Annotated in this window: 52 protein-coding genes, 1 other RNA gene and 1 riboswitch (1 of these 54 running past the window's edge); of the genes, 29 read left to right on the top strand and 24 right to left on the bottom strand. The window is 51.4% G+C overall.

Features of this window, described 5'->3' with window-relative positions; all coding sequences use genetic code 11:
- The 6 genes from IBX50_RS00265 to IBX50_RS00240 all read right to left on the bottom strand — a co-directional run.
- On the bottom strand, window positions 1-2,391 hold the 5' portion of the coding sequence (locus IBX50_RS00265) for an MFS transporter (RefSeq protein ID WP_292252447.1). 108 nt of this gene lie to the left of the window's left edge; only the first 2,391 of its 2,499 coding nucleotides appear in the window; the start codon lies at window positions 2,389-2,391; its stop codon lies off the left edge, out of view.
- A gap of 45 nt (window positions 2,392-2,436) precedes the next feature.
- Window positions 2,437-2,985 (bottom strand): D-glycero-beta-D-manno-heptose 1,7-bisphosphate 7-phosphatase, encoded by a 549-nt coding sequence (gene gmhB / locus IBX50_RS00260; protein ID WP_292252446.1) that lies wholly within the window; start codon window positions 2,983-2,985, stop codon window positions 2,437-2,439.
- 48 nt (window positions 2,986-3,033) lie between these two features.
- The gene (glyS, locus tag IBX50_RS00255) at window positions 3,034-5,100 is read right to left on the bottom strand and encodes a glycine--tRNA ligase subunit beta (RefSeq protein ID WP_292252510.1); all 2,067 of its coding nucleotides are present in this window, start codon (window positions 5,098-5,100) and stop codon (window positions 3,034-3,036) included.
- Complete coding sequence (gene glyQ / locus IBX50_RS00250; RefSeq protein ID WP_292252445.1) at window positions 5,100-6,059, bottom strand: glycine--tRNA ligase subunit alpha; 960 nt, start codon at window positions 6,057-6,059, stop codon at window positions 5,100-5,102. Before glyQ ends, glyS begins: the two co-directional genes overlap by 1 nt.
- 54 nt (window positions 6,060-6,113) lie before the next feature.
- Complete coding sequence (locus IBX50_RS00245; protein WP_292252444.1) at window positions 6,114-7,160, bottom strand: glycosyltransferase family 4 protein; 1,047 nt, start codon at window positions 7,158-7,160, stop codon at window positions 6,114-6,116.
- An 84-nt stretch (window positions 7,161-7,244) separates the two neighbouring features.
- A complete protein-coding gene (locus IBX50_RS00240) occupies window positions 7,245-8,018 on the bottom strand; it encodes a 3-deoxy-D-manno-octulosonic acid kinase (protein ID WP_292252443.1) in 774 nt (257 codons plus the stop codon).
- On the opposite strand from IBX50_RS00240, the gene IBX50_RS00235 reads away from it, so the two are divergent.
- The 3 genes from IBX50_RS00235 to waaA are packed head-to-tail and all read left to right on the top strand — an operon-like array spanning window position 7,990 to window position 11,792.
- Window positions 7,990-9,096 carry a glycosyltransferase family 9 protein gene (locus IBX50_RS00235; RefSeq protein ID WP_292252442.1) on the top strand — a complete coding sequence of 369 codons (1,107 nt, stop codon included), beginning with the start codon at window positions 7,990-7,992 and terminating at the stop codon, window positions 9,094-9,096. The genes IBX50_RS00240 and IBX50_RS00235 overlap by 29 nt on opposite strands.
- A gap of 3 nt (window positions 9,097-9,099) precedes the next feature.
- A complete protein-coding gene (gene hldE, locus IBX50_RS00230; RefSeq protein ID WP_292252441.1) occupies window positions 9,100-10,521 on the top strand; it encodes a bifunctional D-glycero-beta-D-manno-heptose-7-phosphate kinase/D-glycero-beta-D-manno-heptose 1-phosphate adenylyltransferase HldE in 1,422 nt (473 codons plus the stop codon).
- Between the two features lie 17 nt (window positions 10,522-10,538).
- A complete protein-coding gene (gene waaA, locus IBX50_RS00225; RefSeq protein ID WP_292252440.1) occupies window positions 10,539-11,792 on the top strand; it encodes a lipid IV(A) 3-deoxy-D-manno-octulosonic acid transferase in 1,254 nt (417 codons plus the stop codon).
- Window positions 11,793-11,794: 2 nt separating this feature from the next.
- Here the strand turns inward: waaA and IBX50_RS00220 are convergent, their stop codons facing one another.
- Window positions 11,795-12,382: a glutathione S-transferase N-terminal domain-containing protein gene (locus tag IBX50_RS00220; protein WP_292252439.1), complete on the bottom strand. Its 588-nt coding sequence runs from the start codon at window positions 12,380-12,382 to the stop codon at window positions 11,795-11,797.
- Window positions 12,379-13,086, bottom strand: coding sequence for a ribose-5-phosphate isomerase RpiA (rpiA, locus tag IBX50_RS00215; RefSeq protein WP_292252438.1), 708 nt, complete (start codon window positions 13,084-13,086; stop codon window positions 12,379-12,381). Before rpiA ends, IBX50_RS00220 begins: the two co-directional genes overlap by 4 nt.
- A gap of 143 nt (window positions 13,087-13,229) precedes the next feature.
- Between rpiA and ilvA the strand changes: the two genes are divergently transcribed.
- Window positions 13,230-14,744 (top strand): threonine ammonia-lyase, biosynthetic, encoded by a 1,515-nt coding sequence (gene ilvA, locus IBX50_RS00210; RefSeq protein WP_292252437.1) that lies wholly within the window; start codon window positions 13,230-13,232, stop codon window positions 14,742-14,744.
- A gap of 235 nt (window positions 14,745-14,979) precedes the next feature.
- Here the strand turns inward: ilvA and IBX50_RS00205 are convergent, their stop codons facing one another.
- The 3 genes from IBX50_RS00205 to IBX50_RS00195 form a co-directional block, all read right to left on the bottom strand.
- Window positions 14,980-15,603: a 5-formyltetrahydrofolate cyclo-ligase gene (locus IBX50_RS00205; RefSeq protein WP_292252436.1), complete on the bottom strand. Its 624-nt coding sequence runs from the start codon at window positions 15,601-15,603 to the stop codon at window positions 14,980-14,982.
- A gap of 15 nt (window positions 15,604-15,618) precedes the next feature.
- Window positions 15,619-15,801, bottom strand: a non-coding RNA gene (ssrS, locus tag IBX50_RS00200) — 6S RNA.
- 26 nt (window positions 15,802-15,827) lie between these two features.
- Window positions 15,828-16,145 carry a cell division protein ZapA gene (locus IBX50_RS00195; protein ID WP_292252435.1) on the bottom strand — a complete coding sequence of 106 codons (318 nt, stop codon included), beginning with the start codon at window positions 16,143-16,145 and terminating at the stop codon, window positions 15,828-15,830.
- 138 nt (window positions 16,146-16,283) lie between these two features.
- Between IBX50_RS00195 and IBX50_RS00190 the strand changes: the two genes are divergently transcribed.
- Genes IBX50_RS00190 through IBX50_RS00175 form a run of 4 tightly spaced genes read left to right on the top strand, consistent with a single transcriptional unit; the run spans window position 16,284 to window position 20,718 of the window.
- Window positions 16,284-16,883 (top strand): UPF0149 family protein, encoded by a 600-nt coding sequence (locus IBX50_RS00190; RefSeq protein ID WP_292252434.1) that lies wholly within the window; start codon window positions 16,284-16,286, stop codon window positions 16,881-16,883.
- Between the two features lie 22 nt (window positions 16,884-16,905).
- Entirely contained in the window at window positions 16,906-18,270 is a 1,365-nt protein-coding gene (gene pepP / locus IBX50_RS00185) for a Xaa-Pro aminopeptidase (RefSeq protein ID WP_292252433.1), read from the top strand.
- Complete coding sequence (gene ubiH / locus IBX50_RS00180) at window positions 18,257-19,489, top strand: 2-octaprenyl-6-methoxyphenyl hydroxylase (RefSeq protein ID WP_292252432.1); 1,233 nt, start codon at window positions 18,257-18,259, stop codon at window positions 19,487-19,489. The genes pepP and ubiH overlap by 14 nt, the downstream gene beginning before the upstream one ends.
- A gap of 20 nt (window positions 19,490-19,509) precedes the next feature.
- Window positions 19,510-20,718: a UbiH/UbiF/VisC/COQ6 family ubiquinone biosynthesis hydroxylase gene (locus tag IBX50_RS00175; RefSeq protein WP_292252430.1), complete on the top strand. Its 1,209-nt coding sequence runs from the start codon at window positions 19,510-19,512 to the stop codon at window positions 20,716-20,718.
- Here the strand turns inward: IBX50_RS00175 and IBX50_RS00170 are convergent.
- From IBX50_RS00170 to gpmI, 3 genes are read right to left on the bottom strand one after another with little or no spacing between them, the layout of a single operon-like run.
- Window positions 20,715-22,037: a S41 family peptidase gene (locus tag IBX50_RS00170; protein ID WP_292252428.1), complete on the bottom strand. Its 1,323-nt coding sequence runs from the start codon at window positions 22,035-22,037 to the stop codon at window positions 20,715-20,717. The two genes, IBX50_RS00175 and IBX50_RS00170, sit on opposite strands and share 4 nt — an antisense overlap.
- 36 nt (window positions 22,038-22,073) lie before the next feature.
- The gene (locus tag IBX50_RS00165; protein WP_292252427.1) at window positions 22,074-23,222 is read right to left on the bottom strand and encodes a peptidoglycan DD-metalloendopeptidase family protein; all 1,149 of its coding nucleotides are present in this window, start codon (window positions 23,220-23,222) and stop codon (window positions 22,074-22,076) included.
- Window positions 23,223-23,254: 32 nt separating this feature from the next.
- Entirely contained in the window at window positions 23,255-24,811 is a 1,557-nt protein-coding gene (gpmI, locus tag IBX50_RS00160) for a 2,3-bisphosphoglycerate-independent phosphoglycerate mutase (protein ID WP_292252425.1), read from the bottom strand.
- Window positions 24,812-24,998: 187 nt separating this feature from the next.
- Here gpmI and IBX50_RS00155 point away from each other — a divergent pair, with 187 nt between their 5' ends.
- From IBX50_RS00155 to IBX50_RS00100, 12 genes are all read left to right on the top strand, one after another.
- Complete coding sequence (locus IBX50_RS00155; RefSeq protein WP_292252423.1) at window positions 24,999-25,418, top strand: rhodanese-like domain-containing protein; 420 nt, start codon at window positions 24,999-25,001, stop codon at window positions 25,416-25,418.
- Window positions 25,419-25,454: 36 nt separating this feature from the next.
- Entirely contained in the window at window positions 25,455-25,901 is a 447-nt protein-coding gene (gene secB / locus IBX50_RS00150; protein WP_292252422.1) for a protein-export chaperone SecB, read from the top strand.
- A 12-nt stretch (window positions 25,902-25,913) separates the two neighbouring features.
- Window positions 25,914-26,633, top strand: a complete 720-nt coding sequence (locus IBX50_RS00145; RefSeq protein ID WP_292252421.1) for a 16S rRNA (uracil(1498)-N(3))-methyltransferase — start codon at window positions 25,914-25,916, stop codon at window positions 26,631-26,633.
- Window positions 26,634-26,653: 20 nt separating this feature from the next.
- Window positions 26,654-27,613, top strand: coding sequence for a glutathione synthase (gshB, locus tag IBX50_RS00140; protein WP_292252419.1), 960 nt, complete (start codon window positions 26,654-26,656; stop codon window positions 27,611-27,613).
- Window positions 27,614-27,626: 13 nt separating this feature from the next.
- Window positions 27,627-28,427 carry an energy transducer TonB gene (locus IBX50_RS00135; RefSeq protein ID WP_292252418.1) on the top strand — a complete coding sequence of 267 codons (801 nt, stop codon included), beginning with the start codon at window positions 27,627-27,629 and terminating at the stop codon, window positions 28,425-28,427.
- 102 nt (window positions 28,428-28,529) lie between these two features.
- Window positions 28,530-30,134 (top strand): AAA-like domain-containing protein, encoded by a 1,605-nt coding sequence (locus IBX50_RS00130; protein ID WP_292252417.1) that lies wholly within the window; start codon window positions 28,530-28,532, stop codon window positions 30,132-30,134.
- Window positions 30,135-30,255: 121 nt separating this feature from the next.
- A complete protein-coding gene (locus IBX50_RS00125) occupies window positions 30,256-30,810 on the top strand; it encodes a YqgE/AlgH family protein (RefSeq protein WP_292252416.1) in 555 nt (184 codons plus the stop codon).
- Window positions 30,803-31,288 (top strand): Holliday junction resolvase RuvX, encoded by a 486-nt coding sequence (ruvX, locus tag IBX50_RS00120; protein WP_292252415.1) that lies wholly within the window; start codon window positions 30,803-30,805, stop codon window positions 31,286-31,288. The genes IBX50_RS00125 and ruvX overlap by 8 nt, the downstream gene beginning before the upstream one ends.
- Window positions 31,289-31,326: 38 nt before the next feature.
- Entirely contained in the window at window positions 31,327-31,875 is a 549-nt protein-coding gene (gene pyrR, locus IBX50_RS00115; protein ID WP_292252414.1) for a bifunctional pyr operon transcriptional regulator/uracil phosphoribosyltransferase PyrR, read from the top strand.
- A complete protein-coding gene (locus IBX50_RS00110) occupies window positions 31,872-32,876 on the top strand; it encodes an aspartate carbamoyltransferase catalytic subunit (protein ID WP_292252413.1) in 1,005 nt (334 codons plus the stop codon). Before pyrR ends, IBX50_RS00110 begins: the two co-directional genes overlap by 4 nt.
- Entirely contained in the window at window positions 32,873-34,183 is a 1,311-nt protein-coding gene (locus IBX50_RS00105) for a dihydroorotase (RefSeq protein WP_292252412.1), read from the top strand. Before IBX50_RS00110 ends, IBX50_RS00105 begins: the two co-directional genes overlap by 4 nt.
- A 36-nt stretch (window positions 34,184-34,219) precedes the next feature.
- Complete coding sequence (locus tag IBX50_RS00100; protein ID WP_292252410.1) at window positions 34,220-34,891, top strand: fumarylacetoacetate hydrolase family protein; 672 nt, start codon at window positions 34,220-34,222, stop codon at window positions 34,889-34,891.
- A 74-nt stretch (window positions 34,892-34,965) separates the two neighbouring features.
- Here the strand turns inward: IBX50_RS00100 and speA are convergent, their stop codons facing one another.
- From speA to glnK (IBX50_RS00080), 4 genes are all read right to left on the bottom strand, one after another.
- Window positions 34,966-36,867: a biosynthetic arginine decarboxylase gene (gene speA, locus IBX50_RS00095; protein WP_292252408.1), complete on the bottom strand. Its 1,902-nt coding sequence runs from the start codon at window positions 36,865-36,867 to the stop codon at window positions 34,966-34,968.
- 26 nt (window positions 36,868-36,893) lie between these two features.
- Window positions 36,894-37,232: a P-II family nitrogen regulator gene (gene glnK / locus IBX50_RS00090; RefSeq protein ID WP_292252407.1), complete on the bottom strand. Its 339-nt coding sequence runs from the start codon at window positions 37,230-37,232 to the stop codon at window positions 36,894-36,896.
- A gap of 138 nt (window positions 37,233-37,370) precedes the next feature.
- Window positions 37,371-38,615, bottom strand: coding sequence for an ammonium transporter (locus IBX50_RS00085; protein WP_292252509.1), 1,245 nt, complete (start codon window positions 38,613-38,615; stop codon window positions 37,371-37,373).
- Between the two features lie 26 nt (window positions 38,616-38,641).
- On the bottom strand, window positions 38,642-38,980 hold the full coding sequence (gene glnK / locus IBX50_RS00080; RefSeq protein ID WP_292252406.1) for a P-II family nitrogen regulator: 339 nt from the start codon (window positions 38,978-38,980) through the stop codon (window positions 38,642-38,644).
- A 292-nt stretch (window positions 38,981-39,272) separates the two neighbouring features.
- On the opposite strand from glnK (IBX50_RS00080), the gene IBX50_RS00075 reads away from it, so the two are divergent.
- The 4 genes from IBX50_RS00075 to IBX50_RS00060 are packed head-to-tail and all read left to right on the top strand — an operon-like array spanning window position 39,273 to window position 44,906.
- Window positions 39,273-39,521 carry an accessory factor UbiK family protein gene (locus tag IBX50_RS00075; protein ID WP_292252405.1) on the top strand — a complete coding sequence of 83 codons (249 nt, stop codon included), beginning with the start codon at window positions 39,273-39,275 and terminating at the stop codon, window positions 39,519-39,521.
- A 39-nt stretch (window positions 39,522-39,560) separates the two neighbouring features.
- A complete protein-coding gene (locus tag IBX50_RS00070; RefSeq protein ID WP_292252404.1) occupies window positions 39,561-41,060 on the top strand; it encodes a YifB family Mg chelatase-like AAA ATPase in 1,500 nt (499 codons plus the stop codon).
- 13 nt (window positions 41,061-41,073) lie between these two features.
- Entirely contained in the window at window positions 41,074-42,282 is a 1,209-nt protein-coding gene (locus IBX50_RS00065; RefSeq protein ID WP_292252402.1) for a CBS domain-containing protein, read from the top strand.
- Window positions 42,282-44,906 (top strand): bifunctional diguanylate cyclase/phosphodiesterase, encoded by a 2,625-nt coding sequence (locus IBX50_RS00060; protein ID WP_292252401.1) that lies wholly within the window; start codon window positions 42,282-42,284, stop codon window positions 44,904-44,906. Before IBX50_RS00065 ends, IBX50_RS00060 begins: the two co-directional genes overlap by 1 nt.
- On the opposite strand, the gene metF is transcribed toward IBX50_RS00060, so the two are convergent.
- Entirely contained in the window at window positions 44,877-45,707 is an 831-nt protein-coding gene (gene metF, locus IBX50_RS00055; protein ID WP_292252400.1) for a methylenetetrahydrofolate reductase [NAD(P)H], read from the bottom strand. The genes IBX50_RS00060 and metF overlap by 30 nt on opposite strands.
- Before the next feature lie 100 nt (window positions 45,708-45,807).
- Window positions 45,808-46,734 (bottom strand): DMT family transporter, encoded by a 927-nt coding sequence (locus tag IBX50_RS00050; RefSeq protein ID WP_292252399.1) that lies wholly within the window; start codon window positions 46,732-46,734, stop codon window positions 45,808-45,810.
- A gap of 138 nt (window positions 46,735-46,872) precedes the next feature.
- On the opposite strand from IBX50_RS00050, the gene IBX50_RS00045 reads away from it, so the two are divergent.
- Both IBX50_RS00045 and IBX50_RS00040 read left to right on the top strand, forming a co-directional pair.
- Window positions 46,873-47,421, top strand: coding sequence for a TRAP transporter small permease subunit (locus IBX50_RS00045; protein ID WP_292252397.1), 549 nt, complete (start codon window positions 46,873-46,875; stop codon window positions 47,419-47,421).
- 2 nt (window positions 47,422-47,423) lie between these two features.
- A complete protein-coding gene (locus IBX50_RS00040) occupies window positions 47,424-48,818 on the top strand; it encodes a TRAP transporter large permease subunit (RefSeq protein ID WP_292252396.1) in 1,395 nt (464 codons plus the stop codon).
- 62 nt (window positions 48,819-48,880) lie between these two features.
- Here IBX50_RS00040 and IBX50_RS00035 read toward each other — a convergent pair whose 3' ends face one another.
- Complete coding sequence (locus tag IBX50_RS00035; RefSeq protein ID WP_292252395.1) at window positions 48,881-49,999, bottom strand: TRAP transporter substrate-binding protein; 1,119 nt, start codon at window positions 49,997-49,999, stop codon at window positions 48,881-48,883.
- A 204-nt stretch (window positions 50,000-50,203) separates the two neighbouring features.
- On the opposite strand from IBX50_RS00035, the gene IBX50_RS00030 reads away from it, so the two are divergent.
- On the top strand, window positions 50,204-50,551 hold the full coding sequence (locus IBX50_RS00030; protein WP_292252394.1) for a DUF2288 domain-containing protein: 348 nt from the start codon (window positions 50,204-50,206) through the stop codon (window positions 50,549-50,551).
- Complete coding sequence (gene rluA / locus IBX50_RS00025) at window positions 50,548-51,216, top strand: bifunctional tRNA pseudouridine(32) synthase/23S rRNA pseudouridine(746) synthase RluA (RefSeq protein WP_292252392.1); 669 nt, start codon at window positions 50,548-50,550, stop codon at window positions 51,214-51,216. Before IBX50_RS00030 ends, rluA begins: the two co-directional genes overlap by 4 nt.
- A gap of 12 nt (window positions 51,217-51,228) precedes the next feature.
- On the opposite strand, the gene IBX50_RS00020 is transcribed toward rluA, so the two are convergent.
- Both IBX50_RS00020 and ahcY read right to left on the bottom strand, forming a co-directional pair.
- Complete coding sequence (locus IBX50_RS00020; RefSeq protein WP_292252391.1) at window positions 51,229-53,952, bottom strand: cation-transporting P-type ATPase; 2,724 nt, start codon at window positions 53,950-53,952, stop codon at window positions 51,229-51,231.
- Window positions 53,953-54,155: 203 nt separating this feature from the next.
- Window positions 54,156-55,547: an adenosylhomocysteinase gene (gene ahcY / locus IBX50_RS00015; RefSeq protein WP_292252390.1), complete on the bottom strand. Its 1,392-nt coding sequence runs from the start codon at window positions 55,545-55,547 to the stop codon at window positions 54,156-54,158.
- A gap of 69 nt (window positions 55,548-55,616) precedes the next feature.
- Window positions 55,617-55,693, bottom strand: a riboswitch (S-adenosyl-L-homocysteine riboswitch).
- 162 nt (window positions 55,694-55,855) lie between these two features.
- Between ahcY and IBX50_RS00010 the strand changes: the two genes are divergently transcribed.
- Entirely contained in the window at window positions 55,856-57,160 is a 1,305-nt protein-coding gene (locus IBX50_RS00010; RefSeq protein WP_292252389.1) for an ATP-binding protein, read from the top strand.
- Window positions 57,161-57,223: 63 nt separating this feature from the next.
- Here the strand turns inward: IBX50_RS00010 and IBX50_RS00005 are convergent.
- Window positions 57,224-57,437 (bottom strand): PhnD/SsuA/transferrin family substrate-binding protein (locus tag IBX50_RS00005; protein WP_292252388.1); only part of this gene is annotated, 214 nt, incomplete at its 5' end.

Below are 57,437 nucleotides of genomic sequence, written 5' to 3'. Positions count from 1 at the left end.
GTCACAAGTAGCCACGGCTGTTGCTGAACGGGGTAATTCATCAAGCAACGCCATTTCGCCGACGGGTTGTCCAGCTCCCAACTTGGCCAACAACATATTTTCACCCTTATCGTTTTTACGACTAACAGCCAATTCACCGCTGACTAGAATATACAGGCAGTCTCCAGGATCTCCTTCGTTAAACAAAAGTTCGTCAGTATTAACCTTGCGGCTACGCAATTGTGCATCCAGTGATTGCAGGTCATCCAGATTTAATTCTGCAAATAAGGGGACTTGATGCAAGAGTTCCAGACGTTCCATAAGTGAAGCTCCAACGTATTGTGTGCAAGATTCAGAGTGACACAGGCGAGGATAAACTTCTGCCATCTTGTTCATCCAAGGGTCAGGAATCTGTTTTAACAGGTTGACCATATCCTGATCAATGCGACGAAACGGTTTTAACAAGGTACGAAGATTCATGCTGGGCAAGGGTTCAAAAACCAAGTTTAACCAGTAGGTTAGATGTCGCTGAGGAATCAGGCTTAAGGTTTCCAGTGCTTGGGCTTTCTGGCGAGAGTCACCGGCATACAATCGAATTTCTATCCCCTGTAATGTTCCCTTGGTGTCATAGGGGCGTAATAACTCCAGCAACAGGCACTGTGCACGGCGGCGATAGTTTTCTGTCACTAGATGAATCAGTCGGCGTTTTAATGGATCGCGAATTTTGCTTGTTAGACTGTAACCCATATAGAGCAGCGTCAGCGGATTGCCCCAGTGTTTGCGAAACCACAGCAGCAGCAGCACAGCAATCCGCTCATTAAGTGGAGGTAATCCACGAATGAACAGCACCAACGAATCTAGGGGATGCTGAGACATTTTTGGCAGCATGTACATGAGTGCTTTGCGTAGTTCCCTATCATCCAGCGCATGGATGTAAGGCAGTAGCTGCTGAACCAACGATGGCTGATGCAGCTGAGTGAGCCACTGATTCATCATGCCGGTGGTCAGTTTTATGTCTTCTGTTGAAACCTTTTCAAGGTGAGATACAGCGGCGTGTTCTGCCGCTGCTGTATAACTGTGCAGTCCCCTAGCGCGAGGCTGGATCTTGTTGGTATGGGAGCTGCCCAGCTGCAAGGTACCTACACTGACCTGCTTTTTCAGATCCTGCTCATAACTCTGACCTGCACGCCAGTGCATCAGTAGCAATGCAATAGATAACAAACCACCCAGAATAGCCAAGTGTAACAATGATAACAAAGGTTCAATAAATAACAGCAGCACACCGGATAAACCGAGAGCTACAGGATAAACAATGCCGTCATTAAATAGACGTAGTGAGCCAATCTGACCGGTAGGCAGGGCATTGTAAAGCAGGGTAGTGGTTGGTGAATTAACACTTACATCCAGGGGGTCGCTGGCAATATGAGCGATCACACCGGACCAGAGTCTCCCGGACAAGGCAACAGCAGCAAAGGCAAACAGGTTAAACAGGGGGTGGAACAAGTGAGTTCGACTGACACCAATGCGAGGTAATAATAAACCGGTAATCAGCAAGGCAAACATCAGGCTGGACAGGTGCAGCAGGCCAACTGCAAACCCAAGAAAAACAGCCAGAGACTGCTCATCAACGTAATGTTGTTCATAAAGAGTAAAGGCCAGGATTTCCTGCAGGCACTGGATAACTACAGCAAAAAACACACCAGCTGTCAGCCAGCGTGCCAAGGAATGTTTCTTGAAAATTGCCAGTAGTAGTTGAAGTTTGCCTTGTTGCTCAGATGTCAGGTAATGATCATCCGTTTCTTCTGGCATGGATTCAGCCAAGGGTTTTTGCCACTGATGATAAAAATAGACCAGAATCAGCCCCAACAGGCTGATCAGGGCAATCAACCACAGGGATTCGTTTGGAGATAACCAGATGGCAGACAAACTAACCAGCAAAGCACCACAGACACCTCCCAGAGCTAGCATCAGACTGAGCTTACCAGTCATGCGTTTACTCTGCGTCAGGGAAAAATAGTCACTGAGCAAAATACCCGCCAGACTGCCCAGCAGCAGTTCTGTGGTGCTGATACCCAGATAAAAAACAAAAGCAGCGTTTGATGACTGGATGCCAAGCCACCAAGCTATTAAAGCCAGCCCACCTAATAGTGCCCAGAGTGTTGCCAGAATAAACAAGCGAGGGATGCGGTCTGCCCACCAAGAGACCAGAGCACTGACAGGTGTTGAGACCAGAGCAAAAAGGATAAAAAACAAAGGTAGAGCAGATGCCCCTGCCTGGCTAAGAAATAGGGTGGTGGCCAGAGTGGTGGCTGTTACCAGTGACAGGGACATCAGGAAAACCAGCGCAAGAAAACCGGCTGGCCGCAGAATATTGCTGTTTAAAAGAAAATGGGATTCAGATGCTTTAGGCATACTTGATTAGGCTTCCTTTTCGGTAATAAAAAAGGTTTTATCACGTTAAATCACTGCTTGATCAAGTAATTCACTGGCCAGTTGTGCCAGATTATCCACAACGGTTACCTGCTCCAGACCTTCACCAGCAGCCAGGGTTTTTTTACCTTTACCCGTCCTAACTAGTACTGCCTTGCAACCTACAGCCTGACCAGCCTGAAGATCTCTGAGACTGTCACCGACCATAATAGCTCCATCCAGGTCAAGATTCAGTGCCAGGCTGATCTGATGTAACAAACCGGGGCGTGGCTTACGGCATTCACATCCATCATCCGGCCCATGTGGGCACCAGGCTATATGGTGCACGTCACCACCGGCCTGGTGCAATAAACGAAGTAGTTTTTCATGCTGTGCATCAAGATCCTCGGCAGAAAATTTGCCACGAGCCAGCCCGGACTGATTGGTGGCAATCGCAAGAATCCAGCCTGCTTTATAAAAAGCCGCCATGGCCTCAATCGAACCTGGAATGGGAATCCATTCATCAGCATTTTTTACAAAGGCATCAGAATCTTCATTGATGACACCATCACGATCCAGAATCAGTATTTTTTTCATGGTTCAGGTACAGAAAAGTCAAAAAAGGGGGCAAATGCCCCCGGATACTTAGTGTTGCAATTGGGCAATATCAGCAGTATGCAGGAACAAGGTCTGCAAAGTAGCTAACAATGCCAGGCGATTGGTGCGAATAGCTGGATCATTCGCCATCACCATCACCTGATCAAAGAATTGGTCAACCGGCTCACGCAAGCCTGCCAGGCAGTTTAATGCGGCCTGATAATCACCCCGTGCATACAATGGCGCCACATCAATATCTTTCACGGCCAGCTGTTCGGCCAGAGTGACTTCAGCGGCCTCTGTCAGTAATGCTTTGTTGATATTCGCGGCGACCGGCGTTTCCAGTTTGCCCAGCAGGTTGCTGACCCGTTTGTTGGCTGCAGCAAGAGCAGCCGCTTCTGGCAGTTTGCTGAAGGTAGCAACGGCTTGTACACGACGGTCAAAATCCAGTGGATGAGTGACACCACGACTACGAACAGCCAGAAACACTTCTGTGGCAATACCCTGAGCCTGATACCAGGCACGGAAACGATCCAACATGTAGTCCAGTAGCTCTGTGCTCACTTCTGCGGCTTTGGGCAGGCTGGTGTGCTGTGCCAGAGCTAGTTGAATCAGCTCTTTCAGATCCAGGTCAAGTTGACGATTAACCAGAATATTCAACACACCCAGTGCAGCACGGCGCAGGGCAAAAGGATCTTTAACCCCAGTGGGTTTCTGACCGATACCAAAAATACCGGTGAGGGTATCCAGTCGATCGGCCAGAGCCAGACAAATACCGGTTTGGGAAACAGGCAGTTCATCGCTGGCGTTGCGTGGTAAATACTGTTCACGCAGGGCACGGCAGACTTCTGGGTTTTCACCATCATGCAGTGCATAGGCTTCACCCATGATGCCCTGCAGTTCGGGAAACTCCAGTACCATTTCAGTATTCAGGTCGCACTTGCTGAGTACCGCAGCTCGCTCAGCATGACTTTTATCCGCACCAATACGCTCTGCAATGGCTACTGCGACAGCAGCAACACGATGGGTTTTATCAGCCAGGCTACCGAGTTGTTGCTGGAACACCACCTTTTCTAAACCCTGGCTGCGGCTGGAGAGACGTGTTTTTTTATCGGTTTCAAAAAAGAATGCTGCGTCCGAAAGGCGGGGACGAATGACACGCTCGTTACCCAGAATGACCACTGAAGGATCGGCACTTTCAATGTTGCAAATGGTGATAAACAAAGGCATCAGACGCCCTTGCTGATCCACAAGATGGAAGTATTTCTGGTTGGCTTTCATGGATGAAATCAGACAGGCATCCGGCACTTCCAGAAACCGTTCCTCAAAACTGCCGGTGAGCGCTACCGGCCATTCAACTAGCCCGGTGACTTCATCCAGCAGGTTGTCATCAATCACTGCCTGGCCTTTAAAACGGGTGGCTTCTGCCAATACCTGTTGCTGAATCATGGCACGGCGTTCGGCAAAAGCGGCAATAACACGGGCATCTTTCAGCGCAGCCAGATAATCAGCAGGCTGCTGCAGAGTAATGGCTTCTGGTGCATGGAAGCGGTGACCATAAGTAATACGGTCAGCGTTTAATCCCATGATTTCGGCAGGGATCACTTCTGTGCCATGTAACATGACCAACCAGTGTACCGGACGGGAAAACTCGATCCGCGAAGCGCCCCAGCGCATCCGCTTGGGAACCGGTAAACCGGCAAAGGCTTTACTGACCAGCTCTGGTAACAGTTGTGCGGTGCTTTGGCCGGCTTGCACCGTGCGATACACCAACCAGCTGCCTTTATCGGTTTCCAGAGTTTGCAGGGCACTAACATCTACGCCACAAGAGCGGGCAAAACCTTCCAGTGCTTTGGTGGCAACACCGTCTTTATAAGCAGCAGCGACTGCCGGACCGCGACGTTCAATATCCTGATCCGGCTGATGGCTGGCCAGTTGGTGTACCAGCACCGCCAGTCGCCGAGGTGTTGCATAAACTTCTGCACTTTTAAAAGGCACACCGGCACTGGTCAGGCCTTCTGTCAGACTGGTCAGTAGGGCATCAGATAATGGCTTCAGCAGGGTTGGTGGCAGCTCTTCACAACCCAGTTCAATCAATAAGTCGGCAGCAGCCATCATGCTTTCTCCTCTTCGGAAGCCAGTTGAGCCAGTACTTCTTTAGCCAGTTGTTCCGGAGCCAGCGGGAATCCCAGCGCCTTACGTGAATTAAAATAAGCCAGAGCCACTTCCCGTGCCAGAGTACGTACACGCAGAATAAAACGCTGACGCTCAGTCACGGAAATAGCATGACGGGCATCCAGCAGATTAAAAGTATGGGAAGCCTTCAGCACCTGCTCATAAGCAGGCAGTGGTAAACCGGCGGCCAGCAGCTTGTTGCATTCTTTTTCACACTGATCAAACCAGCTAAACAAGGCGGTTACATCAGCCTGTTCAAAGTTGTAGGCACTCTGCTCTTTTTCGTTCTGCAGCCAGACATCGCCATAGGTGACGGGGTTACCTTGTGGATCAAGTGTCCAGACTAGATCATACACACTGTCCACACCCTGCAGGTACATGGCAATACGCTCCAGACCATAGGTGATCTCACCAGTCACCGGGTAACATTCAATACCACCGGCCTGCTGAAAATAGGTGAACTGGGTCACTTCCATACCATTCAGCCAGACTTCCCAACCTAGTCCCCAGGCACCCAGGGTGGGTGATTCCCAGTTGTCTTCTACAAAACGGATATCATGAACCAGCGGATCAATACCCAGCAGCCGCAGCGAGCCAAGGTAACGTTCCTGAATGTCAGCCGGAGACGGTTTCATCACCACTTGAAACTGGTAATAGTGTTGCAGACGATTGGGGTTTTCACCGTAACGACCATCAGTGGGGCGACGGGAAGGCTGTACATAAGCCGAGTTCCAGGTTTCCGGCCCCAGAGCACGCAGGAAGGTGGCGGGGTGGAAAGTACCTGCACCCACTTCCATATCCAGCGGCTGGAGGATCACACAGCCCTGATTGGCCCAGTATTGCTGCAGAGCCAGAATCAGGCCCTGGAAGGTTGAAACGTCCGGCGTTGACGAGTTCATGGTGAAAACTGCCCTTGCATCGGTGAATGGAGATGAATGGGCAGGGATTATACCTTATCCCTTTTGAGCTTTCAGGCTATGAATCAACGCTTGATAAACAGCAAGGTGTTTAAGTGCCACCTTGTCTGCGGTGGCTTCTTTCAGTTCGGATTGGGCATCACGTGTCATGCGGGTACGCAGTGGCAAGCTGTCGTAAAGCACCCGGATCATTTCGATCAGTGATTTCACATCATTTTTCTTGAACAGCAGGCCGTTGGAGCGATGGCTGATGAGTTCAGCAAAACCAGATACCTTGCTGGTGATGACGGGTATATGGAAACTCATGGCTTGTAATATACCGGTAAAAGAATCAGCGGTATTGGCTGGGTCAACATAGATGTTCATCACGGAATAATAATCACCGGGGTGTTCCGGTTCACCGGCAAAGTCAATGTTCTCTAACTGTTCGCAGCTTTTTTTCAACTTGTTGAAAGCCGGTCCTTCACCCAGCACCACAAACAACACGTTGGGCAAATCTTTCTGCAGGTTTTCAGCAGCTTTAATCAGCAGCTGTTGATTGCCTTTGGCACTGATATGCCCACGGTGACCAATAACAAAACGCCCTTGATAAAAGCTGCGCAGCTCGGTCATTTTCATTGGATTGGTATCCAGCGTGATAATGGCATCAGGAATGCGTTTGACTGGACACACGGCTTTTTCGCGCATGGCCATTTCTACGGCTCGGGAGTTAACCAGTAGTGCCTGGGCTTTTTTCAGGGTTGATGAACTTAATTGGCTGGTGGACGCTTCATCTGGATGTTTCCAGCTCATCAGCCAGGGTGTGCCCCTTAGTCGATTTTGCCAGCGCGCCCAGGCGGCAGCGGGCAGGTCGTGCGCATGCACCAATCCCGTTTTGGGAACACTGAAGTGGCCGGAAAAACGAGATCGGACGGTGACAATCGGCAGATTACGCAGGTGGGACAGTTTATTATGCAGCACTGAGTTTTTGCGGCATACCAGCAGCTGTTTAATTTTTTTTTCAGCAAGTGTGCGTATCAGCAGTTCGGTCTGCTGGGTCTGGGCATTATAGTGATCACTGAGACAAACGTGGATCAGTCGCATGGTCAACGGCCTTGTTTTTGAGTTCTGGTAGCCATAATCAATTTCTCAGTCTCGCACTAAATTTCAGTATTTGCCGTGAAGAAATCAGTTTTTTTTGCAAAAAGGTGTTGCTGTACCACTATTACAGTAACCTTCCATGAACCATTGCAGCCATAATTTTGCCTGAGTTGGGTTCAGCTTGATAAATGCACGCTGCAAACGCCCAATGTTCTGGGTAGCAAGTCGTGATTCCGGCTCTTGGGAGAGCTGACAACGATCAAAATCAATCAACCAGACCTGCTCTGTTTCAGGATTGACCAGCAGGTTGCGCGGATTTAAATCAACATGATTCAACCCGGCAGCATGAAAAGGCTGCAGCATTTTGCCTGCCTGCTGCAAAACCGACTGAAGCTTGGTTGAGTCAGCTTGCAACAACAGATCCGCCAGAGGCACAACATCAGGGATACGGGCAGTGATCAGATCTGCCCGATAAAACCAGCCTTGCCTCTGAATTGCAGCAGCCAGAGGTTGAGGCACAGGGAAGCCTCGGTCATACAGCTCACGGGTCAGGTGCATTTCCTGCCAGGCACGGGTGTTGTTCAGGCCGTTCCAGAAATAACAATCACGAACAAACTTGCCGGGTAATCCCCCCCGATGGTAATGGCGCCAGACAGCTTCACCCACGGGAGTTTGAATGAAAACACTGGTGCCACGACCGGGCGCTCCACCGATTAACGCCAGGTTTTTTTGCCAGAAGGCCATTTCAAACCAGTCTGAGCTGATTTGTGGGATACAATCAGTGTCATATAGAATGGTTCGCCCTTGATCGTCCAGCTGCCGGAAATTACTCATGCCGTCTTTGTCTTCTTCTGCTGTCATCCCGCGCGATATTTGCATCCTGCGTTTATCTGCGCTGGGTGATGTCTGCAATCTGGTACCCAGTATCCGTGCCCTGCAAAAAGCAGCACCACAGATGCATATTACCTGGGTTATAGGTCGTGCTGAGTATAACTTACTGGAAGGTCTGGAAGGGGTTGAGTTTCTGGTTTATGACAAAAAGACCGGGTTGTCCGGGATGATGGCGCTGAGAAAAACGCTGTTAAAACAGCGCCAGGGTCGTCCTTTTGATGCTCTGCTGCACATGCAGGCAGCCTTGCGTGCCAGTGTGTTATCCCGCTTTATTCCGGCAAAACGACGTATCGGTTTTGATCCGGCACGGGCAAAAGACTTCCAGGGCTGGTTTGTAAATGAACAGTTGGCCGCCCATGAGCAAACTCATGTGGGTGAAGGTTTTTTGGATTTTGTTCGATATCTTGGCATCACCCATCCAGCAAAAGAGTGGGATATGCCAGTGACAGTCAAGGCTGAAGAAGAAGCCGCTCGCTGGATCAATGCACAAACAACCCCTTATCTGCTGCTGAGCCCCTGCTCCAGTAATCGTGCGCGTAACTGGCGTAACTGGTCGGCTGAAGGTTACGCAGCCGTAGTGGATTATGCTTTTCAAACGTATGGGCTCACCACGCTGATCACTGGTGGCAACAGCAAGATTGAACAGGAGATGGTGGTCGCCATTACGGCGGCAGCTGAATCGCCGCTGGTGAATGCGGTGGGTCAGACATCACTCAAGGCACTACTGGTGTTGATCCGGGATGCCCGCTTGGTGATTGCACCCGACTCAGGCCCAATTCATATGGCTGTGGCAATGAATACTCCCCCGCTGGGGCTTTATGTAACATCCAACCCACAGCGCACCGGCCCCTGGCTGGGACAGGAATGGGTGGTGAATCGTTACCCTGATGCCGTCAGAAAGTACCTCGGTAAAGAGCCCGAACAGGTGGGCTGGGGGCAGCGAGTCAGAGATTCGGCAGCAATGGAGTTGATTAGCACCGAGGATGTGATTGCCAGGTTGGATGCCATTATGAATAGTAAAAAGCCGCTTGGAATACAGGAGAGCTGAGCGATGAAAATTAATCTGGCCGCCTTTGAACAAGCCAGGGTGTTAGTGGCGGGTGATGTGATGCTGGATCGTTACTGGCAAGGTGCCACCTCCCGTATTTCCCCGGAAGCACCGGTGCCGGTGGTCAAAGTGCAGCAGACGGATGATCGTCCCGGTGGCGCAGCGAACGTCGCGCTCAATCTGGTTAGTCTGGGTGCTGCGGCCAGTCTGGCTGGGGTGGTGGGTCAGGATGACAATGCTCGCCTGTTGATGGACAAGCTGCACCAGTCCGGGGTGCAAACCTTTTTTTACCAGTCTGCTGCCCACCCGACCATTACTAAATTACGCATCATGAGCCGTAATCAGCAACTGATTCGGCTGGATTTTGAAGAGCAGCTGGAGGCAGGTCAGCCACTGCTGTCGGCATTTGAAGAAGCTCTGGAGCAAGCGGATCTGGTGATCCTGTCTGATTATGCCAAAGGCAGCTTGGCACAGGTACAGCAGATGATTCAGCGGGCACGTGGCGCCGGAAAAAAAGTGCTGGTTGATCCCAAAGGACGGGACTTTTCCATTTATCAGGGTGCCAGTGTATTAACACCTAACCTCAGTGAGTTTGAGCTGATTGTGGGGGCCTGTGCAGACGAGACAGAGCTGGAGCAAAAAGGCCAGGCACTGATGCAGCAACTGGGACTGGAAGCCCTGCTGATTACCCGCAGTGAAAAAGGCATGACCTTGTTGCAGGAAGGGCATCCAGCCATTCACCTGCCGACTCGTGCGCAGGAAATTTTTGATGTAACCGGTGCTGGTGACACAGTGATTGCTGTACTGGGTTTGGCGCTGGCTTCGGGTCATGATTACCCGGAGGCAATGATGCTGGCAAACCTGGCTGCCGGACTGGTAGTGGCAAAACCCGGTACAGCCACCGTGAGTGTGGCGGAAATTTATACTGCCTTGCACGGTGAAAAACTAATTGAGTATGGTGTATTGCCGGTAACCACACTGATAGAAGCTGTGAAGGCTGCTCAGGCACGTGGTGAAAAGGTGGTAATGACCAACGGCTGTTTTGATCTGCTTCATGCCGGACATGTGGCTTATCTGGAAGAAGCCCGTAAGCTGGGTGACCGCTTGATTGTTGCAGTCAACTCGGATGCCTCGGTCAGTCGTTTAAAAGGCCCAACACGCCCGATTAATCAGTTGGATCAGCGGATGCGGGTGCTGGCTGGTTTACAGTCGGTCGATTGGGTCGTGCCTTTTGAAGAAGACACCCCGGCAGAACTGATTGCCAGAGTTATCCCGGATCTGCTGGTTAAAGGTGGTGATTACAAACCGGAAGAGATTGCCGGTGCAGATACAGTGCTGCAGGCCGGCGGTGAAGTGAAGGTATTAAGTTTTGTGGATGGTGTATCCACTACCGCCATGGTTCGATCAATTTTGGATAAAAATTGAGGAGCCGGATCAAACCCATGTCATCCCTGCCGCGCCTGTTATATACAAGCCTTTTGATGTTACTGGCTCCACTGGCGAAAAAGCGTCTGGCTCGTGAGAAGGTGAATGAGTTGTCTGATTCTCAGCGGGCTGGGCATATTTCACCCTGTCAGCAGCCGGTGATCTGGGCACATTGTGCCTCGGTCGGAGAGGTGCTGGCAGCTGAGCCACTGCTGAAACAATTACAGCAGCGCCACCCGAATAAACAGCTGGTGGTGACCACCATGACCGCCACGGGTGCCATGCAGGTTAGACAGCGTTTTCCGGATGCCCGGCATTATTTATTGCCACTGGATCTGCCGTGGAACACCACCCGGTTTATTCGCACCCTCAAGCCGTTGGTGGGCATCATTTTTGAAACCGAGTTGTGGCCTAATCTGATTCACAGTTGTAAACAAGCTGGTATCCCACTGATGCTGGCCAATGGCCGCCTGTCAGCAAAAGCCTTTACGGCGTATAAAAAGATTCGCCCACTGATTGCAGAAGCTCTGCAATCCATCACTCTGGTGGCTGCCAAAGCGCCGGTGGATGCCGAGCGGTTTATCGAGCTGGGTTTTCCAGCCAGTCGTTTGCAGATTACCGGCAGTATCAAGTATGACCTGCAACCACCATCTGACCTGCCACAACAAGCAGCCAGTCTGCGAGCTGAATGGCAGCGGAAATGTGTCTGGATCGCTGCCAGTACTCATGAAGGTGAGGATTTGCCGTTGTTGCAAGCCCACCAGCAACTGTTAAAAGATGATCCTGATGCCTTGTTGTTACTGGTGCCACGCCACCCCCAGCGGTTTGATCAGGTTGCCGAGCTGATCCAGCAACAATCCATGAATATGGCGCGTCGCAGCCAACAGCAGCCGGTCACTTCGGCTACTCAGGTTTATCTTTGTGACACCCTGGGTGAAATGCTGCTGTTTTATGCCGCAGCTGATCTGGCTTTTGTAGCAGGTAGCCTGCAGCCAATCGGTGGGCATAATCTGCTGGAACCGGCAGCGCTGGGGGTGCCAATGATCACGGGTCCACATCTGGATAACTTTGCCGAAATAGCCGAGTTGTTACGTGAAGTCGGTGGCATGAAAGAAATTCAGCAAGCTTCTGAACTAGCGCCTTTGTTATTAACCCTGCTGAAGGATCCACTCAGCAGGGAAAACATGACCAGCGCTGCTTACAAGGTGGTTGAATCCAACCGAGGTGCACTGGCAAAACAACTGGAGCTGGCAGAAAGTTTGTTTGTATAACTTCAAGCAAAAGCCGTGGATTTAAAACTATCCCGTTGCAGCAGTGTTTGTTGCCAGTCAGCCAGCATCGGGTAGTGTTTTTGCCATTGGATTTCTGGCAGGCGAAAACTTAAATAATCCAGTGCCACAGCCACCAGCAAACTGCCCAGATTCAGCTGCTCCAGCCTTGCAGCCTGATGTTCCAGTTGTTGCAGGGTGTGAGTGATTGCTGCCAGTCGCCGTTTCCCCAATTCACTCTGGTCAACTGCTGATCCCTGATGCTTGCGGGCAATCACTGTGTTAAAAGCAGCATCGGTTAACCCCTGCCCCCATCCCATCAGTTGCAAAACCTGATCCTGCATTTCTTTTGGTAGCAGTTGTGGTGTGGCACCTTCCTGCTCCAGATGCAGTGCAATCAACATCGACTCACTCAGGCAAAGTCCGGCATCGGTTTCCAGTGCCGGTACTCGCAATGCCGGATTCACGGCCAGCAGTGCGGGATCATTACTCCAGGGATCAACCCAAACCAGTTCTGGTTTTAAACCCTTTTCCAGGGCAACAACGCGAACAAAGCGGGCATAGGGTGAGGTGGCATTCAAATAGAGTTTCATATTTTTTCCTGAAACGACGGTGTGCTGGAGTTTCTTGTAGTCAGGCGTTTGACACCACCACTGCAACCCAGCAGTAATACATCCGCGGGGCGATGTGCAAAAATACCATTACACACCACACCAGTGATGTTGTTGAGTAGGGTCTCCAGCTTGATCGGGTCATCCAGCATAAAGTTGTAACAGTCGATGATCAGGTTGCCGTTGTCGGTTTTTACACCTTCACGCCATTGGGGATCAGCACCCAGCTTGACCAGTTCACGCCCGACATGGCTGCGTGCCATTGGAATCACTTCCACCGGCAAGGGAAAATCCCCCAGTATTGGCACCAGCTTGCTCTCATCAGCAATACAAATGAACTTTTCACTGCAAGCTGCCACAATTTTTTCGCGAGTCAGCGCTGCACCACCACCTTTAATCATCTGCAGCCGCTCATTCACTTCATCAGCCCCATCAATATAAAAGGGCAGGATGCCGGAGCTGTTCAGGTCATACACCTGAATGCCATGTGCTTTTAAACGTTCAGCACTGGCTTCAGAGCTGGCCACGGCACCATCAAAGTCATGTTTCAGCTTGGCCAGCTCATCAATAAAACAGTTGGCTGTGGAACCGGTACCTATGCCAATAATACTGTCCTTGTAGAGTTGATTACGAATTTCTTCCAGGGCGGCTTTGGCTACGGCTTGTTTCAGTTCGTTCTGGGTCATGATCTTTCCTGGCTGGTCTATAGGCTATCCAATCAGTATAACAACTCAGCTGCCGGTCTACGACTGGACGCAGCCGCAGCAAAACGCCACAATGAGTCATTGTTATTTTTAATTCTTTTGCTGCCCTCGGACAAAACCCCATCATGCTTGAGCATTACGTCAAAAAAATTCTCCAGGCGCGTGTTTATGACGTGGCGCTGGAAACCCCCCTGTCGGAAGCCCGTTTTATGTCCAAACGTCTGAATAATCAGGTGTGGATTAAACGCGAGGATTTGCAGCCGGTTTATTCTTTCAAGATCCGGGGTGCCTACAACAAGATGGCTCAGCTGACCCAGGCAGAAAAAGACAAGGGTGTGATTGCCGCATCAGCGGGGAATCATGCCCAAGGTCTGGCGATGGCGGCAAAAGTAATGGGGGTCAAAGCTATCATAGTCATGCCGCGTATTACGCCGGATATCAAGGTACAGGCAGTCCGCGCCAGGGGCGCACGAGTTATTTTGAAAGGTGATGCTTTTGGTGAAGCGCTGGAGCATGCGCTGGAGCTGGTGGCCGAACAGGGTTTCACCTATGTGCCGCCCTATGATGATCCGGATGTGATTGCCGGGCAGGGCACCATTGGTATGGAAATCCTGCATCAGCATCCTGACCCTATCCATGCCATTTTTGTACCTGTGGGTGGTGGTGGTTTAATTGCCGGTGTCGCCGCTTACGTTAAATACCTGCGCCCGGATATCAAGATTATTGGTGTGGAAGCGGAAGACTCAGCTTGCCTTAAGGCAGCCATGGAAGCAGGCCGACGTGTGGTGCTGGAGCAGGTGGGGATTTTTGCCGAGGGTGTTGCTGTAGCACAAATTGGCAAAGAGCCCTTCAAAATCTGCAAGGATTATGTGGATCAGGTCATCACTATTTCCACCGATGAAATGTGTGCAGCAGTCAAAGACATTTTTGAAGACACTCGTGGTGTAGCAGAACCCTCCGGTGCACTCTCATTGGCCGGTTTAAAGAAGTATGTCGAAGAAACCGGCATTACCGACTCCACACTGATTTGTATCAACTCGGGCGCCAACACTAATTTTGATCGTTTGCAGCATATTGCCGAGCGTACCGAGCTGGGTGAAAAACGTGAAGCGATTCTGGCAGTAGGAATCCCCGAGCGCCCCGGCAGTTTCAAGAATTTCTGCAAAATCATTGGCCGCAGGCGGATGGTGACCGAGTTCAACTACCGTTATGCGGATCCAGAACAGGCGCAGATTTATGTGGGAATACAGGTCAAGCCAGGTGAAGAAGATCGCGAAGAACTAATTCATGCCCTGCAGGAAGCAGATTATCCGGTGGTGGATCTGACCGACAACGAGCTGGCCAAGCTGCATATTCGCCATCTGGGTGGCGGACGCACTCCGGCTGGTAATGAGGAAGTGTATCGTTTTGAATTCCCGGAACGTCCCGGAGCACTGCTGAACTTTTTGAACCATCTGGGTCATGACTGGAATATCTCGCTGTTCCACTATCGCAATCATGGTGCAGCTTACGGTCGAGTGCTGGTGGGTCTGCAAGTACCAAATGGCGATCGATCACGTGTTGAAGAATACCTGGATAAAATCAGTTACCGTTACTGGCGCGAAACGGATAACCCAGCCTACACACTGTTTCTGCGTTAAGGCTTCTGTGCTGATCGCAAAAGAATGCAGGAAATAACATAATCCATTGATACCTTGCTTGTTATAGCCTGACAAAAAGAATAAATTAGCGCAGCCTTGCGATTCCAAGGTTATCTACCCTGCTTGAGGCTAACAGGGAGATGGTGCAAAGGAGCAAAAAAGTGAAAAAGAAACCTGATCTGATGCTCTTGCTGGTCATGTTATTTGTGCTGGGTTTATTGGTAACAACCTATGCTCAAAGTGTTTTGTTGACCTGATACAGATGCAAGGGTGTCAGAATGCCCGCCAGAGGGACATCCCAGTCGGCAACCGGCAGATGTTCAACCCTCTGGCACTCATGAGCCAGACCAATCAGCAGTGGACGATGAAAGCCGGCTGAGTTTTGCTCAAAAGTACGATCGTAAAATCCTCCCCCCATTCCTAATCTTTCCCCCCTGGCTGTAAATCCGACCAAAGGCATCAAGACCAGATCCAATAAGCTGGCTGGACAACGATAACCTTTTAAATGGCCATAACCTTTCAAGGTTGGTTCAGCGATACCAAAACGATTTTTTTGCATCGGTGTGGATGCTTGATAACGGACAAACCATAAACGGCCTTTGTGTGCGGGATGCAGAACAGGAAGGTAAATCTGCTTGCCCATTTTTTTTGCCATGCAGACCAGTTGATCCGGGCTGATTTCACCATCATTTGCCAGATAGACAGCAATACGGCGGCAACGGAGAAACCAGGGCTGCTGGCGAATCTGGCGGCATAATTGCCGAGCGGCCTGTTTCTGGGCGGCAGCAGAAAGACGGCGACGTTTGGCACGAAGTGTCTGGCGAAGAAGTCGGCGTTGATTGAGGGTTGAGTCAGTCATGATCAAAAAGAGGGATGGAGCCCCGGGAGTGCCGCTGTTATCCGTGGCCCTTGAACCCTAAAGTTCAAGGTGGAAGCGACTGTTTTACCTAAGGCTTTCCACTTAAGGTGGACTTGCACACGGGCAAAAGCAAGAAGCTTTCCAGAAGTAAAGCATAGGCTCGAGGACGTGGACAACTGGCCAACACCCCAGGGTTAGGTTCAGTTTATCAAACAAAAGAGAAGTCAGGGGACTTTTCGTGACCCGATCATAGCGTCCAGTTCTTGCAGGACTTTGTCCATGCGGGAATTCACGCGGGCAACCTGCGTTTCACTGCCCTGGCCTGCAGCTTCACGGCTGAGCATGTCATGGGTGATATTTAATGCTGCCATGATAGCCATACGCTCCAGGCTCAGTACCTTGCCAGTCTGACGGATTTCCTGCATCTTGCGGTTCAGATACTGTGCTGAGCGCAGCAGTCCATCCTGTTCTCCTGCTGGGCAGGCAATCAGATATTTGCGATCCAGCAGAGTGATTTCAGTGGTATTCTTGTCACTGCTCATGCACTTGGCTCCAGAGCCTTTTAAAAGCAAGCGGCTACTATAGATCGACCCTTGGGGCGGGTCAATTGTCCTGAAAGTCACCAAATTCTTGCTTTTTTATATCCATGCTAAATCACTTGAAATTTTTGAGAGAATTGAATGAGTTCTGATGTTGCTAAAAACCAAGTTGTTGATTTTGATGGCTTGGCTGACCTGTGCTTGCGCCATCGGTGTTTTCAGTCACCCTCCTTGTTTCATGGTGTATTAACCGGCCAGCTTTGTGGTCAACAGCGCCTGCCCAGAGAGCAGTGGTTGTTATTGTTCGGTCAATTACTGGGCAGTGATCAATCAGTGCTGGAAGGGGATGATCGTCAACTGGCACTGGATCTACTGGATCAGGTGCTGGAGGCGCTCAGTGCTGGCAGTCTGGATTTTGAACCGCTGCTGCCTGATGACCTATATGAACTGGAAGAGCGTTTTTCTGCATTGGTCAAATGGATTCAGGGTTTTCTGAAATCACTCAAAGCAGCTGATCTGGAAAACATGGAGTTGTCTGAAGAAGCACAGGAAGGGCTGGATGATCTGCAGAAAATTGTGACTGAAGCAGGCCGTACCACACTTCATACGGATGAAGACAATGAAAAGGATCTGATTGCCTTGCAGGAGTTTGTACGGATGGTTGCCATGCTGATTTATACCGAGCTGCATCCAGGTATGCCGCAGGTTGAGAACCCAAAAAAGCCCACCAATCTTCATTAACTTCTGTTTGTCCGGAGTCGCGATGAAAGTTTCATCTTCAGCCTTGTCCACCTCAACAGTAAAGCCTTTGCCTGTTGAGTCATTCATCAGTCGCCGCAATCGCCTGCTGGACAGTCTGCCTGATCAGGCGCTGGTGATTCTGCCATCAGCCAGTCTGGTGACTCGAAGCCGTGACACAGAATACCCCTTCCGTCAGTCCAGTGATTTCTGGTATCTGACCGGTTTTGTGGAGCCGGATGCCCTGTTGGTGATTAAAAAGTCTCACCATACTTCTCAGAGCCTGCTGTTCAGTCAGCCAAAAGATAAACAACAGGAAACCTGGACGGGTATTCGTCTTGGGCAGGAAGCCGCGGTGCAGCAACTGGGTTTTGATCAGGCTTATGCTTTTAATGAACTGGATAAAATCCTGTCGCCGCTACTGGCGGAGGTGACAGAGGTCTGGATGCCGCTGGAGGATGAGGCATTGTATTCCCGTTATCTGCATTGGCGTCAGCAGGTGCGACGTTTACAAAAGCGTGGAGCCAGCCTGCCGGACCGACTGGTAGATCTGAGCAGTCTGCTGGGAGAGATGCGCCTGATCAAACAGCCGGAAGAAATCACCCTGCTGCGTGAGGCCGCTCGTATTTCTGCGGTGGCACATTGCCGAGCCATGCAGGTGTGTCGACCCGGCCTGTTCGAGTTTCAACTGCAGGCCGAACTGGAACATACGTTTATGCTGCAGGCAGCCTGTCCACCGGCCTACGGCAGTATTGTCGGTTCTGGTGATAATGCCTGTGTACTGCATTATGTTGAGAATCGGGATCAACTACAGGCCGGAGATCTGGTGCTGATTGATGCCGGAGCCGAGTTTCAGGGTTATGCCGGGGATATCACCCGCACCTTTCCAGTCAGCGGCAAATTCAGCCTGCAACAAAAACAACTTTACCAACTGGTGTTATCAGCCAATCAACTGGCCATCAGTCTGGTCAGGCCGGGCACCAATCTGGAATCCATACATCAGGCCGTGGTGCGGTGTCTGGTGGAAGGGTTAGTGGAGCTGGGTTTGTTACAAGGTGAAGTGCAGCAACTGATTGACTCTGAAGCTTTTAAGGTGTTTTTTATGCATGGCACCAGCCATTGGCTAGGTCTGGATGTGCATGATGCCGGACGTTATCGTCTGGATGGTAATGCTCGCCCGCTGCAACCCGGCATGACGTTCACCATTGAACCGGGTCTGTATATTGCGCCGGATCAACAGGATGTGGATTCACTCTGGCGCGGTATAGGCATCAGAATAGAAGATGACATCCTGGTGACCGAGGATGGCTGTGAAGTGCTGACGGACGGTGTTCCGAAAACAGTAGAGGGTATCGAAACCCTGATGGCAGGTTCAGATGCAGCAGCATGAGTGTGACATTGCAATTATCGGTGGTGGGCTGGTGGGAGCCAGCTTGGCGCTGGCATTACAACCTCTGGTTCAGCGACTGGGCTTGCAGGTTTGCCTGATCGAAAGCCACCCTCCCTCCGAAATACAACCGGATATCCAGTGGCAACCCAGCTTTGATGCTCGCTCTTCTGCCTTATCCTGGGGCACACGGCTGATCTACGAACAGCTGGGTTTGTGGCAAGCGCTGGAGCAGCATGTTTATCCCATCCAGCATATACATGTCTCTGATCGGGGCTTTCTGGGTTCCACGCACCTGGATCATCAGGAACAGCAGGTCGAGGCTCTGGGTTATGTGGTACCCAATGTTTGGTTGGGTCGGGTGTTATGGCAAGGCCTGCAAAAGGCTCAGAGCACCCGGATACTGGCACCGGCAAAGGTCACAAAAATCAACTTCCCGAATCCAGATGTTGCCGTGCTGGAGGGTGAGGTGAACGGTGAACCGTTACAACTCAAGGCAAGGCTGGTGGTCGTTGCGGATGGTGGTCGCTCGGGACTGAAAGAACAGCTGGGTATTGCTGATCAGGTTCATGATTATGAACAAAGTGCGCTGATTGCCAATGTTCGCATGTCGCGGCCTCACCATGGCTGGGCGTATGAGCGTTTTGCCGCGGATGGTCCCATGGCGCTTCTGCCGCTTTCAGGACAAGACATGGCATTGGTCTGGACACGTCCCGGACAGCAGGCAGCCGCTGATGCGGCACTGTCCGACAGTGAGTTTTTGCAGCGTATCCAGCAGAGTTTTGGTAAACGCGCTGGTCGTTTCCAGAAGGTGGGTGAACGCTTTACCTATCCATTAAAAAAAGTACGTGCCTGTGAGCAGGTTCGCCGTAATCTGGTGGTGATGGGTAATGCTGCCCATTATCTGCATCCGGTTGCCGGGCAGGGTTATAACCTGGCCATACGGGGTGTGGTTTCTCTGGCTCGCTCACTGGATGCATCCGCCACAGAAGCCGTGGTTGCAGGAAAAACATTTCACCCCGGTGATTTGCAGACGCTGGAGCACTGGCAATCTCAACGCTTGGGTGATCAGGATGGGGTGATAGGTTTCAGCCATGGTCTGATCGCTCTTTTTGCCAATAATCTACCGCTACTGGGTCATGTCCGTGCCGGGGGATTGATTGGTCTTAATCTGCTGAAGCCGGCGCGTCGTTGGCTGGCAAACAAAGCCATGGGTTTGTAATAAACCACTTGGGAGTGAAGATGCAGACTTATGATCTGATTATTGTAGGTGGTGGCATGACAGGTATTGCCCTGGCAGCCGGTCTGGCTGACAGTGGTTTGAGTATTGCCCTGGTAGAAGCTGCCGATCAGCCACCCCACTGGCAGGAAGATAAACTGGATATTCGTGTCAGCGCCCTGTCGGAGGCCAGCCGTCAACTACTGGAAAAAGTAGGTGCATGGCAACCCATGCAGGCACTGCGGGTGAATCCTTATCAGGGCATGCGAGTCTGGGACAGTGAAGGAACGGCAGAGGTAGTTTTTGATGCCAGTGAAGCCGGTGTGCTGGATCTGGGTTATCTGGTCGAAAATTCGGTCACTCAGCTGGGGTTACTTGCTGCAGTAAAAGACCAGCAGAATCTGGATTGGCATTTAGGTGAGTTTTCCATGGAACTGAGTGAACCATTGGATAAAACCGGGTCGCGTGAATTAAAGCTGAGTTCCGGTAAGGTTTTGCAGGCAGCATTAATTGTAGGTGCGGATGGTGCACGTTCACGCTTGCGCGAGTGGGCCGGGTTCAAAACCCGCGAGTGGGATTATAACCACCACGCACTGGTGACCAGTGTGCGTACCGAACGATCTCATGGTAATGCAGCCTGGCAACGTTTTCATTCCACCGGGCCACTGGCTTTTCTGCCGATGAATTTACAGGGTGATGATCACTGGTGTTCGATTGTCTGGTCAACTTCACCAGAAAAAGCATCCGAGCTGATGGAGCTGAACGAAAAAGACTTTAATCAGCAGCTGACCCAGGCTTTTGAGGGGCGTCTGGGTCAGGTAGAGCTCAGTGAAGATCGGCAGATTTTTCCATTACGTCAGCGTCACGCAGTGGAATACATCCAACCTGGGCTGGCTTTGATTGGAGATGCTGCCCACACCATCCACCCACTGGCAGGTCAGGGTGTAAATCTGGGTTTTATGGATGTTGTGGCGTTAACCGAAGTATTACAACAGGCCGCAGGTGGAAAACAATCACTGGGTAGTTTAGCGGTACTGCAAAAATACCAGCAGCGGCGCAAAATGGATAATCTAGCAATGATGGCTTTGATGGAAAGCTTCAAGCGCCTGTTTGAAACTCAGGCTCTGCCGGTGTTGTTATTGCGTAATCTGGGGATGAAACTGGTGAACTCCAGCACCCGCATCAAACGTGGAATGATTGCACGGGCACTGGGGTTAAAACAGCTGGCTTAAATCCTGCTTTTAAAAATCGCCAGCCCTTTCAGCAGGTTTAAAGCTTCGTTCAGCGGGTAGTCATCAGAAGTACCCAGTCGAGCAGCAGGTTTTCCTTCCTCGCGGGGAGTCTGGCTGCTCAGGTGCCTGTCAAGATCTGCTTCTCGTGTGCCACCTTCGGCATCCAGCAGGGTCACTCGTGCGTTACTCACTTCAATATCCGGGTGAATACCATCCGCCTGGATGGATCGACCTCTGGGGGTGTAATAAAGTGCTGTGGTCATTTTTAAAGCACGATCATTGTTTAATGGCAGCACAGTTTGCACCGAACCCTTGCCAAAACTAGCGGTACCCATAATCAAGGCGCGTTGATGATCCTGTAATGCCCCAGCAACAATTTCCGAGGCAGATGCAGAACCACCATTAATCAGCACCACCAGTGGCACACCTTCCAGTGCATCACCGGGAGCCGCATCAAAACGCATTTCGGTATCACTCAGGCGGCCTTCGGTATAAACAATCAGGCCGCCATCCAGAAAGACATCCGCAACATCTGCTGCTGCTTTTAAAACACCGCCAGGGTTGTTGCGCAGATCCAGAATCAAACCCTGCAGAGGCTCCCGATTTTCATGGGTCAGCTGTGCCAGCGCTGCACGGGTTTCTTCACCGCTGCGATTCTGAAACTGGCTGATACGCAGGTAACCAAAACCTGGCTCCAGCAAGCGCTGGCGGACACTGGTGATGCGAATAACTGCACGGGTCAGTTCCACCTCAAAGGGCTGGTTGATATTGCTGCGCTGAATGGTCAGACGTAGACTGGTGCCAGCGTCGCCACGCATTAACTCTATGGCTTTTTCTACTGACATGTCGCGGGTAGGTGTGTCATTGATACGGGTAATTAAATCGTGGGGGCGCAGACCGGCTTTGGATGCAGGAGTGTCATCAATTGGGCTGATGACCTTGATGTAACCCTCCTCAATACCAATTTCGATACCCAGCCCGCTGAACTCGCCCTGAGTGCTTTCTTTTAACTCACGAAAGGCTTCCGGCTCAAGGTAGGCTGAGTGAGGATCAAGCCCGGATAACATACCCTTGATGGCATTTTCCAGCAGGCTGCGATCATCGACTTCATGGACGTAGGCCTGTTTGATGCGTTCATACACCTCCGCAAAGCTGCGCAGTTCATCCAATGGCAGGTCAAATTGGGGTTCAAGTGGATAATCCAGCGGGTTGTTAGCCTGCAGGTTCAGTGGCAACACCAGAGCCAGCAGCAAGCCGGCACCAGCAAGCAGGTGTTGTCCTGGCCGTTGGCTGGAGCGACTGGAAACTTTGCAAAACATGACACTCTCCTGCGGAAGAAATCCTTTGATTAGCTGTTAACGCCGCGCAATCCAGCTGACTGGATCCAGTGGCTGACCTGCCTTACGTATTTCAAAATACAGTCCATTTTGTTGCTGACCACCGGTTGCCCCGGCAGTGGCAATGGCTTCACCACCATTCACCCAGTCACCGGGCTCTTTGCGCAGAATCTGGTTGTGTCCGTAGAGACTCATAAAACCATCACCATGATCAATGATGATCATAAAACCAAAACCACGCAGCCAGTCAGCAAAAACCACCCGGCCACCATGAATAGCATGGATTGCAGTACCTTCTGAAGCCTGAATGACCATGCCGCGATTGATCAGACGATTATTGTGCTGGCTGCTGCCAAAAGCACTGAGTACCCGCCCCTGTACCGGCCAGGGCAGGCTGCCCCGCATTTGCTGGAAGGGACGAGCATCGCGCGGGGGTGGCAGGCGCACGATGGCTTCAGTAACAGCGGTCAGCAGTTGCTCCAGTCGTTTCTGGTCAGCCTGGAGTTTTTGCAGTTCATCACCACGACCGGCAATTTCCTTGCTGAGCTGCTGAACCAGCTGCTGGCGCTGGCGTTGTTCGGCTAGCAACTCGTTGCGGCGCTCCTGCAGGGCACGACGAACCTGATCCAGTGTTTGCCCACGGGTGATGATTTCGGATTGAACGGTATCCAGTTGTCGGGCAATACCCAGGTAAACTTCGATCTGTTCGGTACGCTGTTTGTTGATGTAATCATAATAACGCAGCAGTCGTGCAACTCGATCCGGTTCCTGTTGGTTCAGTAATACCTTCAAGTATTCCTGACGACCCATGGAGTAGGCCGAGCGTATCTGCTGACGCAGGTAACCGGCTTGTTGATCCAGCTGAGTTTGTAGCTCACGCTGTTCAGCACGCAGCCGGGTCAGACGTTGTTCCAGCTCAGCTGCTTCACGAGTGTTGGCTTCGATGCGGGAGACTAACTGGCCAATCTGAGTTTCGGTACTGCGTAGTCGATCCTGCAGCTGGGATTGTTCACCACGAGCCTGAGTTAACCAGCCTTGCAGGCTGTTAATGTCTTTGCGTAATTGTTGTAACTGCTGTTCGCTGACCTCTTCTTCTCGGTTGGCCAGCAACACTCCGCTGGGCAAAAGCAAGATCAGCAACAAGACAGCAGATATCCACTTAAACATGGCTAACTTTGCCCTCCGCTGGCCGCATGGCTTCAAGCTTCCACTGAGTCTTCAAACTCAACCAATGCCCGCCCCGTCATTTCTGTCGGTTGTTCTAAGCCCATGGCTTTTAACAGGGTGGGCGCCAGATCACACAAGCGCCCCTGATCCAGCAGTCGTGCTTTGCGGTTGTTGGGTGGCAGGTAAATCAGCGGCACCGGGAAGGTGGTGTGTGCGGTTTGTGCCTGTCCGGTGGTTTCATCCAGCATTTGTTCAGCGTTGCCGTGGTCAGCGGTGATAAAACACTGACCACCCACTGCCTTGAGTGCCTCAATCACACGACCAACACACTGATCCAGTGTTTCCACTGCCTTGACCGCTGCATCAAAATGACCAGTATGACCTACCATGTCACCATTGGCGTAGTTGCAGAAAATGGCATCGTAATCACCGGAATGAATGGCCTCAACCAGCTTGTCGGTGACTTCCACTGCGCTCATTTCCGGCTTTAGATTGTAGGTGGCTACCTGGGGTGAAGGCACCAGAATGCGGGTTTCACCGGCAAAAGGTTGTTCCTGTCCACCGGAGAAAAAGAAGGTAACGTGAGCGTACTTCTCGGTTTCTGCAATGCGCAGCTGAGTTTTTCCGAGCTTGGATAGATATTCACCCAGAGTATTGTTCAGGCTCTGGGGTGGAAAAGCTGTCGCTGCAGGAATGTCTTCAGCATACTGGGTCAGCATCACAAAACGGCTCAGGCGCGGCCAGGCACGACGTGCAAAACCTTTAAATTCCGGTTCAACAAAAGCGCGGGTGATTTCCCGTGCCCGATCAGCCCGGAAGTTCATAAAAATCACCGCATCCTTATCTTCAATCATGCAGGGCTGACCAATGATGGTGGGCTGTACAAATTCGTCGTTTTCACCCCGGTCATAAGCGGCTTGCAGACCGCTGCTGCCATCTTCAGCAGTAAAATCAGCCTGTCCAAGCGTTAACAGGTTGTAGGCTTTTTCTACACGATCCCAGCGGTTGTCGCGATCCATGGCAAAATACCGCCCGACCAGACTGGCAACACGACCCACGCCCAGCTGGCGGAACTTTTCATCAGCAGCCAGCAAGGAAGCCTGTGCACTGCGTGGTGGCATGTCACGACCATCCAGAAAAGCATGCAGAAAAACCTGAGTGGCTCCACGTTTAACCGCCAGCTCTGCCATGGCAAAAATCTGTTCTTCGTGGCTGTGTACACCACCGGGGGATAACAACCCCATCAGGTGAACGGCACCTTTTTTGCTGATCGCCAGATCCACTGCTTCGCAGAGAGTCGGATTGGTAAAAAAGCTCTGATCCTTGATGGCTTGGGTCACACGAGTAAAATCCTGATACACAATACGACCGGCACCCAGATTCATGTGCCCAACTTCCGAATTACCCATCTGCCCTTCCGGCAGACCAACGTACATACCATCCGTAAAAACCTGGCTGGTGGGCAGCTCACTACGCAAACGATCCATGACCGGAGTGCGGGCGTGAAAAATGGCATTGTTGTCGGATGCAGGGTTGTCACCATAACCATCCAGGATAATCAGGGCTGTTGGAATGCGTCTGGAACTCATGTCGGTATCAAGGCTCTATTGAACAAAGTGTGAGCATGATAGCGCCAGCAGCCTCAAATCGCCATCCTGCTGATGCCTTGCACGCCACTCTGGTGTATCCTTGAACGCCTAATTTTATATCCGGTTTTGAATCCTCTTAAATCCATGCCTGCGGCACACCAAAGAGACCCAAGGAAAGAGACCCAAGATGTTTGAGCAAATGATCGAGTTCAGTATCAACCACCCGCTGCTGGTTAGCGCCTTTGTTATCCTGCTGTTGTTGGTGATCTTTAATGAAACCCGAGGAGCAACCACAGGCGTGGGAACTGCAGAAGCAGTGCGCTTGATGAACAAGGATGAAGCTATTGCCCTGGATATCCGTGATCGCAAGGACTTTGGTCTGGGTCATATCACTGGAGCCATTAACATCCCGATGGTGAATCTTGACACTCGTATGCACGAGCTGGAAAAACACAAGGACAAAAAAATTCTGGTGGTCTGCAAGATGGGTAACACCGCCACCATGGCCGTTGCCAAGTTGCAGAAAGCAGGTTTTGCCAACGCCCTGCGCCTGAAGGGTGGCATGATGCAATGGCAAACCGATTCCATGCCGGTTGTTAAAAAATAACTAATCCTCTTAAGCCAAGTATATAAGGAAGCATTCATGAGTGAAGCACCCCAGCCCCAGTTTGCCCTGCAGCGCATCTATCTGAGCGATGTATCCTTTGAGGCACCTAACAGCCCCGAAGTGTTCATGATGAATGAACAACCTCATGTGGATGTGAAGCTGGACACCAGCAACCGTAAAATTAATGACGAGTTGTATGAAGTGACCGTCAAGATCACCGCTCAGGTAACTTTTGGTGAGAAGACCGCTTTCCTGGCAGAAGTCCAGCAAAGTGGTGCCTTCCGTGTGGTGGGTATTGAAGGTGATGGCCTGGAGCACACTCTGGGTGCCTTCTGTCCAAACATCCTCTTTCCTTATGCCCGTGAATCGGTGGACGGACTGGTGGTTAAGGGCGGTTTCCCACCGCTGATGATTGCACCAGTCAACTTTGAAGCCATTTTTGCCGAGCGTAAACAGCGTCAGGCACAGCAGACTACCCAGTAATCACTGGCAAACATGCGGCGCTTTTATTCTCCAAAAAACCTGGCCGGACTGTCTGAAGTAGAGCTGGACGGTCAGGTGGTGCGCCACATGATCCAGGTGCTACGAATGCAACCCGGTGATCAGCTGCATCTGTTTGATGGCCAGAGCTGTTATCTGGCCGAGCTGCTGCAAGGCAACAAGAATCTTGCTCGCTTACAGCTGATCCAGCCTGTGGAGGCAGCCCCGCCTTCACCGCTGCATACCCATCTGGGTCAGGCCATCTCCAAGGGTGACAAGATGGACTGGATCATCCAGAAGGCGACCGAGCTGGGTGTCAGTGCCATCACGCCTCTTTATACACGTCAGGGTGATGTGCGTTTGAAAGGTGATCGAGAACAGAAAAAACTCGAACACTGGCAGCAGGTGGCCATCAGTGCCTGTGAACAATGCGGGCGAAATTCCTTGCCGGTGATCCATCCTCCACAGAGTCTGACCGACTGGTTACAGGTACGCCAGGAAGCTGTACGCTTGCTGTTGCATCCGCATGGACAAAGTGCAGCATTGGCAACTGAGACACCCTCTGATGTTGCTTTGCTGATTGGCCCGGAAGGTGGGTTGCATGAGCAGGAAGTGGAGCAGGCACAAAAATCCGGTTTTAGCGGTCTGCGACTGGGGCCAAGAATACTTCGTACCGAAACCGCACCACTGGCAGCACTAACTCTGGTGCAGCACTGGTGGGGTGATCTGAACTGAATCATCAGCTGGAGAGCAACATGGCAAAACAAGTTCTGGTTGGCGTGGTAATGGACCCCATTGCCGATATTACCTACAAAAAAGATACAACACTGGCCTTGTTGCTGGCGGCTAAAAAGCGTGGCTGGACTCTGAAATACATGGAGCTGGGTGATCTGCACCTGCGTCAGGGTAAAGCCTGGGCACGTATGGCAGATCTGGATGTGTTCGCCAACCCGGATGGCTGGTACAGCTTGGGTGAACCCCAGGTGCAGCCGCTGGCAGAGCTGGATATTCTGCTGATGCGCAAAGACCCACCCTTTGATAACGCTTTTCTGACCTCCACCTGGCTGCTGGAAGCAGCAGAACGTGAAGGGGTGCTGGTGGTTAATAAACCCCAGAGCCTGCGCGACTGCAACGAAAAACTCTTTGCTCAGGAGTTTCCACAATGCTGCCCTCCCACACTGGTCAGCAGCAACAGCCAGTTAATTCGTGAATTTCATGCTGAACATCAGGACATCATCCTTAAACCCCTGGATGGTATGGGTGGCATGGGGGTGTTTCGTGTCACACCCGAAGGCATGAATCTGGGTGCCATTATTGAACAGCTGACCGACAACAATCAGCGCCAGATCATGGTGCAAAAATACCTGCCCGAAATCAAAAACGGTGATACCCGCATTCTGGTGATTGACGGTGAACCTGTACCCTTTGGGCTAGCGCGTATTCCCATGGCTGGTGAAACCCGTGGCAATCTGGCCGCCGGTGGCAGTGGTGTGGCTCGGGAACTGACCGATCGGGATTACTGGCTGGTCAGTCAGGTGGCTCCGGCCTTAAAAGAAAAAGGATTAATTTTTGTGGGTCTGGATGTCATAGGTGACTACCTCACTGAAATTAACGTCACCAGTCCCACCTGTGTGCGCGAGCTGGATCAGCAGTGTGGTCTGGATATTGGAGGTCAGTTGATGGAGTGTCTGGCAACACGTCTGGATCAGCGTTGATTGCCCTGACCCCATGAACGTTTTACAAGGCCTGCTCAGTCTGCGCCCAATTCTCTGGGCGCTGCTGCTGGCGTTGTTATTACACGCTGGGGTTTTATTCATTAACACGCGACCATCTGAGTCGCCTACTCCTGAACTAGAACAGATCTACCTGGAAGCTACAGCGGTCTATTTTGATGATGAGCCCTTGTCCGAGCCACTGGCTGAACCGGATCTTCCGTCTGATCCGCAGCCCACTCCTGAGCTAGCTCCTGAAGTGCCCGCCCCTGAACCCGATGTGGTTCCACCTGCAAAGGATCAACAACAAGAAGCAGATATCGAGCCTCAACCTGAACTCGAAGCGGCTGCGCCCGAAACACCCTTGCCACCTGTTCGCGGCGCCAGCCTGATTGCTCGTAGCCTGGAAATAGCCCGTCTGGAATCCGAGCTGGCTACCCAGCAGGCCGTTTTTGCCGAGCGCCCCAGAGTCCGTCGTATCAGCACCAACGCAGTGATGACTACGGAAGAGGCACTTTACCTGCGCCAGTGGGAAGAGCGGGTAGAAAGAATCGGTAATCTCAACTACCCCGAAGAAGCTCGCCGCCAGAACCTGGGTGGCCGATTGCGCCTGCTGGTGGTGATTAATGCAGATGGCAGCATTCTGGAAGCACAACTGATGACCAGCTCCGGCCATCGTCTGCTGGATGATGCCGCCATACGTATTCTGAATCTGGCTTCACCCTTTGCTCCTTTACCCGACAGTGTTCGTGCAAAAGCGGATGTGCTGGAAATCATCCGCACCTGGCAGTTTGGTGATGGCTGGCGGGCTAATTGACAGGTCTTGCGGTTTCAGCAGTAGAGTCATTTGTGGTGTAGGATATGAGCATATATAGCGCGTAAATTAACGTGCAGAATACTTCCATGACTGGGTCAGCTTATGCAGCGCTTTTTTAATACCGCCGGACCAACAATTACTGCCGATCACTATCATATTGACTTGTTGCACCGGCTGGACTGGGAAGAAATTCAGCACCTGATAGCCAGTAAGCGTTACTTTGTGCTGCATGCACCACGTCAGACCGGAAAAACCAGTACCCTGCTAGCGATTATGAAAGAGCTGAACGCCTCCGGTCGTTATGCTTGTGCCTACGCCAATATTGAAGCCGCACAAGCAGCTCGCGGTGATGAAACCCAGGGCATTCCGACTGCTTGTGATGCAATGGTCGATGCCATCGCTCGTTATGCAAAAGCACCTGCTCTGGCAGAATGGTATCGAACGACCAAACCTGAAACTGAGCCTCAGCATCTATTAACACGTGTATTAACGCACTGGGCTGAAGTCTCTGATAAACCTACTGTATTGTTGCTTGATGAAGTGGATGCATTGGTGGGCGACACCCTGATTTCCCTGCTGCGTCAGATCCGGGCTGGTTATGCCCAGCGCCCGGATTTTTTCCCTCAGTCGATCATTCTTTGTGGTGTACGGGATGTGCGTGACTACCGCATGCATCAGGAAGGGGCAGAAGTGATTACTGGCGGCAGTGCTTTTAACATCAAGGCTGAATCCCTGCGGATGGGTAACTTCACCCAGCAGGAAACCCGCACCCTTTGGCTGCAACACACAGAAGCCACTGGGCAGATCTTTGATGAAGCCATTTTTGCAGAGTTGTGGGAAGACACTAAAGGCCAGCCTTGGCTCGTCAACGCGTTGGGTTATGAAATCACTTGGAAAAACCGTGAAGCGCGGGATCGAAGCCGCCACATCTCATTGGTGGATTATCAGCAAGCACGGGAACAGCTGATTTATTCCCGTGCTACCCATCTGGATCAACTGACTGACAAGCTCAAAGAACCCCGCGTTCATGCGGTCATCAGCTCACTGCTGACCAGTGAAGATGAAGACAACATCAGCCAGATCAAAGTCGATGACCTGCAATACGTTGAAGACTTAGGACTAATCACCGTTCGCCCCTCGGTCAAAATCAGCAACCGCATTTATCAGGAAGTGATTCCAAGAGAACTGACCTGGCCGACCCAAGTGATGATTGCCAATCAGGAGCAGGCTTGGTACATCAATGCCGATCACAGCTTAAACATCAACAAACTACTGCAAGCCTTTCAGCAGTTTTTCCGCGAACACTCCGATAGCTGGAGCGAGGGTTTTGATTACAAAGAAGCCGCACCGCAACTGTTAATGCAAGCCTTCTTGCAACGCATCATTAATGGCGGTGGAAGAATCTCCCGTGAGTACGGTCTGGGTCGCAAACGCACCGATTTATTCATTGAATGGCCGTTAAACCCTGAATTAGGCATGTATGGGGCATTACAGCGAGTGGTGATTGAACTCAAAATCCTGCGTGGTTCTCTGGATGCTGTGATAGAAAAAGGACTGGAACAGGTTACCGACTACACCCAGCGAGTCGGTGCAGATGAAACCCATCTGGTGATTTTTGACCGTAATCCAGCAGCGCCCTGGGATCAGAAAATCTGGCAACGACAGGCTGATTTTCAGAATAAAACCATACATATCTGGGGTGCCTGATCCCTGCGAGGGTTAGTGATTCAGCAACACCAGTGAGGTATAGCAGCCAGCCCCTTTCTTTCCCGGTATAATTTCTCCAGAATCAACCTGTATACGTTGCGGATCAATTAAAGAGAAACCTGTGAATACACTGCGGGATCATTTCCTTCTTGCCATGCCCCAGCTGGATGATGCTCACTTTGGTGGCAGTCTGACTTATTTGTGTGAGCAGAACGACCAGGGTGCACTGGGATTAATCATCAATAAACCTCTGCCGCTGACCTTTGGTGAGCTGATGGAGCAGATGTCCTTACCCCTGCTGGATGTTGCTCATATCTCCACACCCATCTACCGGGGCGGCCCGGTGCATGGTGATCGGGGTTTTGTGCTGCATACCGGCAAATCTGACTGGAAAGCTTGTTTGCCGGTCAGCGAACATCTAAGCCTGACCACCTCACTGGATATTCTGGAAGCCATCTCGGCAAACAAGGGCCCGGAACATTTCCTGATTGCCCTGGGTTGTGCAGGCTGGGATGCTGGTCAGTTAGAAAAAGAGCTGCTGGATAACGCTTGGCTGACCTGTCCAGCCAGTGAAGAAATACTTTACGGCCTGGCTGCAGAAAACCGTCTGGCCGCCGCCGCGGCAAGCCTGGGTATTAACCTTGAGCTGATGACTCGGCAGGTCGGGCATGCCTGATATAGAAGGCCACCGACTGTTGATGGCGTTTGATTTTGGCAGCAAACGCCATGGTGTTGCGATTGGTAATGAGCTGACCCGAACCGTTAATCCATCACGGGTGATCCCGGCGCAGGAAGGTATTCCTTCCTGGGAGTTGCTGGATGCACTGATCAAAGAATGGCAACCGGATGCTTTTGTGATGGGTTTGCCGCTGGAAGAAGATTTAAGTGACACACCACTAAGCCTACGTGCGCGCAAGTTTGCCAAGCGACTTTTTGGTCGTTATGGCAAACCCTGTTATGGCATGGATGAGCGTGGCACCACGCGTATGGCCAAGGCCGTGGTAAAACAGCTGGGGCACAAGGGTAATTACCGTGAAGACCCTGTGGATAGTTTGGCGGCTGCCATGATACTGGAAGGCTGGCTGGCACTGAATCCAGAGGGTAACAGCCCTTTTCTGCAACAGATTGCCGGCCCTGATTACATTAAAAACTGAAAATTGATCCTTTACCCGATTTAAGGAGTAACCCACGGATGACAAACCAGACTCTGGATTACCCCCCTTTGCCGGAAGTGGCAAGCCTGCTGGATCAGTTGGCTACACAACTGGAGCGTCACCTGCTGGAGCACAGGATTACCGACCCATTACTGATTGGCATCCATACCGGCGGTGTCTGGGTTGCTGAAGCCCTGCGACAGCGGATGCAGGTCAACTGGCCACTGGGCACACTGGATATCTCTTTTTACCGTGATGATTACAGCCAGACCGGATTAAACCCCAGTGTTAAACCCTCGAACCTGCCCTTTGCCACGGAAGATCGACACCTGATATTGGTGGATGATGTGCTGATGTCCGGTCGCACCATACGGGCTGCCATGAACGAGATTTTTGATTTTGGTCGTCCTGCCTCAGTGACTTTAGCCACCTTACTAGCGTTACCCGGTCGGGAATTGCCGATCCAGCCGGATTGTTGTGGACAGCATTTACAACTGCCAGCAGATCAGCGCATCAAACTATCCGGGCCGGTACCGCTGGAGCTGAACCGGGTTTTCCATACACCTGCTACAGAGGAAAACACATGACTGTTGCGCTGAATAACCCTGCTCATCCACGCAATGTCCAGTTGACTGTAGATGGCCGCCTGAAACATTTTCTTAGCATTAATGGCCTGTCCCGGACTTTGTTGACAGAAATTCTGGATACCGCTGAATCCTTTGCCAATATGGGTGAGCAGTCGGTCAAGAAGGTGCCGCTGCTGCGCGGTAAAACCATTGTTAACCTGTTCTTTGAAAACTCCACCCGTACCCGTGCCACCTTTGAACTGGCGGCCAAACGCCTATCAGCGGATGTGCTTAATCTGGACATCAAAACCTCATCTGCTGCCAAGGGTGAAACCCTGATGGATACCCTGCAGAACATCGAAGCCATGCATGCCGATATGTTTGTGGTGCGTCATGCTGATTCCGGTGCGGCACACTTTATTGCCAGCCAGGTCACACCCAGGGTTGCCATTATTAATGCCGGTGATGGTCGCCATGCCCACCCCACTCAGGCCATGCTGGATATGTTCACCATCCGGCGTCACAAGGGTGAATTTGCCGGCCTGAAAGTGGCCATTGTGGGTGACATTCTGCATTCCCGCGTGGCTCGGTCACAGATTAGAGCGCTGACTACCCTCGGTGTTGATGAAATCCGCCTGGTGGCACCCAAAACCCTGCTGCCAGTTGGGATTGAGGAGCTGGGTGTAAAACTTTATACCCGCATGGAAGAAGGCATAAAAGATGTGGATGTGGTGATTATGCTGCGCCTACAAAAAGAGCGTATGAGTGGTGCACTGTTACCCTCGGAGTCCGAGTTTTATCGCCTCTACGGATTAACCACCGATAAGCTGGCTTATGCTCATCCAGAAGCCATAGTGATGCATCCGGGGCCAATCAACCGGGGTGTGGAAATTGAGTCTGCTGTGGCTGACGGGCCTCGTTCAGTGATCCTGCAGCAGGTGGGTTATGGTATTGCCACACGTATGGCGGTGATGAGCATGGCAATGAGTGGGCAGATGCAGGAAAGGGCACAGATACAATGAATTCATCCATAAAGACAGCCATAAAGATATCCATTATCGGTGGTCGTGTTATCGACCCGAGCCAGCAGCTTGATACCCAGCAGGATGTACATATCGAACAGGGTTGTATAGTGGCGCTGGGCAAATCACCCGAGGGTTTCAAGGCTGACAGGATTATCAAGGCTGATGGGCTGGTGGTGACGCCCGGTTTTATTGATCTGTCCTGCCATCTGCGAGAGCCAGGCCCCAGTTATAAAGGCAATATCGCCAGTGAAACCCTGGCCGCTCTGGCAGGTGGATTTACTCAAGTCTGCGCCCGTGGGGACACCCAGCCACCCCTGGATTCATCAGCAGTGGTCAGGGTGGTGCGGGAAAAAGCCCAGGCCGTTCAGCAGGCTAAAGTTTTACCGCTGGGTGCCATGACCCGCGGACTGGAGGGGCAGTTATTGTCCAACATGGCGGCACTGCAGGCTGCAGGCTGCGTTGCTGTGAGTAATATGCGCAGCCCAATACAGGACAATCTGATACTACGGCGCTGCCTGGAATATGCCGCCACCTTTGATCTGCTGGTGATCTTTTATCCGGAAGATCCTTCGCTGGCTGCCTCGGGTTGTGCTCATGAGGGTGCGCTAGCCTCCCAGCTGGGGCTGGCGGGAATCCCTGGCACAGCAGAAACAGTTGCCGTGGCAAGGGATTTACTGCTGATTGAGCAGACCGGTATCCGTGCTCATTTCAGTCATCTGTCCACCGCCAGAGCAGTGGAGATGATTAAAGAAGCACAACAACGTGGTTTGCCGGTAACTGCTGATGTGGCACTCAGTCATCTGTTGTTTACTGATGCCACCCTGGAGGCTTTTGATAGCAACTACCATGTACAGCCCCCGCTGCGCAGTGAGGCTGATCGTCAGGCTCTGCTGCAAGGTATCCGCGACGGTGTAATCAGCGCAGTATCCAGCAGCCACTTGCCGCATGAGCAAGCTGCCAAGATGGCACCTTTTGCGGCATCAGAACCGGGCATGAGCAGTCTGGAAACAGTGTTACCGCAAATGCTGGCACTGGTTGAACAGGGATACTTTGACTATTCTGAACTGGTTGCCTGCTTATCGACCGGCCCGGCAGCACTATTGGGGTTGGATACAGGTAGTCTGCGACCGGGTTCTGTTGCAGACATCACACTGTTTGATCCATCCGAAGTTTGGTTATTAAATGAAAGCTCCGGTTTTTCAGCCGGTCATAACACCCCTTTCTGGAATCAGTCACTCAAGGGGCGCGCTGTTGTCACACTGGTGGATGGTGATGTGCGGTTTACAACACAGCAGCAACAATAACAAAAACCAGACTTACTCATTTAAAGGGATTAATCCATGCCAGAATTTGCAGCTTTTGTCCCGACGCTGGAAGGCAGCCACTGGCAGCAGCCACTGGGCAAAATTGTTTGTGTCGGGCGTAATTATGCCGAACATGCTGCCGAGCTGAATAACCCCATTCCAGCCCAGCCATTGTTGTTCATCAAACCTGCCACTAGTGCGGTGCACATAAAACAACCTCTGCAATTGCCGCAGGGGCAGGGTGATGTGCATTACGAGACTGAAATTGCCCTGCTGATTGGCAAACCCCTGTGCAAGGTGGACGACTCCACCGCGCTGAATGGTGTGGTCGGTGTTGGGTTAGCTTTGGATCTGACATTGCGGGATTTGCAATCGGAATTAAAAAAACAGGGGCACCCCTGGGAGCGAGCCAAGGCATGGGATGGTGCCTGCCCGCTGACCACCTTTGTGCCTGCAGATCGAGTCACTGACTGGTCTGCACTGGAGTTGGTGATGCGACTGAATGGCAAGGAAAAGCAGCGTGGCAAAGCCAGTCAAATGTTGACACCTATAGCCACCTTGATCAGTCATATCAGCCAGACTTTTACCCTGCTGCCGGGTGATGTGGTGATTACCGGTACTCCGGCAGGTGTAGGGCGGCTGACATCGGGTGATCATCTGGAACTGGAACTGACAGACTTATTAAAAGAGCAGCTGACGCTTGCCTGAGTGGTAGGATACTTGCAGTAGAGTAGGGATCACTGGTTTGAACGTGACTGCTCCCCAACAGGTCTGCAAGTGTATTACTCCAGATAGGTGTAACCACTCAGGCCTTCTTCAAACAGCTGCTGGAACAGATTTTTTTGTTCCTGCTGCAGGTTACTGGCATTTAGCTGTTTTTTCATAGCCGTTAACAACTCGTCCGGCTCAAAGTTTACATACCGCAGCACCCGATCCACCGTGTCACCCTTGATCAGGTTTTCCAGCAGGGGTTGCCCGGCATCATCCAGCACCACGTCCACTGAGTCGGTATCCCCAAACAGGTTGTGCAGGTCACCAAGGATTTCCTGATAAGCACCGGTCAGGAAAAAGCCCAGCAGTTTTTCTTCACCCTCTTGCCATTCGGGTATCGGCAAAGTGCTTTCCAGACCCTGTCCATCCACATACTGATCAATACGGCCATCTGAGTCACAGGTGATATCCTGAATGATACCCCGGCGAACGGGTGGTCGATCCAGGCCGGATAGTGGTAACACTGGAAAAACCTGCTGAATACCCCAGATATCCGGCAAAGACTGAAACAGCGAAAAATTGACAAACAGCTTGTCGGCTAGCTTTTCGTTCAACTCATCATGGATTTCACGGTGCACCCGATTGGACAGGTTCAACTGCTGATGAATACGGGCACTGGCACAGGTGTAAAGACGCTCCGCCAATGCCCGTCCTGGTAGATCCAGCAGGCCATGAATATACATATCCTGAGCCTCGGATAGCGCCTGCACCACATCATGCCAGGTTTCCACCAGTGAGCGTTCATCCACATCTTCACCAGCCTGCTGATACACCCGCCACAACTCATGCAGGATCAATGAGGCGTCTTCTGCCGGTGATTCAGGCGGGGTGAAATCGGGTTCTTCAACATCAATCACATTGGTAATCAGCACCGCATGATGAGCAGTCAGGGCACGCCCGGATTCACTGATCAGATGAGGATGGGGAAGATTATTGGCCTCACAGATCTGATGGATGGCATGAACCACGTTGTTGGCATATTCAGCCATGGAATAGTTGATGGAGCAAACACTGCGAGAGCGGGTGCCGTCATAATCAATGCCCAGGCCACCGCCAACATCCACCACCTTGATGGGTGCGCCCTGTGCCAGCAACTCCTGATAAAAACGTCCACATTCTCTTAATCCACGCTGAATATCACGAATATTGGCGATCTGTGAACCCAGATGAAAATGCAGTAACTGCAGGCAGTCCAGTGCATCAGCTTCGCGCAGCTGTTCAACCATGGATAACAGCTGACTGGCGGCCAGACCAAATTTGGATTTCTCGCCACCACTGTCTTGCCAGTGGCCTTTGCCAATAGATGACAGACGCGCTCGTACACCCAGACGAGGGCGAACACCCAATTTTTGACCTTCTTCCAGTGCCAGCGCTACTTCAGAAGGTTTTTCCACCACAATATAAACCCGATGACCAAGGCGCTCACCCATTAACGCCAGTCGCAGGTATTCACGATCCTTGTATCCGTTACAAATCAGTGTGGAGGGTTCCTGCCCGGCCAGTGCCAGTACGGCCAGCAATTCGGGTTTACTGCCTGCTTCCAGTCCAACACGGGCATCCACCCGTGCCTGGCTTTCCAGCAGCTCTTCAACCACACGGCGCTGCTGGTTAACCTTGATGGGATACACAGCGGTGTAGCCACCCTGATAACTGTGGCTTTCAATCGCCCGGTCAAAAGCAGCACACAGACGATTCACCCGATCCTGCAGAATATCGGGAAAACGCACCAGTACTGGCAGGCTGATACCGGCATCCTTTAACTGGCCAACCAGCCGCGGAAGATCCAGTGTCTGAGGACGAAATGAAGTGGGCTGCACCAGCACCCGTCCTTCTGCACTGGCAGAAAAATAACCGCTGCCCCAGTGCTGAATGTTGTAAACCTTGTTGGCATCATGGACAGGTTGCTGGCTCACACTACACTCCTCTGTTGTCTGGTTTTTTAAACTGCGTCTTTGCCTGTTTCACCGGTACGAATACGAATGACCTGATCCAGGGGTGAAACAAAAATTTTGCCGTCGCCAATTTTTCCGGTATTGGCAACACGTACAATAGAATCAATCACCTGATCAGCCATGTCATCATCCACGGCAATTTCCAGTTTCACTTTAGGCAGAAAATCCACCACATATTCAGCACCACGATACAGCTCCGTATGACCCTTCTGACGACCAAAACCTTTCACTTCCGTGACAGTAATGCCTTGTACACCAATCTCTGAAAGGGATTCACGCACATCATCCAGCTTAAAAGGTTTGATTACAGCAGTAATAAGTTTCATGTTTTTTCCTCCGTGGTATGAATGTTTCGGTAAGGATAAAGCCTGTTGTGGTAAATCACCAAAGGAGACATAAAAAAAAGGGCGCCTCAAAGGCGCCCAAACTTCCATGCTCACCAGTAAAAAGTGTCAATCAGCACCTTATTTAGATGACTTGGTAAACTCCGGGTAGGCTTCCATACCGCATTCGGTCAGATCCACACCGGCATATTCTTCCTCTTCGCTGACACGCACACCCATGATGGCCTTGATCACAAACCAGACAACCAGGCTGGCCAGGAATACCCAGGCAAAGATACCAATAATACCGAGGATCTGTGCACCAAAGCTGGCATCAGCATTGTTCAATGGCACAGCCAGAACACCCCAGATACCCACAACACCGTGTACAGAGATGGCACCAACCGGATCATCAAGACGCAGCTTGTCCAGCGTGATGATGGCGAAGACGACCAGTACACCACCCACCGCACCGATCAGCGCAGCGCCCTGAGCAGAAGGAGACAGTGGGTCAGCAGTGATAGCAACCAGACCAGCCAGTGCACCGTTCAGGATCATGGTCAGATCAGCTTTCTTGAACAGCAGTTTTGCAGCAATCATTGCAGCAATCACACCACCAGCGGCAGCAGCATTGGTGTTCACAAACACCTGGGCTACGTTGTTGGCAGAGTCGAAGTCAGACATTTTCAGTTCGGAACCACCGTTGAAACCGAACCAGCCCATCCACAGGATGAAGGTACCCAGGGTTGCCAGCGGCATGTTGGCACCAGTGATGGCATAAACCTCACCATTCGGGCCGTATTTTCCTTTACGTGCACCCAGTACCAGCACCCCCGCCAGAGCAGCAGCAGCGCCGGCCATGTGCACAATACCGGAACCGGCATAGTCAGAAAAACCAGCGGCATCCAACCAGCCACCACCCCAAGTCCAGAAACCAGATACTGGATAGATCACACCGGTCATTATCACAGCAAAGGTCAGGAAAGCCCACAGCTTCATACGTTCAGCAACAGCACCGGACACAATGGACATAGCCGTGGCTACAAACACTACCTGAAAGAAGAAATCAGAACGGGCAGCATAATAAGGGCCGTCTTCACCCAGCGCTGCATCCAGAGTGTTTTCACCACCAATCAGGAAGCCCAGGCTAGGAAGAATGCCGCCTTCCGGGCTGGAATACATGATGTAGTAACCCAAGAACAAGTACATGGTGCAGGCAATGGCAAACAGCGCAATATTTTTGGTCAGGATTTCGGTGGTGTTTTTGGCACGCACCAGACCAGCTTCCAGCATGGAGAAGCCAGCAGCCATCCACATGACCAGCACGCCGCAGATCAGAAAGTAAAAGGTGTCAATTGCATAAGTGATGTGTAGTAGTTCTTCCATCATAAATTCCTCAGTTGATCAGCCGGTTAAACCGCATCGTTGCCGCGTTCGCCGGTACGAATACGAATGGCTTCATCTACAGGTGATACAAAAATTTTGCCGTCGCCGATCTTGCCGGTGTTGGCAGCACTGATGATGGCTTCCACCACGCTGTCCACACGACTATCATCAATAGCAATCTCAATTTTTACCTTGGGCAGAAAATCGACCACGTACTCTGCACCCCGGTAAAGTTCAGTGTGGCCTTTCTGACGACCAAAACCTTTTACTTCCGTGACGGTGATCCCCTGAATACCAATTTCAGAAAGAGCCTCGCGTACATCATCCAATTTGAAGGGTTTGATAATGGCTGTTACCAGTTTCATACCTGTATCCTCTCAGCCGGTTTTTTGGTGACGTGATCGGGTGCCACGCCGTAAAATTTTCACAGAGCATTCAGCAGCGGATGTGCCAAAATCATAAAAACGCTTTTTAATCAGCAAGATGGTTTGATGTTGCGAGTGGTTTGCAGGAAGTGTTGGTGGATTGGCACAGCAATTGGCACCAAGTTGATGCTCACGATGCGCTTAATTGGTGCGAAGTGAGAGGTTGCGGATGACAAGACGCAGGTTTGCAAACCTTGTGGCTATGCTAAGCTTGTTGCCGAGGAGATTAACCATGATAAAACCACAAATACTGCAGCAGCTTGCTGATGAGATTGCATCAAAACTCAGTAATGGCAATCAACCCACATCGGGCAATGCCGCTTTAAAAAGCCTGGTGCAAGAGGCTGTAGCAAGGCTGGATCTGGTCACACGCCAGGATTATGATCGGCTGCTGGAAATTCATCAGCGCACCCGTCAGCGGGTTGATGAATTAAACCGTCGATTGATAGCACTGGAAAACACTAGTAAATCTGGAGTCTGAACAAACTACACAAGGAGGTGATACATAAGGAGGTGATACATGTCGCTGGCACTGGTTCAAAGTCGGGCTCTACTCGGCCTGCAGGCACCCGAAGTTCGAGTTGAAGTGCATCTGGCCAATGGTCTGCCTGCTTTTAATCTGGTGGGTCTACCGGAAACAGCAGTCAGAGAAAGCCGTGATCGAGTACGCAGTGCCCTGTTAACAGCCGGTTTTGAATTCCCCTCCCGCCGAATTACCGTCAACCTGTCACCTGCAGAGCTACCCAAAGAAGGGGGGCGTTATGACCTGCCGATAGCGCTGGGAATTCTGGCTGCTTCTGGACAACTGCCCGTTAGCTGCCTGCAAGGACGTGAGTTTATTGGTGAGCTGGCGCTGAATGGCGAGTTGCGGGAAGTGCGAGGTGTACTGCCTTCCGGTCTGGCGACTGCTGCTGCAGAGCGCACATTGATACTGCCGACCACTAATCTGGCGGAAGCGGGTTTGATCAGCAGGCTGGAATCCTTTGGTGCTGAGCATCTGCTGGATGTCACCGCCTATCTGCTGGGCCAGAAAACACTCACATCAGTAATACCATTGCGGACTGAAGTATCACCTCATCATTATCCGGATTTGCTGGAGGTTAAGGGTCAGATCATGGCACGGCGCGCCTTGATGGTGGCTGCTGCTGGCCAGCACAATCTTTTGTTCAGTGGGCCACCAGGAAGTGGCAAAACCTTGCTGGCGCGGTGTTTGCCGGGTTTGCTGCCTGAGCTGACGGAGCAGGAAGCGCTGGAAGTCGCGGCGGTGGAATCCATTTCGCTGGGTTTTGATCCTCAGCGCTGGAAACAACGCCCCTTTCGATCACCCCATCATTCATCTTCTGCGGTGGCACTGGTGGGGGGTGGCAGCCATCCAAAGCCCGGTGAAATTTCGCTGGCTCACCGTGGCATTCTGTTTCTGGATGAGTTGCCGGAATTTGGCCGCTCGGTGCTGGAAGTCTTAAGGGAGCCGCTGGAATCGGGTGAAATCCACCTGGCGCGTGCAGCACGCCGAGCGACCTACCCTGCTGATTTTCTGCTGGTTGCTGCTATGAATCCCTGTCCTTGTGGTCATCTGGGTGATCCACGCAAGGCCTGTATCTGTTCTGAGGGTCAGATACGTCGTTATCAATCCCGTTTGTCAGGCCCTTTGCTGGATCGTATTGATCTGCACCTTGAAGTGCCCGCGTTGCCCCCGGAAGATCTATGGCAGCAGAGTCAAGGCGAAAGCACTGTTATGGTGCGTGAAAAGGTGGCGCAAGCCAGAGAGATACAATTACAACGTGCCGGTAAACTGAATGCCGCTCTGACACCAACAGAGCTGGAGGTTTTTGCGCCGCTGGGGCAGGATGGTCAGGAACTGCTGACTCGTGCCATGAACAAAATATTTCTGTCAGCAAGGGCGGCACATCGTATTATAAAGGTTGCCCGAACACTGGCCGATATTGATGCCAGTCAACAAATCCAGCGATCGCATCTGCTGGAGGCACTGGGATACCGTAAACTCTCACGGTCAGACTAACTACGGACTAACCATGCTGTTTCCGACTTTACAGGCCATAGCCACCCGCGATGTCATCTGCCTGGATGACACTGCCAGCTTGCGTCAGGCTCTGGAGCTGATGAATCAGCAGCGTATTCGCAGCCTGCTGGTTCGCAGTGCACGGGGTTATAAGCTGCTGCTGGCCGGAGATCTGGTCACTTTCCATTTGCAGGGTGTGGCTTTTTCCGCCCCTCTGTCGCAGGTTTTTTTACCGCCTGCCCTGCAATTATCACCGGATGCCAGTGTGGAAGAAGCGATACGCCTGATCAGTATCCATCAAGCGGAGCAGGTCTGTCTGGTGGATGCAGACAATCAGCTGAAGGGTATTGTCAGTTATACCGATTTGATCCAGAGCCTTGATCCGGAGACACTGGCAGAAAATCAACGGCTCAGTGATCTGTTACGCGGTGTTCAACTGCTGCAGGTCAACAAGGAGATGCCGGTGAGTCTGGTATTGTCACTGATGCAGCAGCAGGGTGTGAACACCGCACTGGTTAGCGAAGATCGGGTACCACTGGGAATTCTCACTCAGACGGATGCCATACGTTTGTTGCAATCCGGAGCTGATCTTTCCCAGATGGTTGAGCGGGTGATGTCCAGCCCGGTGTTTACTCTGACAGAACAGCTATCCATATATCAAGCGCTCACCACCATCCGTGAAAAAGGTTTTAAACGGCTGGTGGTGGTGGATGAGCAGAAAAAAGTAGTGGGGCTGATTAGTCAGCAGGATCTGGTCAGCATCTATTACAACCAGTGGTTTGATCTGGTCAAAAAACAGCAGCAGGAGCTGAAAGAAAACAATCAACGTCTGCAGCAGAAAAATCAGGCATTAACCTTGTTATTGGATGAGGTGGGTTATCCGGCGCTGCTGATGAGTGCTCAGAGTGGTATTGAATATGCCAACAAAGCAGCAGTGGAGCTTTTTTCGGTCGAAATGCTGCAACAAGGGCGGTCTATTCAGGAATTGCTTAGTGGTCACCAGCCGGTTGCTGCGCTGGAACATTTTTTTAATCAACTGGCACTCGGGCGACCTGCCCAGATCAGTTTATTGATCAGAGCGTCCAGTGGTGAGTATCAAGCATATCAGTTGAGTTCAAAACCACTGACACCCGATATAGATCATGGTTTTACACTTCTGAGTTTTAGAATCCGAATGGGGCAACAAGCCCCAATTGACAGGCCCCAGGGGGCAAACGAATAGTGAACCGATACAAGTTTCTGTTGAACACCCTGCGGGGTTTTGTTTTTTCATCCACCCTGGCGGTTACTCTGGCGGTATTTCTTGGCGTCACTCTGGTTGCCTCCCTGCTGTATGAGAATATTCTTGCTCGCCAGGCGGTACAAACCTCTCATAGCATTGCCCAGCAAACCTTTAACTCCATGTTTCAGGTCATGCGGATGGGCTGGACGAGAGAGCAGCTGGAAGATTTTCTGCAAGGCACCCGTGATGCGTTTGTCACCAGTCCGTTTGATGTGGAGATTTATCGTGGCAGCAAGGTAGAAGAGCTGTTTGGTGAGATCAACCAACCGGCGCTGGATGCATCGGTGCAGGGTGTTTTTGTCAGTGGTGAAGAGCTGCTGTTGGAAACCGATGGTCTGATGCGTCGAATTTATCCGATGCAGGCACGAGATGAATGTCTGTCCTGCCACCTGAATGCTGAAGTGGGTGATGTGCTGGGCGTGATTGATATCCAGCAGGATATGCGCCCGATCAGTGCAGAAGTACGGCGCAACAACATTGCCATGTTCCTTGGTTTTGGTTTGTTAATGCTGGTGATGGCGGCACTGGTGAGTCGTTATGTTGCACGCCATATCCAGAAGGCCACCGATGGCTTCAAGGAGCGCCTGGAGCAGGTCAACTCAGTCAAGGATTTTCGCCAGCTGGATATGACCCAGACCAACTTCCATTTCACTGAGCTGGATGATGCTTTTCGCAGTGTTAACCTGCTGGTGGAACAGCTCAAGGATGTGGCTGTGGATAAGGACATTCTTGAGTTCGAAATCCGCCTGCTGGGTAAATTCATCATCACCTCGGATATCGTGCGTGACTGGCGCGACTTCATCAAAGACCTGCTGATTGATATCAACACCATCCTGGTGGCTCATTCACTGGTGACGGTGTTTCAGGTTGAAGATGAAGGTTACGAGCTGGAAATCTTCTGGCGCTTTAATGTCTCCGAAGGCACTCGCAAGATGTTTGAGCAGGTAGTCATCAAACAGCTGTCCAACCATCCGCATTTCCATACCGGCATTCCGATTCTTAATATTGAGCACCATATTGCTGACCCCTCCACCGAAGAGCAGGATCTGCAGGGCATCCTCACCTTGCAGGATGTGGATTTGCAAACCCGCTCCCTGATGCTGGAAACACCCAAAATTGGTGGTGTGGTGGGGATAGGTGTGCAGTCGAAAATCGCAAAAGACCCTATCCGCCATATGGTGATTGGCAGTATTCTGACCACCTTGCTGAACCTGGTGGGTTCGGTGAAAGCCATCTACAAGTACACCCAGGATCTGGAGTATTACGCCACTCGTGATCCACTCACCAGCCTGTATAACCAGCGCATGTTCAAGGAATTGCTGGGCTATGAGATAGGTCGTTCCCAGCGGCATGATGTGCATTTCAGTCTGTTGATGCTGGATCTGGATAACTTCAAGACAGTGAATGACCGTTATGGGCACAGCTTTGGTGACCAGTTCTTGCAAGGGTTTGCCGGTGTTTTACAGCAGGCGGTGCGACCAGGTGATGTACTGGCGCGTTATGGTGGTGATGAATTCACCATTATTCTGCCGGAAGCCGGTGAAGAGCAGGCGCACAGTGTGGCGCAACGCATCATGGAGCAGCTGGAAAAACTGTCACTGACCACCCCGGAAGGCAACAGCGTTCGTGCCACCAGTTCTGTGGGTGTGGCTGTTTACCCGCAACATGGTCAGAACCCCGCTGATCTGTTTGTGATGGCTGATAACATGATGTACAAGGCCAAGCGCAGTGGTAAAAACGCCATTGCCTTACCCGCTGAGAATGAAGTGGCTGAGGTGTTTAAAGAGGTAGGTGAAAAAAGCCAGATGGTACTGAATGCTCTGGAAGAGCGCCGTATCATTCCTTATTTCCAGCCGATTATTGATTTAAAAACCGGCGAGATTGTTATCCATGAACTGCTGATGCGTATCCAGTTGGGTGACAAGGTGATTTCTGCCTTTGAGTTTATTGATGTGGCCGAAACCATCGGTGTGGTGCACAAGATGGATTACCAGCTGATCGAAAAGGCTTTTGAGCAGATCCAGCAGCAGGGTTATCAGGGGCAGATTTTTATCAATCTTTCACCTCGTTCGCTGATCATTGGTGAGTTCATTGGCAAGGTGCACCGTCTGGCAGTGGATTATGGTGTAGCCACCAGTCGTGTGGTGTTTGAGCTGACCGAGCGGGAAACCGTCAGTAACATGGCGTTGCTGGAAAAATTTGTGTTGGATTTAAAAATGGAAGGTTTCAACTTTGCCATTGATGATTTTGGTTCAGGCTTTTCGTCTTACCACTACATCAAACACTTCCCGATAGATGTCATCAAGATTGAAGGTGAGTTCATCCGCAACATGCTGCACGATGACAAGTACATGGCCTTTGTAAAAAGTATTGTCACGCTGGCACAGGGCCTGGGCATGAAAACCATTGCTGAGTATGTGGAAGATGAAGCCGTGCTGCATGCCATTCGTGAACTGGGTGTGGATTATGCGCAGGGGTATTTTGTTGGAATGCCGGGGCCAGAGCTGGTCAGCCATGACCCCCGTATGGATGCGCTATTTACCCAGATTCCGCACCACAGCTAAAGACGCACCGGCCTGGTTCAGGGTGTAAAAATGCAGGCCGGGTGCACCACCTTCTAGTAGTTGCTGGCACAGGCGTGAAATCACTTCTTCACCAAACTGGCAGATGCTGTCCGTGTCATCACCATAGGCTTCCAGCTGCTTTCTGATCCAGCGCGGAATCTCGGCACCGCAGGCATCTGAAAAACGAGCCAGTTTGCTGTAGTTGGTGATGGGCATAATGCCCGGAATAATCGGGATTTCGACTCCGGCGGCTCGAACGCGATCGACAAAATAAAAGTAGGCATCAGCGTTAAAGAAATACTGGGTGATGGCACTGTCGGCACCCGCCTGACATTTGCGCACAAAATTCTTGATGTCGACATCCAGATTGGCTGCCTGAGGGTGAGACTCAGGATAAGCCGCCACTTCCAGAATAAAGTCATCACCGAATTCTTGCCGGATAAACGCCACCAGCTCATTGGCATAACGCAGCTCGCCACCCATTCCCATGCCGGAAGGCAGATCACCACGCAGTGCCACTAAACGACGAATGCCTTTGTCCTTGTAGTTTTGCAGCAGGGTTTTCAGTTCACTGCGGCTGGCACCAATACAGGACAGGTGCGGTGCGGTATCAATGCCTGTTTCGCGCAATGCCAGCACGGTGTTTAACGTGCCATCCTGAGTGGAGCCACCGGCACCATAAGTCACCGAAAAAAACTCCGGTGAAACAGCAGCGAGTTGATCTCGAACCGTCAGCAGCTTTTCCTGACCGGCTGGGGTTTTGGGGGGGAAGAATTCGAAACTGACGGTTGTGGAAGACATGATTCAATCCAGTTGATAAGTTAAGGGCAGCTTAACCTGCCCTGTTTATGAATAAAATGCTGAATGAGTGAAATTTTTTAACAGTTTGCATGAGCTGTATTCACTTTGTGACGCGCCGCCCCAACAGGGTGGCCAGCCAGATACCGCAGAAGATCAAAGCCATACCCATCCAGTGAAACATCTGCAGGCGCTCTGCCAGAAAAATGCTGGCTAGAATCAGCCCCCAGACTGGAATCAGGTGAATAAAATAGCCTGCACGGCTGGGTGTCAGAATTTCTACGCCCCGGTTCCAGAACAAAAAGGCGGCTACCGAAGCAAACACCCCCACATACCCAATACTCATCAGGCTGGTAGTGTTAAAGGTCAGCATTTTGTCCTGCACCAGTATTTCAAACAGATAAAAAGGGGTCAGGAACAATAACCCCAGCAGCGAAGTTAGTCCAAAAAAAGCCAACCCGCCCAGCCCGGCGGGACGCAACCTTAGCATCACTGAATAAATCGCCCAGCTGATCACGGCAGCCAGCACCCAAAGGTTACCATTACCGCCACCCAGCTGACTGAACAGTTGCAGAGGTGCACCCTTGCTGACCAGCACCCAGATCCCCCCCAGTGAAACCAGCATCCCGATAATTTGCAAGCGGTTGATCCGATCACCAAAAAACCACCAGGAAAAAGCCAGAATAAATACTGGGCAAGCGGATAACAGCAGAATGGCATTGCTGGCAGGCAGGGTCTGCAAACCAAGATACACCAGCGTGTTAAAACCGGTGACACCCAGCAAAGACATCAGTGACAAGCACACCCAGTGCTGACGAATGATGCCTCTGGCTTGCCACAGGGGACGCAAGGTAAATGGCAGTATAATCAGCAGTGCCAGCAGCCAGCGCCACCAAGCCAGTGCAATCGGTGGTATATCAGCATGAACCGCTCGCCCGACCACAAAATTCCCACCCCAGAATAAAGTGGTTAGGATCAGCAGCAGGTAAGCAAGCCATTCAATATTTCGTTTGGTATTGTTTGTTGGCATGGAAGGTATTTCGCTGGTGGCTGTTGAGTGTTTTGCTCAAGAATATCATGTATTCTTGCCACCAGATCAGGAAAGCTGTCGCTCAAGGGTCGAGCATCAACTAAATTAAGATCGACCAAACAACAAGAGGGCTGCAAAGTGCGGGCTTTAGCGCTGATTGTTCGTTTTATCAGCCGGTTCAACATCCTGCTCGGGCACTTTTTTTCCTGGTTTTCGCTGGGGATTGTGCTGGTGTGTTTTTCGGTTGTTGTACTGCGCTACGTTTTTTCTTCCGGCTCCATCTGGATGCAGGATCTTTATGTCTGGCTCAACGCCATGATGTTTATGGGGCTGTCCGGTTTTGCCCTGTTTAACAACTCCCATGTACGAGTGGATATTTTTTATCGACCGGCCAACATCCGACGCAAAGCCATGGTCGACATGTTCGGCAGTCTGTTTTTTGTCGCACCTTTTGTGACCATTCTGGTGTACTGGAGCCTGCCCTACGTTATGCGCTCCTGGCGCTGGATGGAAGGTTCTGCCAATTTTGGTGGTATGCCGGGTTTGTATATCGTGAAAAGTTTTATTCTGGTGTTTGCTTTTGTGGTTGCCCTGCAGGCGCTGGCGATGTTCCTGCGCGGGCTGCTGGTGTTGATGAACAAACAGGATCTGCTTCCTGAGGAATATCGTTATCAGGAGGGCAAATAATCATGGATCCTGTTTTGATTGGTGAGGTTCTCTCTGTAGTGATGTTTTTTGGCATCATTGCGGTGTTGATGCTGGGTTACCCGGTGGCTTTCTCACTGGCGGGTGTATCACTGTTTTTTGCTGGTATCGGCTGGTTATTAGGTGCGTTTGATCCTTCCAACTTCAACAGCCTGGCATCCCGCTATGTGGGGGTGATGCTGAACGAAGTGCTGGTCGCTGTGCCGCTGTTCATTTTTATGGGCATGATGCTGGAACGTTCCGGTATTGCTGAAAAGCTGCTGATCACCATGGGGCGCATTTTTGGCACTCTGCGTGGTGGCTTGGGGCTTTCAGTGATAGTGGTGGGTGCCTTGCTGGCAGCCTCCACCGGTATTGTTGGTGCAACGGTAGTCACCATGGGGTTGTTGTCCCTGCCTGCGATGTTACGTGCCGGTTATGATCCGCGTTTGGCTACGGGTGTGATTTGTGCATCCGGTACACTCGGGCAGATCATTCCACCCTCCACCGTGCTGATTTTTATGGGTGACATGTTATCCGGCATCAACTCTCAGGTGCAGATGTCCATGGGTAATTTTGCACCCAAGACGGTATCGGTGGGTGACTTGTTTGCTGGTGCTTTTTTCCCTGGCTTGTTACTGGTGGGTCTCTATATGACATGGATGATTATTAAATCCATCAAAGACCCGCAGAGTTGCCCTGCACTGGAAGTGACCGCAGAAGAAAAAGCCAACCTTGGTCGCGATATACTGACCAGTCTGGTACCGCCCTTGTTGCTGATCATGGCTGTACTGGGTTCAATCCTGGGTGGTATTGCAACACCAACTGAATCAGCCTCTGTGGGTGCGGTGGGTGCCCTGCTGCTGGCGGCAATAAAGCGTAAGCTGACACTTAAAAATCTGCGTGAAGGCATGCTGGCCACTGCCAATACCACCACCATGGTGTTTGTGATTCTGCTGGGTGCTTCCGTCTTTTCGCTGGTATTCCGCATGATGGGCGGGGATGAGCTGGTCAGTGACTTCCTCAACAGTTTGCCCGGTGGCACCCTGGGAGCCATCCTGTTTGTGATGCTACTGATGTTTGTGCTGGGGTTTATCCTTGATACCTTTGAAATCATCTTTATTGTGCTGCCGATCACCGCACCGGTACTGCTGATGATGGATGTTGATCCCATTTGGCTGGGTGTTATGGTAGCGGTTAATTTACAGACCAGCTTTCTGACACCACCCTTTGGTTTCTCACTTTTTTATCTGCGGGGTGTGGCGCCGTCAGAGGTATCCACCCGTATGATTTATGAAGGTGCCTTACCCTTTGTAGCATTACAAATTCTGGCGATGGCGTTGTTGATCATCTTCCCGGAAATTGTCACCTGGTTGCCGAACAAGCTGTATGGCAACTGATTGACCAGAAATAAAAAACCCCGCCATGGCGGGGTTTTTTATGACTAGCAGAATACAGAAAATCAGCTGTATTTGATGTACTTCTCGCGTGCCAGACCAAAACGCTGATCCACCAGCTCGGTGCGGGTACGCAGCAGGTTAAGGCTTTTCACAAAGCTTTCTGCAGTTTCACGAGTCAGGGCATCACGGTGTTCACGCAGGCCGTTGACGATGTCCATGGAAGCCTTGGCACCAGCTTCCAGCAGATCATCTGGGAAGGTCCGCAGATTCACACCATGCTCTTCGACCAGGCGCTTCAGTGCAATTGGGTCGTTGGCATAGAAGTCAGATGCCACCTGGTCGTATTCCGCCTGACAGGCAATTTCAACAATTTGCTGCAGGTCCTTGGGCAGCTTGGCAAAAGCAGACTTGTTCACTACGGCTTCGGTCGCCAGGCCAGGTTCAATGAAGCTGGGCAGGTAATACTCTTTGCAAATCTGGTGAAAACCCAGTGCCAGGTCGTTGTAGGGGCCGACAAACTCAGCGGCATCCAGTGCGCCGGATTGTAATGCCTGGAAAATTTCACCCGCAGCCATGTTCACCACGTTGGCACCCATACGCTGCCAGACTTGACCGCCCAGACCGGGAGTTCGGAAGTTGATGCCCTGAATGTCGGCCAGGCTTTTGACTTCCTTGCGGAACCAACCACCGGCTTGAGTGCCGGTATCACCGGAGAGGAAACCTTTCACACCAAACTGGTCATACACCTTGTCCCAGATTTCCTGGCCGCCCATAAAACGTACCCAGGCAGACAGTTCGCGGGAGGTCATACCGTAGGGAACACCGGTGAAGAAAGAGGTGGCCTGACTTTTGTTCTGCCAGTAATAGGCTGCACCGTGGCTCATTTCTGCAGAACCTTCGATCACGGCATCAAAGGATTGCAGTGCAGGAACCAACTCACCAGCAGGGAAAACACGAACAGTTAAACGACCACCGGACATGGCAGTGATACGGTCAGCCAGACGCTGTGCACCCACACCCAGGCCAGGAAAGTTACGCGGCCAGGTGGTGACCATACGCCAAGTAATGTTGCGCTGAGCAATAGCCGGGGCAGCAACTGTAGCTGCTGCAGCAGCACCTGCCCCTATGGCAGCGGTTTTGATAAAGTTGCGCTTGCCCTGGTCTACGGTTTTGTTTTTCATAATCGAATAGCTCCAAGATGGTTTTTTGATTTTTTTGTTTTGCGCTGCTGTTTAGCATCCTGTTGTTGAATCCACTAGAATGCCTGCTCTGCCCTGCAGCTGATTTAATACTACACGCAAATTTGCACGGCATTAAAGAAAAATGATCTGACGCAAGGTCGCAGGGTATTTTTGTACATTTACCCTGTACAGCTAGAGGTAATAATGATGCAAAACGAACACCCAGAAGCAAACAGTCCCGAGCTGCTGCGTAGCAAGCTGGCGCTGGAAACAGCGCTGATTGGCTGGCGTGAGCTGGAAGTCCACCACGCTCGCGGCACCGTGGTGCGGGTGGATGCCAGTCTGGATCTGGTTGACGTGGCTTTTGAGCTTATTCAAGACAACAAGCACCAGTTTCAACTCTGGATGGATGCTGGTGTCGTGGGTACTGTTGAGGATGAAGATGCCCATGCTTGGCATCAGGAAAATACCGGTGTCTGGGCGCTGGTGGTGGCGCCCTGGGTATTGGTGCAGTATCGGCTCGAAAGACCTGCGGCAGAACGCCTGCAATGAGTCATGTATTACCCGCTGTGGATTACCATCCGCCAACCGAACCCTGGCTGGATATTCTTTATCAGGATAAAGACCTGCTGGTGATCAACAAGCCTTCTGGTTTGTTATCCAATCCAGGGCGGGATGAAGCACTCAGAGACAGTGTAGAAACACGTGCCAAGGAAATTTCTCCTTATGCCGAGTTGGTGCATCGGCTGGATATGGATACCTCGGGAGTGTTACTGCTGACCCTGCGTAAAAAAGCCGAACGGGCATTAAAAATCCAGTTTCAGGAACGTCAGACACGCAAAGTCTATCTGGCACGAGTCTGGGGATGTCCTGCGGAATCGGAAGGGGAGATTAATCTGCCACTGATTTGTGACTGGCCAAACCGGCCTTTGCAGAAGGTGTGTTTTGAAACCGGCAAACCCTCATTAACCCGTTACCGGGTGCTGGAGAGTGACGGTGTTACCAGTCGGGTGGAACTGCACCCTTTCACCGGTCGTTCACACCAGTTGCGGGTGCATCTGTTATCCATAGGTTGCCCAATACTGGGTGACCGTTTTTACGCCTCGGGTGAGGCTTTGGCAGCCAGCCCCAGGCTGCTGTTGCATGCGCTGGAGCTGGAAGTGAGTCATCCTTATTCAGGCGAGCGGCTGGTATTTACCGCTCCCTGTACTTTTTAAGTGCTGGACAGATTATTTGGATTTGGCCTTATGTGCCCGCCAGATGGTTTTTTCTAGCTCTACCAGCAGTAACACCACCACACCGTAGACCAGCATTAGACCCCAGTGTGCCAGAGTCAGGGGTGCACTCTGGAACAAGGTATTCATCAGTGGTGTGTAGATAAAGGCCAGTTGAGCCAGCAGCATGGCACCCACACCACCCCAGATCCACAGGTTGGAGAAGATAGGAGTACGGAACAGGCTGATGGTGAGTGAGCGGCAGTTGAACAGAAAGGCGCTCTGCACCACCACAAACAGCGTCACTGCCAGAGTCCGTGCTACTTCTTCAGTTTCTCCCTGAGCCAGAGCCCACTGGAACAGACCAAAAGCACCAATTAATAACAGCGCACTGACCGAGAAGATACGTCCGATCATTTCACCGTTAAGAATGGGTGAATCCGGAATACGCGGCATACGTTTCATGATGCCCGGTTCTCTGGGTTCAAAGGCTAGCATCAACCCCAGAAATACCGCAGTGGTCATGTTCAGCCACAGTGCCTGCACCGGTAACACCGGCAAGGTGGCACCAATCAGTACCGCCACCATGATCACCATGCCCTGCCCAAGATTGGTGGGCAGAATCCAGGTGATGAACTTCACCAGATTATCAAAGACATTACGGCCTTCTTCGACGGCACCTTCAATGGTGGCAAAGTTATCATCCGTCAGCACCATGTCGGCAGCTTCCTTGGATACTTCGGTACCGGCAATACCCATCGCCACACCAATATCGGCCTTTTTCAGTGCTGGGGCATCATTCACCCCGTCACCCGTCATGGCAACCACATGCTTTTTGGCTTGTAATGCGGTGACCAGTTTGAGTTTCTGCTCTGGAGCAACACGGGCAAATACTGCAACCAATTCAACCTCGGCCAGCAGTTCATGATCACTCATCTCGGCCAGTTCACGACCGGTCAGCACTCGGTGTTTTTCATCCTTTCCTTCCGGATGAGCAATACCGATCTGTTCTGCAATGGCACGGGCGGTCAGGGCATGGTCGCCGGTGATCATTTTTACTGCAATACCAGCCTTCTGGCAGGTGGCGACCGCACGTATGGCTTCAGCACGGGGCGGATCGATCATCGCCTGCAAACCAATAAAAGTCAGCTGCTCGGCATCTTCCTGTTCATGGAAGCGATCAAAGGTGGTTTCATCCTTCGGCACTCGTTGCATGGCAAGACACAGTACCCGTAACCCCATCGCTGCAAACTTCTCGGCCATTTTAGTGACCTTGTCACGATCCAGGGTGATCAAGTTGCCATCAGCATCCTGCGCATCCTTGCAGCGGATCAGGGTGCGTTCCAGTGAACCCTTGAGGTAAATGACATTACCAGACTCATCCTGCTGATGCAGGGTAGCCATGTACTGGCGATCAGATTCAAAGGGAATAACATCCAGACGTTTGTGGTGTTGCAGTAATTCTTCTTTATCCAATCCTGCTTTAAGAGCAGAAGTGATTAACGCACCTTCAGTCGGGTCACCCTGTACCTGCCAGAGACCTTCCTTCTGGATCAGTTCAGAATCATTGCTGATCAACCCCGCAACCAGACACTCCCGCAGGGCGGCAGGCAATTGGCTGATCTTATTGTCTTCCTGATGGATTTCACCTTCTGGCTGATAACCACTGCCGGTCAGATCATATTCTTGATCACCGGCAAATACCTTCTGAACGGTCATCTGGTTTTCGGTCAGGGTGCCGGTTTTGTCCGAACAAATGATAGTGGTGGAACCCAGTGTTTCTACGGCAGGTAGTTTACGCACTATGGCATTACGCATGGCCATGCGCCGTACACCTATCGCCAAGGTGATGGTCACAACAGCTGGCAAACCCTCCGGAATGGCAGCAACAGCCAGCGCCACTGCAGCCATAAAGGTGGAAACCCAGTCCTGACCATGCAGCAGGCCAACAACAAAAGTGATGGCAGCCAGACCCAAAATCACATACAGCAGGATCTTGCTGAAGGCGTGAATTTTCTGGGTCAGCGGGGTATCCAGACTGACTGCTTCAGAGATCATGTGGGCAATCTTGCCGGTTTCGGTGTCATCACCGGTGCCAATCACCACACCGCCGCCCTGGCCGTAGGTTACCAATGTACCGGCAAAAGCCATGTTGACACGATCAGCCAGCACCGTGTCTTTTTCCAACTCAGCACGTTTTTTCTGTACGGCAACAGACTCACCAGTTAATGCTGACTCATCAATCTGCAGGTCACGGTTCTCGAACAAGCGCAAATCAGCAGGAACCTTGTCACCGGAGGCCAGATAAACGATGTCACCCGGTACCAGCTCAGTGGCAGGAATGGATACACGTTTGCCATTTCGGACAACACTGGCATTGGCAGAGAGCATCTTTTTAAGGGAGTTGATTGCATCTTCGGCCTTGGCTTCCTGCATATAACCAATAATGGCATTAACAATCACCACGCCAAAAATAACAGCAGAATCGATGTATTCCTTCAGGAAGAAGGTTACTAAGGTTGCAACCAACAGGATATAAATTAGTGGGTTGTGAAACTGTAATAAAAAGCGCTTCCAGGCTGGAACAGGCTTTTGTGCAGTAATGGAATTAGAACCGAACAGGCGTAAGCGTTCTTCCACTTCACTGCTGCTTAAACCTTCGTGATGGTCACTTTTTAAGGCTTCAAAAACGTCTTCTTCAGCCAGATGATGCCAGAGTTCTTTAGGTAAACTTTTCACGGATATCCTCCTTTGTTTGCCGTACAAAAAGATACTAACACACAGAGCAGGGCATTAAAGGAAAACCGGGAGGGTGTCAGCGCAGCCTTGTTTTGGATAAGAAATCAAGCCGTTAGATCGAGGCGGGGCGGTAATAACCTCCTGCTATCATCCATGACAGCAGGGGCAAAAGGTCGGAACAGGCAAACCTGCTCCGAAGCCAATCAGTAGCGGTAAGTCTCTGGTTTAAAAGGACCCTGCTGAGGTACACCCAGATATTCGGCCTGTTTGGGTGTCAGTTGGGTGATTACACCACCAAAACCTTCCACCATATAACGAGCCACTTCTTCGTCCAGCTCTTTGGGTAGTACTTCCACAGTGACTTTGCCGGGTTTCTGATCAGCAGGCAGGTTAGCAAAATCGGCTTTATACAGGTGGATTTGTGCCAGTACCTGGTTAGCAAAAGAGCCATCCATAATACGGCTGGGGTGGCCGGTGGCGTTACCCAGGTTCACCAGGCGGCCTTCAGACAGCAGGATCAGGTAGTCATTGCTGGCTTCATCAAACTGATCGGGTTTGCCATCACGGAACACCTTGTGTACCTGAGGCTTGATTTCCTGCCAGGCCCAGTTGCTGCGGGTGTAAGCCGTATCGATTTCATTGTCGAAGTGACCAATGTTGCACACTACCGCGCCTTTTTTCAGGGCTTTCATCATCGGTGCATCACAGACATTGACGTTGCCGGTGGTGGTAACGACCAGATCAATCTTGCCTAGCAGCAGAGCATCAATGCCATCATCCTTACCGGTATTCTGACCCTTCAGGTAAGGAGAGACCACTTCGTAACCATCCATGCAGGCTTGCATGGCACAAATGGGGTCCACTTCAGTGACCTTAACAATCATGCCTTCCTGACGCAAAGAAGCAGCAGAACCCTTGCCCACATCACCATAACCAATCACCAGTGCCTGTTTGCCGGACAGCAGGTGGTCAGTGGCGCGTTTGATGGCATCATTGAGGCTGTGACGGCAGCCGTATTTGTTGTCATTCTTGGACTTGGTTACGGCATCATTGACGTTGATGGCTGGAATTTTCAGCGTACCCTTTTTCATCATTTCGATCAGGCGATGCACACCGGTGGTGGTTTCTTCAGAAACACCGTGAATACCATCCAGCAGTGCTGGGTATTCATTGTGCAGGATTTCGGTCAGGTCGCCGCCGTCATCCAGCACCATGTTGGGCACCCAGCCATTTTTGCCTTCAATAGTCTGTTTAATGCACCAGAGGTACTCTTCTTCGGTTTCACCTTTCCAGGCAAATACTGGAATACCGGCAGCAGCAATCGCAGCAGCAGCGTGATCCTGAGTCGAGAAGATGTTGCAGGAAGACCAGCGCACTTCGGCACCCAGATCAATCAGGGTCTCAATCAACACACCGGTTTGGATGGTCATGTGGATACAACCGGCAATACGGGCACCTTTTAATGGTTGCTCAGCACGGTATTTGGCACGAATGGCCATCAGTGCCGGCATCTCGCTTTCAGCGATGCGCAGTTCCTTGCGACCCCAGTCGGCCAGCTGGATATCAGCAACTTTAAAATCATTAAAATCTGTCATAAACACTCCGTTTAACTAATTACTAAAGACCTGCAATCCGCCTGAACAGGCAGAAAACGTGTCATTTAAGTTGAACGGGCGCCGTTGAACAGTGTTTCCTGGACTGAGCCTGACAGTATAAAGCTGCTGCAGCGCCCCTCAGATCAGGGAAAGGCAGGCTACCGTGAAGGCAGCACTGAAGCAAGATTATAGCCTACTGCTGCCAGCGTTGCAGCCAATCTTCTGCTGGCTCTGGGCGGCCATTCTAAATGGCATAGTGTTTTATTATTGTCTTTTTTTAGAAGATTTTATCGGCTATCATATCACTCATGAACACTAAATCTCTACTCAAGCAGCTGATTGCTGATTTTCATGATCAACCCATTCGCCCTTTAACTCGGCGCGATATCGAGCTTCCGCTGGATATTGAAAAAATCATCGTGGTGACAGGGATGCGCCGGGCAGGCAAAACCTCCCTGCTGCTGGATGTCATCCAAACACTTCGTCAAACCCTTGAGGTGAAGCGCATTCTTTACATGAGCTTCGAGGATGAGCGACTAACCCTTCGCACTGAAGATCTGGATTTGATTTTGCAGGCTTACCGTGAACTTTACCCCGACCTGGATTTAAGCCAGTGCTACTTCTTTTTTGATGAAATTCAGGAGGTGGCGGGCTGGGAAAAGTTTGTTCGACGCCTGGATGACAGCATCAGCCGTCATATTTACCTTACCGGCTCCAACTCTCGACTCCTCAGCTCTGAAATTGCCACGTCGTTGCGTGGACGCTGCCTGAGTTATGAGGTTTTTCCGCTGAACTTTAATGAGTTCTTGCGCTTCCAGCAGATTGAACCTGATTCTGTCAGCTCCAGAGGGCGGGCGTTGATGGTATCGCAGTTTGAACGCTATCTGGTGCAAGGCGGTTTCCCAGAATTGGTGGCGATTGAATCAGCTGAGATTCGCCGAAAAATCTTGCAGGATTATTTTGATGTCATGATGTTTCGGGATTTGGTGGAACGCTATCAGGAGAGCAACCTACCGGCGCTCAAGTATTTTCTCAAGCGCCTGCTGGAAAGCGTGAGCAGTCCCCTGTCCATTGCCAAGATCCACAATGAAATGAAAACGGCAGGCTTTAAAGTAGGAAAAAACTCCCTGCATGATTACCTGTCCATGAGTGAAGCGGTTTATTTCGCCGTGATTGCCAGCAAATACGACCCTTCGATTGTTCGCCAGACCATGGCCGAGAAAAAAGCCTACCTGATTGATAATGGCTTTTTGACCCAGCTGAGTTTTCGCTACCAGCAGGATCACGGCAAACTCTTGGAAAACCTGATCGCCATCAGTCTGCGACAACAGCAGCCACAACTGCAATTTATCAAAGGTGTGCAGGAGTGTGACTTCTTGCTTTCATCGCAAGGTGTGCAAATCCCCATCCAGGTGGCTTATGACATCAGTCACCCAGATACGCGTGAAAGGGAGTTTAAAGGGCTGATTAAAGCCGCGCACTTCTTGAAAGTCGACTCGGGTATTCTGGTCACCTTGAATGAAGAGCAGATCCTTGAGCAGCAGGGTGTTCGTATTCATATTCAACCTGCATGGCATTTTTTGATGAACCTTCCGGATCTGCTGTTGAAGTAAGTCGGTTTTTATTAAACCATTGATAATTAAAGGTTTCTACTGAGGCTGGTTTTTTCTGGTGAATTATGCGGGTTCAAGGACACCGGCCTGCTGCATCGTCTCCAGCACCCCCGCGCGTACAAATCCTGCATCGGCTTTGCCACTCAGCACGGCTTCAACAACACGAGGCAGCGGCAGCCCAGTGAACAGCATTTCGGCTTGATCCGGTAGGCGGATGCCAACTTGCAGTAGCTCATACTGCTGCATCTGATAAGCCGCCAGCGAGGATTCAGACACA

Source organism: Marinospirillum sp., assembly GCF_014859565.1.
Note: the sequence above shows the minus strand (reverse complement) of the source record. Positions and strands in the feature narration are given on the sequence as shown.

Bases quoted from the DNA above. Each gene is read 5' to 3' on its own strand.
- gpmI (WP_292252425.1), bottom strand. From the start codon at position 24,811: ATGAGTTCCAGACGCATTCCAACAGCCCTGATTATCCTGGATGGTTAT.
- IBX50_RS00110 (WP_292252413.1), top strand. From the start codon at position 31,872: ATGACTGTTGCGCTGAATAACCCTGCTCATCCACGCAATGTCCAGTTG.
- rpiA (WP_292252438.1), bottom strand. From the start codon at position 13,086: ATGACCCAGAACGAACTGAAACAAGCCGTAGCCAAAGCCGCCCTGGAA.
- IBX50_RS00130 (WP_292252417.1), top strand. From the start codon at position 28,530: ATGCAGCGCTTTTTTAATACCGCCGGACCAACAATTACTGCCGATCAC.
- IBX50_RS00050 (WP_292252399.1), bottom strand. From the start codon at position 46,734: ATGCCAACAAACAATACCAAACGAAATATTGAATGGCTTGCTTACCTG.
- ahcY (WP_292252390.1), bottom strand. From the start codon at position 55,547: ATGACAGATTTTAATGATTTTAAAGTTGCTGATATCCAGCTGGCCGAC.
- IBX50_RS00075 (WP_292252405.1), top strand. From the start codon at position 39,273: ATGATAAAACCACAAATACTGCAGCAGCTTGCTGATGAGATTGCATCA.
- hldE (WP_292252441.1), top strand. From the start codon at position 9,100: ATGAAAATTAATCTGGCCGCCTTTGAACAAGCCAGGGTGTTAGTGGCG.
- rluA (WP_292252392.1), top strand. From the start codon at position 50,548: ATGAGTCATGTATTACCCGCTGTGGATTACCATCCGCCAACCGAACCC.
- IBX50_RS00145 (WP_292252421.1), top strand. From the start codon at position 25,914: ATGCGGCGCTTTTATTCTCCAAAAAACCTGGCCGGACTGTCTGAAGTA.
- IBX50_RS00170 (WP_292252428.1), bottom strand. From the start codon at position 22,037: ATGTTTTGCAAAGTTTCCAGTCGCTCCAGCCAACGGCCAGGACAACAC.
- secB (WP_292252422.1), top strand. From the start codon at position 25,455: ATGAGTGAAGCACCCCAGCCCCAGTTTGCCCTGCAGCGCATCTATCTG.
- pyrR (WP_292252414.1), top strand. From the start codon at position 31,327: ATGACAAACCAGACTCTGGATTACCCCCCTTTGCCGGAAGTGGCAAGC.
- IBX50_RS00195 (WP_292252435.1), bottom strand. From the start codon at position 16,145: ATGAGCAGTGACAAGAATACCACTGAAATCACTCTGCTGGATCGCAAA.
- IBX50_RS00085 (WP_292252509.1), bottom strand. From the start codon at position 38,615: ATGGAAGAACTACTACACATCACTTATGCAATTGACACCTTTTACTTT.
- IBX50_RS00240 (WP_292252443.1), bottom strand. From the start codon at position 8,018: ATGACAGCAGAAGAAGACAAAGACGGCATGAGTAATTTCCGGCAGCTG.
- glnK (WP_292252406.1), bottom strand. From the start codon at position 38,980: ATGAAACTGGTAACAGCCATTATCAAACCCTTCAAATTGGATGATGTA.
- IBX50_RS00220 (WP_292252439.1), bottom strand. From the start codon at position 12,382: ATGAAACTCTATTTGAATGCCACCTCACCCTATGCCCGCTTTGTTCGC.
- ubiH (WP_292252432.1), top strand. From the start codon at position 18,257: ATGCAGCAGCATGAGTGTGACATTGCAATTATCGGTGGTGGGCTGGTG.
- IBX50_RS00135 (WP_292252418.1), top strand. From the start codon at position 27,627: ATGAACGTTTTACAAGGCCTGCTCAGTCTGCGCCCAATTCTCTGGGCG.
- gmhB (WP_292252446.1), bottom strand. From the start codon at position 2,985: ATGAAAAAAATACTGATTCTGGATCGTGATGGTGTCATCAATGAAGAT.
- IBX50_RS00235 (WP_292252442.1), top strand. From the start codon at position 7,990: ATGCCGTCTTTGTCTTCTTCTGCTGTCATCCCGCGCGATATTTGCATC.
- IBX50_RS00065 (WP_292252402.1), top strand. From the start codon at position 41,074: ATGCTGTTTCCGACTTTACAGGCCATAGCCACCCGCGATGTCATCTGC.
- IBX50_RS00205 (WP_292252436.1), bottom strand. From the start codon at position 15,603: ATGACTGACTCAACCCTCAATCAACGCCGACTTCTTCGCCAGACACTT.
- waaA (WP_292252440.1), top strand. From the start codon at position 10,539: ATGTCATCCCTGCCGCGCCTGTTATATACAAGCCTTTTGATGTTACTG.
- glyS (WP_292252510.1), bottom strand. From the start codon at position 5,100: ATGGCTGCTGCCGACTTATTGATTGAACTGGGTTGTGAAGAGCTGCCA.
- pepP (WP_292252433.1), top strand. From the start codon at position 16,906: ATGAAAGTTTCATCTTCAGCCTTGTCCACCTCAACAGTAAAGCCTTTG.
- metF (WP_292252400.1), bottom strand. From the start codon at position 45,707: ATGTCTTCCACAACCGTCAGTTTCGAATTCTTCCCCCCCAAAACCCCA.
- glnK (WP_292252407.1), bottom strand. From the start codon at position 37,232: ATGAAACTTATTACTGCTGTAATCAAACCTTTTAAGCTGGATGATGTG.
- IBX50_RS00175 (WP_292252430.1), top strand. From the start codon at position 19,510: ATGCAGACTTATGATCTGATTATTGTAGGTGGTGGCATGACAGGTATT.
- IBX50_RS00190 (WP_292252434.1), top strand. From the start codon at position 16,284: ATGAGTTCTGATGTTGCTAAAAACCAAGTTGTTGATTTTGATGGCTTG.
- IBX50_RS00070 (WP_292252404.1), top strand. From the start codon at position 39,561: ATGTCGCTGGCACTGGTTCAAAGTCGGGCTCTACTCGGCCTGCAGGCA.
- IBX50_RS00245 (WP_292252444.1), bottom strand. From the start codon at position 7,160: ATGCGACTGATCCACGTTTGTCTCAGTGATCACTATAATGCCCAGACC.
- IBX50_RS00165 (WP_292252427.1), bottom strand. From the start codon at position 23,222: ATGTTTAAGTGGATATCTGCTGTCTTGTTGCTGATCTTGCTTTTGCCC.
- IBX50_RS00035 (WP_292252395.1), bottom strand. From the start codon at position 49,999: ATGAAAAACAAAACCGTAGACCAGGGCAAGCGCAACTTTATCAAAACC.
- IBX50_RS00030 (WP_292252394.1), top strand. From the start codon at position 50,204: ATGATGCAAAACGAACACCCAGAAGCAAACAGTCCCGAGCTGCTGCGT.
- IBX50_RS00155 (WP_292252423.1), top strand. From the start codon at position 24,999: ATGTTTGAGCAAATGATCGAGTTCAGTATCAACCACCCGCTGCTGGTT.
- IBX50_RS00040 (WP_292252396.1), top strand. From the start codon at position 47,424: ATGGATCCTGTTTTGATTGGTGAGGTTCTCTCTGTAGTGATGTTTTTT.
- IBX50_RS00100 (WP_292252410.1), top strand. From the start codon at position 34,220: ATGCCAGAATTTGCAGCTTTTGTCCCGACGCTGGAAGGCAGCCACTGG.
- glyQ (WP_292252445.1), bottom strand. From the start codon at position 6,059: ATGAACTCGTCAACGCCGGACGTTTCAACCTTCCAGGGCCTGATTCTG.
- IBX50_RS00105 (WP_292252412.1), top strand. From the start codon at position 32,873: ATGAATTCATCCATAAAGACAGCCATAAAGATATCCATTATCGGTGGT.
- IBX50_RS00010 (WP_292252389.1), top strand. From the start codon at position 55,856: ATGAACACTAAATCTCTACTCAAGCAGCTGATTGCTGATTTTCATGAT.
- ruvX (WP_292252415.1), top strand. From the start codon at position 30,803: ATGCCTGATATAGAAGGCCACCGACTGTTGATGGCGTTTGATTTTGGC.
- gshB (WP_292252419.1), top strand. From the start codon at position 26,654: ATGGCAAAACAAGTTCTGGTTGGCGTGGTAATGGACCCCATTGCCGAT.
- ilvA (WP_292252437.1), top strand. From the start codon at position 13,230: ATGCTTGAGCATTACGTCAAAAAAATTCTCCAGGCGCGTGTTTATGAC.